Annotated in this window: 58 protein-coding genes (1 of these 58 only partly in view); 15 read left to right on the top strand and 43 right to left on the bottom strand. The window is 70.2% G+C overall.

The features are described 5' to 3' along the window. The 4 genes from IT293_16475 to IT293_16460 form a co-directional block, all read left to right on the top strand. Positions 1-2224, top strand: the 3' portion of a protein-coding gene (locus IT293_16475; GenBank protein ID MCC6766257.1) for a cbb3-type cytochrome c oxidase subunit I. 191 nt of this gene lie to the left of the window's left edge; only the last 2224 of its 2415 coding nucleotides appear in the window; the start codon falls outside the window, past its left edge; the stop codon is at positions 2222-2224. A 20-nt stretch (positions 2225-2244) separates the two neighbouring features. Further along, positions 2245-2799, top strand: a complete 555-nt coding sequence (locus IT293_16470; protein MCC6766256.1) for a hypothetical protein — start codon at positions 2245-2247, stop codon at positions 2797-2799. 74 nt (positions 2800-2873) lie between these two features. Continuing rightward, the gene (locus IT293_16465) at positions 2874-3059 is read left to right on the top strand and encodes a hypothetical protein (GenBank protein MCC6766255.1); all 186 of its coding nucleotides are present in this window, start codon (positions 2874-2876) and stop codon (positions 3057-3059) included. Between the two features lie 180 nt (positions 3060-3239). After that, positions 3240-4157, top strand: coding sequence for a hypothetical protein (locus IT293_16460; protein MCC6766254.1), 918 nt, complete (start codon positions 3240-3242; stop codon positions 4155-4157). A gap of 83 nt (positions 4158-4240) precedes the next feature. Here IT293_16460 and IT293_16455 read toward each other — a convergent pair whose 3' ends face one another. The 12 genes from IT293_16455 to IT293_16400 form a co-directional block, all read right to left on the bottom strand. Continuing rightward, entirely contained in the window at positions 4241-5713 is a 1473-nt protein-coding gene (locus IT293_16455; protein ID MCC6766253.1) for an NAD(P)/FAD-dependent oxidoreductase, read from the bottom strand. A 34-nt stretch (positions 5714-5747) separates the two neighbouring features. Continuing rightward, positions 5748-7229 (bottom strand): NAD(P)/FAD-dependent oxidoreductase, encoded by a 1482-nt coding sequence (locus tag IT293_16450; GenBank protein MCC6766252.1) that lies wholly within the window; start codon positions 7227-7229, stop codon positions 5748-5750. A gap of 12 nt (positions 7230-7241) precedes the next feature. Further along, a complete protein-coding gene (locus IT293_16445; protein MCC6766251.1) occupies positions 7242-7685 on the bottom strand; it encodes a hypothetical protein in 444 nt (147 codons plus the stop codon). After that, entirely contained in the window at positions 7682-9364 is a 1683-nt protein-coding gene (locus tag IT293_16440) for an NAD(P)/FAD-dependent oxidoreductase (protein MCC6766250.1), read from the bottom strand. Before IT293_16440 ends, IT293_16445 begins: the two co-directional genes overlap by 4 nt. A gap of 24 nt (positions 9365-9388) precedes the next feature. Beyond that, positions 9389-11110 (bottom strand): NAD(P)/FAD-dependent oxidoreductase, encoded by a 1722-nt coding sequence (locus IT293_16435; GenBank protein ID MCC6766249.1) that lies wholly within the window; start codon positions 11108-11110, stop codon positions 9389-9391. A 13-nt stretch (positions 11111-11123) separates the two neighbouring features. Then, the gene (locus IT293_16430) at positions 11124-12749 is read right to left on the bottom strand and encodes an NAD(P)/FAD-dependent oxidoreductase (protein MCC6766248.1); all 1626 of its coding nucleotides are present in this window, start codon (positions 12747-12749) and stop codon (positions 11124-11126) included. A 26-nt stretch (positions 12750-12775) separates the two neighbouring features. Further along, positions 12776-14494, bottom strand: a complete 1719-nt coding sequence (locus IT293_16425) for an NAD(P)/FAD-dependent oxidoreductase (protein MCC6766247.1) — start codon at positions 14492-14494, stop codon at positions 12776-12778. Beyond that, entirely contained in the window at positions 14494-14871 is a 378-nt protein-coding gene (locus IT293_16420) for a hypothetical protein (protein ID MCC6766246.1), read from the bottom strand. Before IT293_16420 ends, IT293_16425 begins: the two co-directional genes overlap by 1 nt. A 305-nt stretch (positions 14872-15176) precedes the next feature. Continuing rightward, positions 15177-15839 (bottom strand): hemerythrin domain-containing protein, encoded by a 663-nt coding sequence (locus tag IT293_16415; GenBank protein ID MCC6766245.1) that lies wholly within the window; start codon positions 15837-15839, stop codon positions 15177-15179. Continuing rightward, entirely contained in the window at positions 15836-16741 is a 906-nt protein-coding gene (locus IT293_16410) for a radical SAM protein (protein ID MCC6766244.1), read from the bottom strand. The genes IT293_16415 and IT293_16410 overlap by 4 nt, the downstream gene beginning before the upstream one ends. Positions 16742-16763: 22 nt before the next feature. Beyond that, entirely contained in the window at positions 16764-17786 is a 1023-nt protein-coding gene (locus tag IT293_16405) for an LLM class flavin-dependent oxidoreductase (GenBank protein MCC6766243.1), read from the bottom strand. A 70-nt stretch (positions 17787-17856) separates the two neighbouring features. Further along, positions 17857-19098, bottom strand: coding sequence for an NnrS family protein (locus IT293_16400; protein MCC6766242.1), 1242 nt, complete (start codon positions 19096-19098; stop codon positions 17857-17859). Between the two features lie 302 nt (positions 19099-19400). Between IT293_16400 and IT293_16395 the strand changes: the two genes are divergently transcribed. Both IT293_16395 and IT293_16390 read left to right on the top strand, forming a co-directional pair. Beyond that, positions 19401-20474 (top strand): hypothetical protein, encoded by a 1074-nt coding sequence (locus IT293_16395; protein ID MCC6766241.1) that lies wholly within the window; start codon positions 19401-19403, stop codon positions 20472-20474. Further along, positions 20461-20757, top strand: coding sequence for a metal-sulfur cluster assembly factor (locus IT293_16390; GenBank protein ID MCC6766240.1), 297 nt, complete (start codon positions 20461-20463; stop codon positions 20755-20757). Before IT293_16395 ends, IT293_16390 begins: the two co-directional genes overlap by 14 nt. 9 nt (positions 20758-20766) lie before the next feature. Here the strand turns inward: IT293_16390 and IT293_16385 are convergent, their stop codons facing one another. The 4 genes from IT293_16385 to IT293_16370 all read right to left on the bottom strand — a co-directional run bounded on the left by IT293_16385 (position 20767) and on the right by IT293_16370 (position 23609). Next, the gene (locus IT293_16385) at positions 20767-21792 is read right to left on the bottom strand and encodes an RNA polymerase factor sigma-32 (protein MCC6766239.1); all 1026 of its coding nucleotides are present in this window, start codon (positions 21790-21792) and stop codon (positions 20767-20769) included. 74 nt (positions 21793-21866) lie between these two features. After that, positions 21867-22202, bottom strand: coding sequence for a hypothetical protein (locus tag IT293_16380; GenBank protein MCC6766238.1), 336 nt, complete (start codon positions 22200-22202; stop codon positions 21867-21869). A gap of 2 nt (positions 22203-22204) precedes the next feature. Further along, positions 22205-23320: a molecular chaperone DnaJ gene (dnaJ, locus tag IT293_16375; GenBank protein MCC6766237.1), complete on the bottom strand. Its 1116-nt coding sequence runs from the start codon at positions 23318-23320 to the stop codon at positions 22205-22207. A gap of 67 nt (positions 23321-23387) precedes the next feature. After that, positions 23388-23609: a DNA-directed RNA polymerase subunit omega gene (locus IT293_16370; GenBank protein ID MCC6766236.1), complete on the bottom strand. Its 222-nt coding sequence runs from the start codon at positions 23607-23609 to the stop codon at positions 23388-23390. Positions 23610-23724: 115 nt separating this feature from the next. On the opposite strand from IT293_16370, the gene IT293_16365 reads away from it, so the two are divergent. Continuing rightward, complete coding sequence (locus IT293_16365; protein MCC6766235.1) at positions 23725-24177, top strand: hypothetical protein; 453 nt, start codon at positions 23725-23727, stop codon at positions 24175-24177. A gap of 15 nt (positions 24178-24192) precedes the next feature. On the opposite strand, the gene IT293_16360 is transcribed toward IT293_16365, so the two are convergent. The 9 genes from IT293_16360 to IT293_16320 form a co-directional block, all read right to left on the bottom strand. Then, positions 24193-24942 carry a TlyA family RNA methyltransferase gene (locus IT293_16360; protein ID MCC6766234.1) on the bottom strand — a complete coding sequence of 250 codons (750 nt, stop codon included), beginning with the start codon at positions 24940-24942 and terminating at the stop codon, positions 24193-24195. A gap of 19 nt (positions 24943-24961) precedes the next feature. Then, on the bottom strand, positions 24962-25852 hold the full coding sequence (locus tag IT293_16355; GenBank protein MCC6766233.1) for a polyprenyl synthetase family protein: 891 nt from the start codon (positions 25850-25852) through the stop codon (positions 24962-24964). Next, positions 25849-26088, bottom strand: a complete 240-nt coding sequence (locus tag IT293_16350) for an exodeoxyribonuclease VII small subunit (protein MCC6766232.1) — start codon at positions 26086-26088, stop codon at positions 25849-25851. Before IT293_16350 ends, IT293_16355 begins: the two co-directional genes overlap by 4 nt. Beyond that, positions 26085-27470 (bottom strand): exodeoxyribonuclease VII large subunit, encoded by a 1386-nt coding sequence (locus IT293_16345; protein ID MCC6766231.1) that lies wholly within the window; start codon positions 27468-27470, stop codon positions 26085-26087. Before IT293_16345 ends, IT293_16350 begins: the two co-directional genes overlap by 4 nt. 61 nt (positions 27471-27531) lie before the next feature. Next, positions 27532-28488: a divergent polysaccharide deacetylase family protein gene (locus tag IT293_16340; GenBank protein ID MCC6766230.1), complete on the bottom strand. Its 957-nt coding sequence runs from the start codon at positions 28486-28488 to the stop codon at positions 27532-27534. 62 nt (positions 28489-28550) lie between these two features. Continuing rightward, positions 28551-29924 carry a S41 family peptidase gene (locus tag IT293_16335; GenBank protein ID MCC6766229.1) on the bottom strand — a complete coding sequence of 458 codons (1374 nt, stop codon included), beginning with the start codon at positions 29922-29924 and terminating at the stop codon, positions 28551-28553. An 86-nt stretch (positions 29925-30010) separates the two neighbouring features. Next, on the bottom strand, positions 30011-30433 hold the full coding sequence (locus tag IT293_16330; protein ID MCC6766228.1) for a c-type cytochrome: 423 nt from the start codon (positions 30431-30433) through the stop codon (positions 30011-30013). Continuing rightward, positions 30430-31641: an FTR1 family iron permease gene (locus IT293_16325; GenBank protein ID MCC6766227.1), complete on the bottom strand. Its 1212-nt coding sequence runs from the start codon at positions 31639-31641 to the stop codon at positions 30430-30432. The genes IT293_16330 and IT293_16325 overlap by 4 nt, the downstream gene beginning before the upstream one ends. Continuing rightward, on the bottom strand, positions 31638-32999 hold the full coding sequence (locus IT293_16320) for a hypothetical protein (protein ID MCC6766226.1): 1362 nt from the start codon (positions 32997-32999) through the stop codon (positions 31638-31640). Before IT293_16320 ends, IT293_16325 begins: the two co-directional genes overlap by 4 nt. A gap of 122 nt (positions 33000-33121) precedes the next feature. Here IT293_16320 and IT293_16315 point away from each other — a divergent pair, with 122 nt between their 5' ends. Beyond that, on the top strand, positions 33122-33547 hold the full coding sequence (locus IT293_16315) for an ACT domain-containing protein (protein ID MCC6766225.1): 426 nt from the start codon (positions 33122-33124) through the stop codon (positions 33545-33547). Between the two features lie 5 nt (positions 33548-33552). Here IT293_16315 and IT293_16310 read toward each other — a convergent pair whose 3' ends face one another. From IT293_16310 to IT293_16295, 4 genes are all read right to left on the bottom strand, one after another. Beyond that, positions 33553-34107: a TlpA family protein disulfide reductase gene (locus tag IT293_16310; GenBank protein ID MCC6766224.1), complete on the bottom strand. Its 555-nt coding sequence runs from the start codon at positions 34105-34107 to the stop codon at positions 33553-33555. Then, complete coding sequence (locus IT293_16305; GenBank protein ID MCC6766223.1) at positions 34104-34928, bottom strand: prolipoprotein diacylglyceryl transferase; 825 nt, start codon at positions 34926-34928, stop codon at positions 34104-34106. Before IT293_16305 ends, IT293_16310 begins: the two co-directional genes overlap by 4 nt. Before the next feature lie 117 nt (positions 34929-35045). Continuing rightward, entirely contained in the window at positions 35046-35426 is a 381-nt protein-coding gene (locus tag IT293_16300; GenBank protein MCC6766222.1) for a PIN domain-containing protein, read from the bottom strand. Continuing rightward, positions 35423-35698 carry a hypothetical protein gene (locus tag IT293_16295; protein MCC6766221.1) on the bottom strand — a complete coding sequence of 92 codons (276 nt, stop codon included), beginning with the start codon at positions 35696-35698 and terminating at the stop codon, positions 35423-35425. The genes IT293_16300 and IT293_16295 overlap by 4 nt, the downstream gene beginning before the upstream one ends. 146 nt (positions 35699-35844) lie before the next feature. Between IT293_16295 and IT293_16290 the strand changes: the two genes are divergently transcribed. After that, positions 35845-36318, top strand: a complete 474-nt coding sequence (locus IT293_16290) for a DUF1285 domain-containing protein (GenBank protein ID MCC6766220.1) — start codon at positions 35845-35847, stop codon at positions 36316-36318. A gap of 22 nt (positions 36319-36340) precedes the next feature. Next, positions 36341-36790 (top strand): tRNA (cytidine(34)-2'-O)-methyltransferase, encoded by a 450-nt coding sequence (locus tag IT293_16285; GenBank protein MCC6766219.1) that lies wholly within the window; start codon positions 36341-36343, stop codon positions 36788-36790. On the opposite strand, the gene IT293_16280 is transcribed toward IT293_16285, so the two are convergent. Beyond that, the gene (locus IT293_16280; protein ID MCC6766218.1) at positions 36791-37054 is read right to left on the bottom strand and encodes a hypothetical protein; all 264 of its coding nucleotides are present in this window, start codon (positions 37052-37054) and stop codon (positions 36791-36793) included. Positions 37055-37187: 133 nt separating this feature from the next. On the opposite strand from IT293_16280, the gene IT293_16275 reads away from it, so the two are divergent. The 3 genes from IT293_16275 to IT293_16265 are packed head-to-tail and all read left to right on the top strand — an operon-like array spanning position 37188 to position 41088. Next, a complete protein-coding gene (locus IT293_16275) occupies positions 37188-38645 on the top strand; it encodes a transglutaminase domain-containing protein (protein MCC6766217.1) in 1458 nt (485 codons plus the stop codon). Continuing rightward, a complete protein-coding gene (locus IT293_16270; GenBank protein ID MCC6766216.1) occupies positions 38642-39394 on the top strand; it encodes an ABC transporter ATP-binding protein in 753 nt (250 codons plus the stop codon). Before IT293_16275 ends, IT293_16270 begins: the two co-directional genes overlap by 4 nt. After that, positions 39391-41088: a hypothetical protein gene (locus IT293_16265; GenBank protein ID MCC6766215.1), complete on the top strand. Its 1698-nt coding sequence runs from the start codon at positions 39391-39393 to the stop codon at positions 41086-41088. The genes IT293_16270 and IT293_16265 overlap by 4 nt, the downstream gene beginning before the upstream one ends. A gap of 15 nt (positions 41089-41103) precedes the next feature. Here IT293_16265 and IT293_16260 read toward each other — a convergent pair whose 3' ends face one another. Together IT293_16260 and IT293_16255 are read right to left on the bottom strand one after the other, a co-directional pair. Further along, on the bottom strand, positions 41104-41913 hold the full coding sequence (locus tag IT293_16260) for an SDR family oxidoreductase (GenBank protein ID MCC6766214.1): 810 nt from the start codon (positions 41911-41913) through the stop codon (positions 41104-41106). A gap of 1 nt (position 41914) precedes the next feature. Next, complete coding sequence (locus IT293_16255; protein ID MCC6766213.1) at positions 41915-42766, bottom strand: SDR family NAD(P)-dependent oxidoreductase; 852 nt, start codon at positions 42764-42766, stop codon at positions 41915-41917. Between IT293_16255 and IT293_16250 the strand changes: the two genes are divergently transcribed. After that, positions 42741-42914, top strand: coding sequence for a hypothetical protein (locus IT293_16250; GenBank protein ID MCC6766212.1), 174 nt, complete (start codon positions 42741-42743; stop codon positions 42912-42914). The two genes, IT293_16255 and IT293_16250, sit on opposite strands and share 26 nt — an antisense overlap. On the opposite strand, the gene IT293_16245 is transcribed toward IT293_16250, so the two are convergent. The 4 genes from IT293_16245 to IT293_16230 form a co-directional block, all read right to left on the bottom strand. After that, positions 42901-43989, bottom strand: a complete 1089-nt coding sequence (locus IT293_16245) for an aminopeptidase (GenBank protein MCC6766211.1) — start codon at positions 43987-43989, stop codon at positions 42901-42903. The two genes, IT293_16250 and IT293_16245, sit on opposite strands and share 14 nt — an antisense overlap. A gap of 119 nt (positions 43990-44108) precedes the next feature. Continuing rightward, positions 44109-44861: a protein-L-isoaspartate(D-aspartate) O-methyltransferase gene (locus IT293_16240; GenBank protein MCC6766210.1), complete on the bottom strand. Its 753-nt coding sequence runs from the start codon at positions 44859-44861 to the stop codon at positions 44109-44111. Positions 44862-44865: 4 nt separating this feature from the next. After that, complete coding sequence (locus tag IT293_16235; GenBank protein MCC6766209.1) at positions 44866-46707, bottom strand: ABC transporter ATP-binding protein; 1842 nt, start codon at positions 46705-46707, stop codon at positions 44866-44868. A 35-nt stretch (positions 46708-46742) separates the two neighbouring features. Next, entirely contained in the window at positions 46743-48461 is a 1719-nt protein-coding gene (locus tag IT293_16230; GenBank protein ID MCC6766208.1) for an ABC transporter ATP-binding protein, read from the bottom strand. Between the two features lie 72 nt (positions 48462-48533). Between IT293_16230 and IT293_16225 the strand changes: the two genes are divergently transcribed. Beyond that, on the top strand, positions 48534-51446 hold the full coding sequence (locus IT293_16225; GenBank protein ID MCC6766207.1) for a glycosyltransferase: 2913 nt from the start codon (positions 48534-48536) through the stop codon (positions 51444-51446). A 16-nt stretch (positions 51447-51462) separates the two neighbouring features. On the opposite strand, the gene IT293_16220 is transcribed toward IT293_16225, so the two are convergent. From IT293_16220 to IT293_16190, 7 genes are all read right to left on the bottom strand, one after another. After that, positions 51463-51795: a DUF779 domain-containing protein gene (locus IT293_16220; protein ID MCC6766206.1), complete on the bottom strand. Its 333-nt coding sequence runs from the start codon at positions 51793-51795 to the stop codon at positions 51463-51465. Positions 51796-51916: 121 nt separating this feature from the next. Beyond that, positions 51917-52330 (bottom strand): PIN domain-containing protein, encoded by a 414-nt coding sequence (locus IT293_16215; protein MCC6766205.1) that lies wholly within the window; start codon positions 52328-52330, stop codon positions 51917-51919. Next, positions 52320-52541, bottom strand: a complete 222-nt coding sequence (locus tag IT293_16210; protein ID MCC6766204.1) for a hypothetical protein — start codon at positions 52539-52541, stop codon at positions 52320-52322. Before IT293_16210 ends, IT293_16215 begins: the two co-directional genes overlap by 11 nt. Before the next feature lie 20 nt (positions 52542-52561). Then, complete coding sequence (locus tag IT293_16205) at positions 52562-53542, bottom strand: group II intron reverse transcriptase domain-containing protein (protein MCC6766203.1); 981 nt, start codon at positions 53540-53542, stop codon at positions 52562-52564. A 634-nt stretch (positions 53543-54176) separates the two neighbouring features. Next, positions 54177-54431, bottom strand: coding sequence for a hypothetical protein (locus IT293_16200; GenBank protein ID MCC6766202.1), 255 nt, complete (start codon positions 54429-54431; stop codon positions 54177-54179). A 33-nt stretch (positions 54432-54464) separates the two neighbouring features. After that, complete coding sequence (locus IT293_16195) at positions 54465-55157, bottom strand: four helix bundle protein (protein MCC6766201.1); 693 nt, start codon at positions 55155-55157, stop codon at positions 54465-54467. A 182-nt stretch (positions 55158-55339) separates the two neighbouring features. Then, a partial coding sequence (locus IT293_16190; GenBank protein MCC6766200.1) for an SUMF1/EgtB/PvdO family nonheme iron enzyme occupies positions 55340-55671 on the bottom strand: 332 nt, incomplete at its 5' end.

Raw genomic sequence — 55671 nt, 5'->3', positions numbered from 1 at the left:
CACCGGCAAGGAGGTGATCCCGCTCTCCGACATCCTGCGCGGACAGGAGCTGTTCCACATCCGCGGCCTGATGTCCTGGGGATCGTTCTGGGGCGACGGCGCGGAACGGGGACCGGACTTCACCGCCGAGGCCCTGCACCACACGGTCGTCTCCATGCGGTCGTTCTACGAGGCCCAAGCGGCGAGCGGCGGCACCTCGAGCCAAACCGACCGCGACGCGATCGCGGTGCGGGTGCAGCGCGAGATCAAGGAGAACGGCTACGACGAGGCCGCGGGCGTCATCCGCATCAACGACGCCCAGATCCGCGCGTATCAGGATCTGCAGACGCACTATGCGCGGGTGTTCACGGACCCGACGTATCCGGCGAAGTTCCGGTTGGCGAACTACATCACCGACCCGAACGACCTGCGGGCGCTCTCCGCATACTTCTTCTGGGGCGGCTGGGTCTCCGGCGCCAAGCGGCCGGGTGAGCCCTACAGCTACACGCACAACTGGCCGTACGATCCCGACGCCGGGAACGTGCCGACCACGCCGACCGTGATGTGGAGCTTCCTGTCGATCCTGGTGCTGTTCGCGGGGGCGATGCTGGTGCTCTACGTCTACGGCCAGATGAAGGAGTTGCCCGGCGATCCGTTCAACGGCGCCAACGGCGGAACGCTGACGACCGCGGAGCTGGAGCGCGGCTACGAGTTCGTTCGACCCACGCAACGCGCCACCTACAAGTTCTTCGCGTTCGCCGTGATCCTCTTCCTGGCCCAGGTCCTCGCCGGCATCCTGAGCGCCGAGGACTTCGTCAGCGGCGGACCCGGGACGGCGATCGTCAAGGTTCTCGGCGTCCCCTTCTCCTTCACGGTGACCAGAGCGTGGCACACGATCCTGCAGATCTACTGGTTCTTCATGTGCTGGGTCGGCTACACGATTTTCTTCTTGCCGCGGCTCTCGCGCGTACCGAACGGGCAGCGCTTCTTGATCAATTTGCTGTTCGCGCTCTGCGTGATCGTCGGCGCCGGCGCGCTGTTCGGCATCTATTTCGGACACATGGGATACATGAGCGACACCGCGTCGTACTGGCTCGGGAGCCAGGGCTGGGAGTTCATGGAGCTCGGCCGCTTCTGGCACATCCTGATGCTCGCCTCGTTCGTACTCTGGATCGCGATCATCTACCGGGGCGTGCGGCCGTGGATCACGAAGCAGAACATGTGGTCGGTGCCAGCATGGCTGTTCTACGGCAGCGGCATCATGGTGTTGTTCCTGTTCTTCGGGCTCGGCGCGACGCCGAGCGGGAACTTCGCCATCACGGACTACTGGCGCTGGATGACCGTGCACATGTGGGTCGAGGTCACGTTCGAGGTGTTCACGACCTGCATCGTCGCCTATCTGCTCGTGCAGATGGGACTGTTGAACCGCTCCATGGCGGAACGGGTCATCTTCTTGGCCGTGATGATGTTTCTGATCACGGCGATCGTCGGCATTTCCCACAACTTCTACTGGATCGCCAAGCCGACGGGCATCATCGCGCTCGGGAGCGTCTTCTCCACCATGCAGGTGCTGCCCCTCCTGCTGATGACGCTGGACGCGTGGCGCATGCGGAACGAGAAGCTCCGGGCGGGCGAGCACAGGGCCCAAGGGAAGCAGAAATTCGTGATGGAAGGCGTGTGGCTGTTCATCCTCGCATGCAACTTCTGGAACATCGTCGGCGCGGGGGTCTTCGGCTCATTGATCAACCTTCCGATCGTGAACTACTTCGAGCACGGGACGTACCTGACGCACAATCATGCCCACGCCGCGATGTTCGGGGTGAAGGGCAACATCGCCCTGGCTGGCGTACTGTTCTGCTGCCAGCACTTGTTCCCGCGCGCCGCCTGGAACGAGAAGCTCCTCCGGACGAGTTTCTGGTCGCTCCAGGCTGGACTCGTGCTGATGATGGTGCTCGATCTGTTTCCCGTCGGTCTGTATCAGATGGCGGCGGTCGTGACGCACGGGTTCTGGTACGCCCGGACCAACGACTTCGTGACCGGCCCCGTGTGGGTGAAGTTGACCTGGCTGCGCACGATCGGAGGGGTCATCTTCCTCTTCGGCGGCGTCCTGCCTCTCCTCTGGTTCATCCTGTCGAGGGGCCGCGTGCTCGTTCGTGAGCTCGAGCTCGAGGAAGGCGAATGGACGGTCTACGAGAAGGACTGGGCCGCCCACGAGGAAGAGATCGAGCACGCCCTGACGTCCTGAAGTGAAGTAAGGAGGTTCGCGTGACCGACTCAGGCACGGCACGCCCTGGTCACGCGACGACCAGCCGGCGGGCAAGGACGGCATGGGGAGCCGTCCTGCTGCTGCTCGCCGGCTGCTCACTGCTCGGGCCGCCCCCGATGGAGCCGTTGACCGAGGCGTCGCTGGCGGCGGCCCGCCAGCGCTGGCAGGCGCACGGTTCCAGCTCCTATCGCGCGGTCGTGCGGGTGCGGCCGCCACGCGCTCCGGTGGAGGTATGGGAGATCGAGGTGGCGGGCGGCACCCTCGTGAAGCGCACCCGCGACGGCCACCCGGTCGGCGGCGCCGACCGGGAGCGCGACGACTACTCGGTCCAGGGGATCTTCGACCTGCTACAGACCGATCTCCGCTGGACGACCATCGAGGCGGTCGGCGACACGCCGGCGGTCGACCTGCGCGCCGAGTTCGACCCCGAAACGGGGCGGCTCGTCCGCTATCGCCGGACCGTCGGCACGACCCGCCGGCGGGTCCTCCTGGTCGAGGTGCTCGCCTACGAGCCGGCGTCGGGCCTGCAGGCGTCGGCCGCCGCGCAGCGGTGAAGCGGCTCGCGCCGACGTACGGCGTGGACGTCCGCGCCGCGGATTCCGTCGGCGGCTCCGGGTAGGACCGCGGCATGGCGGGAAGCCGATGGTCGCGTTGGTTCGGAGTCGAGCGTACGGAACGCGGCTTCCTGCTCGATCCGGACGAACCGAAGGCCCGGACGGGGGAGCGCCTCATCGTCTTCATCGCTTGCTGTGAGGCCTTGGTGCTCCTGAGCGCGGCCTTGTTTGGCTTGTGGCTCTACTCGCACTCGGGGTGAGCCGAAAGAGCATCGCCGCCATCGCGAAGAACGTCAGCCCGAAGCATGATGGACCTCATCTCACTAGACGCCGGGGACGTGCTCGGTTAGGGCTGTTCGAGATCCGTGAAGGCGTGTCCGCAGCCGCCCGGCGACGGCAGCGGGGGCGCTTCACGGACACTCCATCGGCGAGGAGGCGGTATGCGGAGACGGACGGTGTTGGCCCTCGTGGCGTGGTGGCTCCTGGGATGGACCTCGCAGGTCGAAGCATTCATCCCTCCAGCGCCGGCGGCGCTCGAGCGGCCCGATACCCAGGGCGACCAGCTGGTCTTCTACTACGACGCGCGAGAGAACTTCACCACGTTTCTCACCGTGCGGAACGTCATGCCGGGCGAGTTGACGGTCACGGTGCTCTTCTACGCGCCCGGCTTCGACGGTGTGCCGTTCGCCCACACGATCACCCTGCCCGCGTTCGGGCTCCGCGTGCTCGACGTCGGCGAGCTGCGCGCGAGCGGTCTCCCCGCGCAGGCCGGCGCCGCCTTCGCAACCGGCGTGAACGAGGTCGGGACGGCCATCGTGAGCGCCGCCCTCACCGGCAACTTCACGGTCGCGAATCTCGCGACCGGCTCGGCGTGGGGCGCCCCCGCCGCGGCGCGCTCGGCCGTGAACGCCGACGACAGCTTTCCCGACTTCGGCGCCACCATCGACAACCAGATGGTCTCGCTGCGGCCGATCCTCCCGAGTGGCCTCGATCTCTCCGCCTATTACAACCCGGACGATCTCGCCTCCTCGGATCTCGGGGGCGACCAGCTCATCTTCGTGAACTTCGAGGATGTCTCGGGCCTGCCGCTCCGCGCGCAGGTCGGCGCGACGGACTGGAACGTCTTCGCCGCGGGCGCCGACGGATCCACGATCGCCGACACCGGATTCACGGCGACGGGCGTCGTGGTGACCAACCTCGCGACGGTCGTGGGCGCCGACGTCGGCGGCTCGAGCGGCAGCATCCGCTTCACCTCGTTCGTCTTTCCCCCGCGCGCGACCCGGCTGATCTTCTTCGCCGAAGCACTCGGGACCTTCGGCACCGGTTACCTGCTACCGCCAGTGCCGACGTTGCTGTGACCAGCGGCGTCGGCACTGACGTGGCGGCTGGAGAACGGTGAGCCCGAAGCCCGTGCCGGTGGATTGACCATCGCGCCGGACCATCACGCGGCCCGCGACGCGTGATGGTGGCGGAACACGGCCTCAGCGACGTTCCTCCCCGAGGCGATCGCCTGCTGCGTCCCGACGCCACTTCCACCGGCGTCGCAGCCGACGACGAACAGGCCGCGAACCGGAGCCTGGATGGACGGCTTGCTCGGCCCGCACTGGCCGACGATCTGCCCGAGGCCGATGGTCTCGCCGCCGTGGCCATGGATCGCGGACTCGCGCGTGAGGTTGGAGACGTCCTTCGGCGTGTAGAGCTCCTTCTCCTCGATGGCGTCTTCCAGCGCGGGGAACGCCTTGAAGATCACGTCCTCCCCGGCCTGGGCCCAGGCCTCGATCTCCGCGCGCGTCATCTGCGGACTCGGCGGGCAGAAGGAGCCCGTCAGCACCATCTGCTTGCCGGCGGGAGCCGCTTCCGGATCGTAGTTCGATGGAACCTCGAAGTAGACGACGCCTTCACGTGAGGCCTGGCCGGCATGCGCCTTCTCGAGCCGATCGAGAGTCCACGGGCTGGTGTCCGAGAACACCACGCCGAACGCGGCATCGATCACCGGTCGGCGCAGGAAATAGCGATACCCGAGCAGCGACCACGAGGGGACCAGACGCTCGACGTATTCCCGGTATTCGGGCGGACAGTCTCGCTCGCCGAGCAATCTCAGGACCGTCGGCTGCAGGCCGGCGTTGCTGATGACGATCGGGGCGCGGAACGTCCCGGCGCTGGTGACGACCCCGGCGACCGCGCCGTCCTCCACGAGGATGCGTTCGGTCTTGGTCTTCATCAGCACGGTGCCGCCGAAGCGGCGCACCGCCTCGCAATACGCCTCGGCGACACGGCCGAAGCCGCCTCGACAGAACATGCCTCCGTGCCGGAGAAACATGTCCTGCAGGCTCGCGATGGCCTCCGCCGCATCCAGTTGGTCGACCGGCACCATGAACATGCCGTCGCAGCAATTGCTCACCAGGAACGCGTAGAGCGAACGCGGAATGTGCTGACGTTCGATCCAGTCCTGGAAGCTGACGCCGTGGAGTTTCGCGATCTCCTCGGGCGGCATCATCGTCAGTCCGGCGAAGAACATCAGGGCCGCATCCCGATCGGCGGGCGCGACCTCGAGCCAGTCGAAGATCTGCATCGGGTCGGTCTGTCCGACGGGCATGTCGGGCACCCGCGTGTACGCGCCCGACGAGGTTTTGTAGAGGCTCGCGGGAGCGCCGGGCGTGACCAGTTGGACGAGATCCTCCACGCCGAGCTCCTTCGCTACGGCCTCGTAGAGGTTGCCGATCACCGGGGCGCCGATGACGACCCACGCGGTGTAGGTGAAGCCGTGCTTGCTGAGGCTCATCGCCTTGCCGCCGGCCCTGGCGTTCTTCTCGACGAGGAGGACCCGGAGCCCGCGCTTTGCCAGCAGACCGGCGCACGCACTGCCGCCGAAGCCCGCTCCGATCACGATCACGTCGTACGATGTCTCTGCCATCTCACACCTCGCTCTGTTCGCAATCCGAACGGGATTACTGGGTCTTGTGGAGCTTGTTGAGAAAGTGTCCGACCAACCGCGCCACCTCGATCCCCGAACAGGCCGCCTGATGCGTGCCCATACCGGCACCACCGGCATCGGCTCCCGCGTAGTAGAGGCCGCGAATGGGTGCGGCCGGGTCGGGCTTCATCTTGCCGCACTGGCCGACGATCTGCCCGAGGCCGACGCACTCGCCGCCCTGACCGGGGAGCACGCCGTCGCGGGTCATCTTGCTGATGTCGCGCGGCCCGGCGTACTCCTTGCGTTCGATCGCGTTCCAGATCTCCGGAAAGAACTTCACCATCTGCTCGTCCATGCGCTTCCACAATCCCGCGATCTCCTCGGCTTCGGGATTGGGTGAGCAGATGGTCCCGGAAACCAGGACCTGCTTGCCGGGCGGCGCCGCCTCTTCGTCGTAGAAAGAGTGGTTGCACATGAAGAGGATCACCTCGTCGGGAATCCGACCCTCCTTGACGCGCCGGAAGCGCTCCATGTTCCACCAACTGTCGTCCGAGTAGGCGACGTACATGGGTACGTCCATGACGGGCTTGTTCAGGAAGTAGCGGATGCTGGTGAATCCCCAGCCGGGAGCCAGTCCCTTGATGTAGTTCAGGTAGCTGCGATCGAAGTGCTGCGCGTCGACCAGCTTCAGGACCGTCGGCTGGATGCCGGCGCTGCTCACCACGACCCGTGCCGCGAACGTCCCCTTCGTCGTCGTCACGCCGGTGACGGCGCCGTCCTCGACGATGATCTTCTCGACCTTGGCGCTGCGGACGATGACACCGCCGTTCTTTTCGAACTCGCGCGCCATGACGTCGGTGAGCAAGCCGAAGCCGCCTTTGTATTGGCCGCCTCCTCCCTGCAGCATGATCTGCTTGAGGATGCGAATCTGCTCCGATGCCGCCACGAGATCGATCGGCTCGGCAAGCGACGCGTTGGCGTGAAACGCCATGTAGCTGTAGAGCGCCTCCGGCGTGTCGCGGCGCGCCAGGAACTCGTGCATGCTGACGCCGTCGAGCGTATCGACCTGCTCGTCGGGCATCGTCGCGATCTCGGCCATGATCGCGACGACCTTTTGCTGGGCCTCTTCGTCGATCTCCCACAGCCGAAAGAACGGGGTGGCGTCGGTCATCGCCTGCGACTGCGCGGCGAGCTTGTAGTCCTTCCAGTCCCGGCGGCGGTAGCAGATCTTGATGACGTCCCGCGTGTCGTCGGGCTGCAGCGCCGGCCGGAACTCGTCACCGACACCGAGCTCTACGAAGATCGACTCGAAGGCGGGCTGGCGCATGGGGACCTGCCCGTGAGGAAAGAGGTCGTAGGCGTAGCCGTCCTTCTTGACGCTCACCATCTTGCCGCCGAGGAAGCCGTTCTTCTCGACCAACAGGGTGGCGATGCCTCGCTTCTGGAGGAGCGTCGCACACGAAAGGCCACCGGGGCCGCTCCCGATCACGATCGCGTCGTAGTGCCGTGCATCCATTGGCGGATCTCCTCAGCTCGTCAGCATCCGCTCCACGGCGCCGAGCAACCGATGGTGCTTCTCGCTATCCATGGTCATGGCCTCCAGCAAGATGCCGACGATTGCGCCGTCGTCGCCGGCACCAGCCAATCGCGCCTGGGTGTCGCGGCACGCCTCGATGGTCTCGAGCTCGTGCTTGCGGAGGAGCTTCGTCAGGCGGAGCAACTCGGCACGATCGGCCTCCGGTGGAATCGCGCGCGCGTGCTCCGCGGGGGCCGCACGCAGCCACGTCGCCAGGGTCCGCAAGAGGAGGTGATGGAGCTCCTCTTCGGTCAAGATGTGGCTCACGAGGTTCCCCGCGGCGCCGCTTCCGAGCTTCTCGGCGAGGACGCGATACTCCGCCAGGATCTTCCCCTCTTCGTCCGCGTGGCGCTCGAATTGCGCCGCAAGGGATGTCCGCTCCGTGGAATCCATCATTCGAGGTACGTCTTGATGTACCGTTCCATGACCGGGGTCGGCTTCCACCACTTCGGGACGCCGAGATCCTCCGCCACACGGTTGGCACCGAGATACCCCGGACCACCGAGGACGAGGCCTCCGGGATAGGTCGAGACCCCGCAAACGTAGAGGCCTTCGATCGGCGTGGCGGTGCTCGAGCACTCTTGATTGGGCCGGTAGCACCCCATCTGCAAGGGCCGATAGTCGCCGTGCTTGATCGACCCGCGCCGCATGTTCGGAAAGCGGATCTCGATTTCCTCGGGGTCCTCCATCGCCGTGCTGATGATCGTGCCGGCGAGATTGGGCGCCGCCTTCTGCCACTTGGCGAGCATGGCCGCCTTGATCTCGTCGCGACGATTCACCCAGCCGCCCTCGAGCCCGTAGGGCGCATGGATCTGGAACATCGAGACGAATTTTCCCGGACGGTCGCTCAGCGTGGGATCGAACAGGCTCTCGCAGGTCGAGTGGCCGCCGAAGTTGTTCAGGTCGAGCCTGCCCTGCGTGACGTTGTCCCAGTGGGTGAGCAGGCTTTCGACGCCCTCGATGCCGACGACGGTGGCGAACGCCTCGTTGATCCACGGATCGTCGGTGACGTACTTGGGCGCCTCGTCGGCCGCGATGTGGAGGGTGTTGAAGCTCCACTTGTCCCACGCCCACCCCTTCACCGCGTCCCGGAGCGATGTCGGCAGCGCCGCCTCGCCGACCATGTCGAGGAACGTCGTATGCGGGTCCAGCGTGGACATCACCGCCTTGGCTCGCAGCACGCGATCCTCGTGCACGATGTGCACGCCGACCGCGCGGCCGTTCTCGACGATGATCCGGTCGACGGTGGCGGCGTCGAGGATCACGCCGCCGTACTTTACGACCTGTCGCGCCAGCGCGCTCCCGAACTTGTGGGAGCCGCCGTAGCAGTAACACTTGTTCATGGCGCGATCGAGCATGAGCGGAACCATGAAGCCGAGGCCGGTCTCGCGCGGGTCGAGTCCCCACATGCAGGTCGCGTACAGCATCAGGGCACGGACCTTGTCGTGCTCGAAGGTCTCCGTGATGAGCTGCAACGGGCTCAGCTCCCCGAGCTCCAGCATCTGCTGCCCGACCTTGGTGCGTTGCATGGCCATGGTGATCTCGATCGGCGCCATGGGCGGGATGTAGGTGGCGGGCGCGATGATGTCGTCGACGATCCGCCGCCAATCGCGAATCACCCGGCCGAAGGTGCCGGCGTCCTTGAAGGAATACTTGCTGATCGAATCCTTGGTGTCCTGGGTCATGCGGGCCAGGAGCACGGAGGAGCCGTCTTCGAACAGCATCCCCGTCTGGCGATTGGGCTTGATCCACGTCACCGCGGGCGCTTCGAGCTCGAAGTCCCGGATCGCCGGCATGTAGTCCACCATCATGTGGTAGAGCACGTGCGGGTTGGAGGAGTAGCAGGGGTAGAGGTTCTCCTCGGTGGCCAGACCGCCACCCGCCTCGAAGCGACGCTCGCAGACGGCGACGCTCAGGCCCGCCCGGGCGAGGTAGGCGCCGGCGATGAGACCGTTGGGACCGGCGCCGATGATTACGACGTCGAACTCGCTCTCCCGCGGAAACTCTTCCTGCATGTGCCCGAAGGGATTGCTCGGGTCGAAGGTGAACTCGGAGGTGTACTTGAAATTTGGCATCGTCGGCCTCGTCCTTCTCGAGCGTCAGCCGCGGCGCGCGGAAATCTTGCCCTGCTCCGGAATGTACCAGGGCGACGCGTACCACCAGTCACCAGGCTCGGCGATGCCGTCCTCGATGAGGATGTGCATCAGGTTGTAGGGAATGGCCATGAGGCAGAGCCCGCCGGGGTGCCCCGAGGTCTGATGCGCGTGATAGAGCCCCTCGATCGGCGTCCGGTAGCGCGCCAACTCGGGGATCGGTCGATTCGTCCACAGCTGGTCCTCGTCGTGGCGACTGCCGCACCACGTACCGCCGATGATGCCGGAGTTACGGAACTCCACGTCGCGACCGGTGGCACTCCAATGGTGGATGACGTTGTCGTCCTCGAGGCCGTCCAGCATCTGGCCGTAGGACTTCCGCATGTACGCATCCATCTCGGCCTTGTACTTGTCCGGCGCGTCTTCCCCTTCTTGATGGTAGTCGGGTGACGTGACCGCCATCTCGTACGATTGCGAAATGTAGCCGCGTGAGGGCGGGTAGTTCGCCTGGCAGTCGGTCGGATCGAAGTTCTGCGGCGGCGCCTGGAACCACATCGCACGCTCCGGAGGTACCGTCGGTTGTCCCTTGCGGCCGTCCACGTCGGCGACGTTCTCGTAGTAGATCTCGCGCGAGTCGCAGGGGTAGATGCCGAGGAACGGCTGTTTGTTGGGTCCCGTCACGCGTTCGTCCCGGGCCCACGTCGGCTTCAATCGCAGCTGCGTCTTGGTGTGGAAGACGGACACGTAGAGGGTCTGGTTCTTCAGGCTGATGTCCCGGATCTTCTGGATGAACCCGGGGTCCAGGTGCCGTGGGCCGATCATCTTGAGGAAGGCCTGGTGCACGTCGATCGCCGCGATCACGGCCTTGTTGGCGCGGATCGTTCGTCCGCCCCACGCCGCGGTCTCGCGCAGCCGCACGCCGACGGCCCGCCCGTCCTCGATGATGATCTCCTCGACCGGACAACACGTCCGGACGACCGCCCCCTTGTGCACGGCGGCGCGATGGATGGCGTGGAAATAGCCGTGCAGGCCGCCCCGCGGGATGCTGTTCTGCCCGGTGTTCGGCATCGTGAGGAGTTGCACGCACAGCGCCGCCGGAATCGCGACGCCTTCCCAGTGGCCCGCGGCTCCGGACGCCCACGCCGCGAAGGCCATGGCGGCCTTGAAGTGCTCGGTCTCGCAGTGCTCGTCGAGGAGATCGAGCATCGTCATCTCCCGGAGCTCGTGCGTGTACATGTCGGGCTGGTGCTGCTTGTACACCTGCATGTACGGCACGTTGTCGTCCGTGACCTCGACCCCGCGAGGATGCGGCGGACACCAGAAAGTGGCGCGCATCAGCTCCCGCGTGAACGGCGGTGAGCCGAGGAGTCCGCCGATCTTCGCCCATCCCATCTTGTCCTGGGCGGAAATCGGCCGCCACCCGTCGGTGCATGCCAGCGCGGCGGTATCTTCGTTGGCGCCGTATCCGGGCCACCAGGTCATGCGGAAGCCGTACTTGTGCAGCTCCAGCTGATCGAATCCCGGCGCCGGCGACGCGTACATCAGCACCGCGTGCGGATAGATGCGCACGCCGGGGATCGGCTCCTGCGTTTCGCAGGCCCCGCCGCATTCCGTGCGTTCCTCGAGCACGCACACGCTGAGGCCGCACTTGGCGAGATAGGCGGCCGTCGCCATCCCGTTGGGACCGGCGCCGATGATGACGATGTCGAACCGCTCGTCCTTGCTCATACACGCTCCTGCATTAGACGTACCCGTTCTCTCTTGCCGCCGTGACGTACTCCGGCTCCGTCCACCATTTCTGGATGCCGAAATCCTCGGCGATGGCGTTGGCACAGTTGTAGCCGGGCCCGAAGAGCACCATGCCCCCGGGAGCGACGCTCGCACCGCCGAGATAGAGGTTCTCCACGGGCGTGCGATACTGCGAGCACTCCTGATTCGGCCTGAGGTAGCCCATCTGCAGCGGGTGATAGGCCCCCTGCTTGTAGCTCCCGCGCACCATGTTCGCGAACTTGTTCTCGATGTCCGCGGGCGTCGTGAGGTAGGTCCAGAGTACCTTGTCCCTGGTGACGTTGGGGGCGTAGCGCTGCAGGACGCCGATCTGCCGCTCGGCCGCCTCCTCGCGAAACCGGTGGCTCAGCCAGCGTTCCGAGCCGCCGTCGCAGAGCTCGAACGGCGCCATCTGCGAGAGCAACCCCGACGCGCGACCGGGCGGCGCCTGATACGGATCGTGAACGCTCGGGAAGCAGCAGTTGAATCCCGCCTGGGCCGGCAGGGTTCCCGCGCTCATGGCATCCCAGTGTCCCTTCAGATCGGCGAGGCTCTCGTAGCCGAGGACGTGGATGAAGGCGCGATCGAGATCGGGGCAGGACTCGGCGGCCTTGAATCGCGGCGGCTCGGCCAGCGCCAGATGCTGAACGCAGAGGCTCCACTTTTCCCACTGCCACAGATTGATCATCTCGACGAACTCGCGATCGAGCGCGTCCTCCCCGACGTACCTCAAGAACGTCTGATGGGGGTCGATGGTGCTCACCACCGCCTTGGCCGCGAGGAACTGCGTGCCATCCTCCAGCTCTACGCCCGTGGCGGCGCCGTTCTCCACGATGATGCGCCGGATCTGAGCGGTGGTCCGGATCTGTCCCCCGTGCTCGAAGGTCGCCCTGAGCAGCACGCTCGCCGCCCGGTGCGACCCGCCCGCCGTGAGGCGGTAGTGGCGCATCCGATCGAGATAGATCGGCACCATGTAGCTGACGCCGGATTGCGCGTAGTCGAGACCCCAATGACACGCCATGTAGAGCATCAGGGTCCGGACGTGCTCGTCCTCGAACCGCTCGCAGACGATCTCCTCGGGAGTCTTGTCGGTGTACGCGGACAGCACGCGGCCGAGCTCCGTCAGCTCCGCTTTGGCGGCCATCAGCGGCGCGGCATCCATCGGCACGTAGGTCTGCGGCGCAAGGATGTTCTCCATTAGCTCGCCGTGCTCGCGCTGCATGTCGCGGTAGCTGTCCGCGTCGCGCTTCGAGAACGCGGCGATCGACGCGCAGGTCCGCTCGAGATCGCGGTAGATCGCGAGCGCGCGGCCGTCGGCGAGCGACAGCGCCACCTGCAGCTCCGGATAGATGTGTCGGACGCCGCGCTCCTCGAAGCCGAAGTCCCGGTACACCGGCGCGTAGTCCACCATCATCATGTAGACGGCGTGCGTGTTGTGGTAGAAGTCGGGGATCGTGACCTGTTCGGTCGCGAGACCGCCGCCGGCTTCGTGGCGCTTCTCCAGCAACAGAACCTTCTGCCCGGCCTTGCTGAGATAGGCGGCGATCGCGAGCCCATTGGGTCCGCTGCCGATGATGATGACGTCGTAGGTCTGCGTCATGTCTCGGACCTTCGCCGCGGCGACGCCTATCGGCGGCACGCCTCCCGTACCCGCTGCTTCACGATCGCGAGCTGCGCGACGAGCGAATCGGGCTCTTCCTTGCCGGGTTCCTCCCACGGCTTCCCGAGCCCGAGGTCCTTGGCGATGACGCGGTAGCAGTTGTACGCCTCGGTCGAGCCGGCATTGGATCCGACGTGCCACGCGCCGCCCGTGGCGTAGAGGTTCTTGATGGGCGTGCGATGGTTGGCGAGCTCCGGCGTCGGACGGTTCTCTTCGATCTGGAACGGGGACCGATCGATGCCGGCCATCGTTCCGTTGATGCCCAGGTTGCGCATTCGCCTGTGGTCATACGACGTGTTCGTGTCGACGCCGATCACGTTGTCCCAGGTCATGTTCGGTGCGTAGTCCTGCCAGAGGCCGATCAGCTCGTCCGCATAGCGCTTCTTGATCTCCAACCACTCCTTCTCGGTGTGCGCGCCGGCGGGCGGACCGAGCTGCTCGTTGAACACCACGTGCTTCCCGGGCGGCGCGAAGGCCGGATCCACGAGGCTGTGACAGCCGACCGTGGGCGCATAATCCTCCAGCGGAGGGAACTTCCCGAGCTTCTGGTACATGCACTCGCGCGCGATGTGCATGGGGTCGGGATCCGGCTGCATTCCCAGCCACTGGCATTCGTGGATGTCGGGGTTGAAGCGCTCGGCCTCGTACGACGGCGCCTCGTGAACCGCGAAGCTGTACCACATCAGGCAGCCGAACGTGTCATCCAGGAGGTCGACGCGCTTCTTCAACGTGGCGTCGCAATGCTGTTCGCCGATCAGCTCGAAGATCAGCTGCCGCGGCGAGAGCGTGCTCACCACGAGCTTGCGGGCGGCGACCTCGGTGCCGTCGGCGAGCCGGATGCCGGTCACCGTCCCGTTCTCGATGACGGCGCGCTGCACCTCCACGTTGGTGAAGAACCGGCATCCGCTCTGGACGAGGATCTGATGGGCAGCGTGCGCGATCTGATGCGTGCCGCCGCGATTGAAGCCGATCGTCGGCAGGGTCAGCGCCATCCCCATCGTGTACATGCCCAAGCCCGGCTCGTTGATGTCGATGACGGACGACACGGCGAAGCGCAGCACGCAGGACTGCAGCTCCGGGCTGTCGAACCATTCCTGGGCCGCGCGCAGGCCGCTCGCCTTCATGGACAAAGAATCGGGAACCAGGCCGGCGGCCATCAGCCCAGGGAACATCATCATCTTGCGTTCCTCGACGGCGCCGGTGAGCCGGTCTTCCGCCGGCAAGAACAGCGAGTCGATGAGCACGCGCTTGTACTCCTCGGATTCGGAGATCGCGTGGAGCTTTCGCCAGGTGTCAGCGTCCCGCTGCGAGAAGCGGGCGATTTCCTGCGCCGTGCGCTCCCACGTGGGATCGTGCTTCTCGCTGTAGATCGCGAGGCAGTTTTGCTTGTCCTTGAAGACGAATCCGTCGCTGCACGTATGCTGCTCCCATTGCGCGCCGTAGTCCCAGAACTGGGGGAAATCGCGCCAGATCGGCGCGTAATACCAGGGGAGGATGATGTTCGCGTGCGTGTTCCCGCGAAAGCCGGGAGCCGCGAGCTCCTCGGTAGCCAAGCAACCGCCGATCTCGTGCCGCCGTTCGAAGATGCCGACGCTCATGCCGCCGTACTTGATGAGATAGAGCGCGAGCAGAAGCGCCTTGTTACCGCCCCCGACGATGACGGCGTCGAACGACAGGTCCGCCATCAGAAATCCCCTGGATGTACCGGCTCCCGGAACCACGCACGGACGTTGAACAGGAACGACATCACGGAGCGCTTCATCATCGCCCGCAGGAGCATGCGCAGGTCCTTGTGGCTCAGACCGCCGCGGATCTTCCATCGCACCGGCTTGGTGGTCTGCAGCTCCATGATCAGGTAGTCACCCTGGCGGCTCAGCCCGACGATCTCGGCGACGAGCTCCGCCTTCCCGAGTCCGGTCGACCGCATCAGCATGGCGCCGCGGGAGCCGGTGGCCTCGCCCGATCCGGGCGGCTCCTCCTTGCTGGACAGGCGCTTGGTGGCGACCACCGTCGGGCGCGCCTCTGGCGGCGCCACCGCTTCCGCGTTCCGGCTCAACGTCATTGCGGCACCTCCGGTCATTGCGACACCTCCGATGGATTCGAGCGCCAGGGCCCCGGAGCCCCCGGCATCGACAATCGTAGAGACGACTCCATACTTAGAGGCATCTCTACGCACGGGCTAGTGATGCACCTATGACCAACGTCAGCGATCATCATGACGAAGGTCGTCGATTCCCATTCTCGGAGTGTTTTCCGGGAGTTCGGCCGGGGCGGGGACGGCATCCGCCGGGCCGAGGCGGCAAGCCGTCTTCCCGCAGGAACGGTCCGGCTCCTGAAGGCTCGCGATCGTGAAGAGCGGCGGGGCCGCTACCCCTCTCCGAGGTGGTCGTCGAGCTCCTCCCACTCCGAGTCGCTCCACCACGCGTGCTCAAGGCCGGGACAGCTCTCGCCGAGGGCCGGGCAGCAGACACAGCCGTCGCCGCGCACGACCTCGGGGTCGTGGAGCGGCGGGTAGGCGGCCACGAGCGCGCGGCCGAGGTCGTGCGCCTCGTCCTCCTCGACGGTCGGCGGGCGAGTCGGCAGCTCGAAGACACCGGCCCTCCGGAGGCGCGGCTCGCTCTCGGGAAACAACACCGAGTTCTCGGCGTCGATGTGCCGCCACAAGGCGTGCGAGTACTCGACGGCGCGGCACCGCAGCTCGTGAGCGCGCGTCTCGTCGAGCGGAGACGCGCTCGACACCAGCGCTTCGATCCGCGAGAGCACGACGTCGGTCCGCCGGTGATCGTCGCGCAACACGGCGATCGGACCTGCGTCGGGCAGGCACGCCGAGCCGACGAGCGCGCGAAACAGCAGATCCTCCTCGCGCCCGTGGTGGAGCCCGGCGGCGTAGACGCGGAAGAAACGCACGAAGCGCAGGCCATCGTCCGCGCCAGCCGCGCCGGCCAGGTACCGCTCGACCCACGTGCGGAGCGCCCCGACGACGGCTTCGATCAGCTCGTGCTCGGCACGGAGCTCCTCGATCAGCTTCACGCCGGCGCGTCCCCGCCCCGCTCCGCGGCCGCGCGTTTCGCGGCCAGGCTGAAGACCACCCATGCGCCGCACCGGGCGCAGTCGACGTCGTTGCCGTAGCAGCAGTACGGCGTCGCGAAGTGATCGCCCTCCATCCAGAGCGGCAGCACGTGCGCCTGCGCCGGACAGGCGGTCGTCACCCGCTCGCACGCGGGCGGCAGCATGAGCGCAAGGCTCTCGGCGGAATTGCGGATGAAGCCGGGATGGAGGCGTTTCAGCCGCTGCACCTCGCCGACCGACCAGGCGCGGGCGGCGTTGTCCGGCCACGCGTCGCCGCTCGCGTCGTCGCGTCGCGGGACGTACCAACTGAAGGTGAGCCAGCGGACGCAGGTGCGACGCAGCGCAGCCACGAGCTCCTCGAGCCGATGCTCGTTCCGGCGCGTCACCACGCACTGCACCTGCACCGGCGTCGCGAAGCCGGACGGCAGACGGTCGAGCGTCCGCATGACGCGCCGATACGTCCCGGCGCCGCGGAGCGCGTCGTTCAGGTCCTCGGGGCCGTCGAGGCTCACGACGTAGAGGACGTCCGGTCCGAAATCCACGAGCGGCACGGTGCCATTGGTGGTGATGACGTTGCGCGCGAAGAGTCGCAGGCCCGCCGTCAGGAGCGCACGGCGCAGGAGCGGCTCGCCCCCCATCCAGAGCATGGTGCGGATCCCGTGGCGGTCGCGCAGGCGCACGAGCGTGTCGAGGACGGCCGTGTCGCTCATCTCGTCGCGCACCGACGTCGGCGCCTCGTTGGGATTGCCGGCACGGAACACGAAGCAGTGCGTGCACGCGAGGTTGCACCGATTGGTGACGTTCACGACGGCGGCGGGATACGGGGCGTCGTCGCGATAGCATCCGCCGAGCCGTGCGCGCATGAGATCGGCCGGCGCCGGCGTATCAGGACCCATAGAGCGCCTCGGCGATCCCGGCGCCGTACGCCATCGCCCGTTCCGGCGCGAGCGCGTACACCGGCGGCACGACGCAGAGGGAGTCGGCAAACTCCGCGACCGCCGCGAAGCGCGCGCGGATCGCATCGCGCTCGCCGACCGCGACGAAGGTCCGGACCATGTCGTCGGGCACGAGCGCCGCGGCGCTCCGGTAGTCGCCGCGCTGCACGGCGGCCTGGAGCTTCTGCGCGACCTCGGCGAAGCCGTGGGCCGCGAAGAACGGCTCGTACTGGGCGACGCCGCCGTAGAACGCCATCGTCGGCCGCGCATCGTCGAGCGCCTGGCGCTCGTCCGGTCCGGGGGCAGCCCAGTACCAGAGGTTCACCTCGACGTCGGCGCGCCGCCGGCCGGCGTGCGTGAGCGCCGCTTCGAAGGCGGGCCGCATGCGCTCGAGCGTCCACTCGATGGACCACATCGGGTGGCCGATGAGGCCATCGCCGACCTCGGCCGCGAGGGCCACCATCTTCTCGCGCAGAGCCGCGATCCAGATCGGGATGGTGGAACGCACGGGAGGCGGCGTCGGCTGGAGCTCCCGGAAGTCCGCGCGATAGAACTCGCCCTCGAACGGCGCCAGCCCCGCGTGGGCACCGGCAATGACGTGCCGGATCGCGGCCACCGTCTCCCTGAGGTGCGAGACCTGCTTTTCGACCGGCGACCCGAAGATGCCGCGCGTCCACGCGAGCACGCTCGTCCCGAGCCCGAGCACGAACCGTCCGCCGCTCAGGCGATCGAGGTCGAGTGCGGCCATCGCCGTCTCGAAGGGGCTCCGCGCCGCCGCGATCGCGATGCCGCTCGCGAGCTGGACGCGCTCGGTCACCGCCGCCGCCGCTGCGAGCGGTATCCACGGCGGCCCGAGCACCTGCGGCGCGAAGAGGCCGTCGACGCCGACGGCCTCGAGCATCCGGCACGTGGCGGTCAGCTCCGCCGCGGGCATCGGACCGATCACGCTCCAGTAGCGGGGACGATTCGGCATCTTCATCCGCACATGACGTCACGCACGTGGATTCGCCGCAAGGGGCGCTGGTCGCGCCACGTGACCGACATCACCCCGGCTTCCCGTCGGCGCGGGCGCTCACGAGGATCGGAGCATACACCCAGACGAAAACGGCGAACGCCGCCGCCCAGACGAGTCCCCCTGCGACGAGGAGGGTCCCGGCCGCGCCGGCATGGATCGCCGCGCACACGCGCAGAAGGGCGCCGGCGTGGACGAGGCCGTACGCGGCCGCCGCGCCGCGTGGCAGAACGAGCGGACGACCCGTGTGGCCAAGGCTCACACGCGTCACGACCGCCATGATCATCGCGCCCATCGCGCCCGCCGTGAGGGCATGGACGCCGGCGCTCGGTGCAATCGCGGCCCCGAGGTTGCTGGCCGCGACCAGCAGGTAGCCGACGACGACCCACGCCATGCCGGCATGCAACGACCATACGAGCGGATCGCGCCAGGTGCGCAGGCTCCGCCATCCAGCGAGCCGCGCGCCGACCGCGAGCGCCGCCGCGCCCGCGAGGACTCCGCTCGCGGCGGTCCCCGGCGCCACGAGGTCGCCGACCACCACGAGCACGGCCGTCGCGACGGCGAGGCGATCCAGCCAACGCCACCCCCGCACCTCCGCGTCGATGCCCGCCCGCAAGAAAGCGTTGGCCGTGAAGGCCGGCGTGATCCGTCCGCCGATCACCACCACGAGCGCCGTCACGAGGTCGAGCGCGCACCGCAGACCGCGGGCGGCGGAGGCGTCGGCGAGATCGAGCGCCTGCGCGTGCACAGCGAGGTTCGTCGCCGCGAGGACCATCACCATGGCGACGACGCCGTAGTTGCGGACCTGACCGGTACGCCACACCGTACGCGTGACGACGAGCGCCACGGCCGGGAGGAATGCGCCGTCGACGAGCGCGACGAGCGCGGGCGGCAGGACGCCGGCGGCGAGCATCGCCGCCCGTCCCGCGACCCAGAGCGCCACGAGCGCGGCGAGCGGCGCCCCGGTGAGCGCCGGGCGTCCGGTCCACACCGGCGCGGCGGTGAGCAGGAAGCCCGCGATCGCGGCCGCAACGAAGCCGAAGAGCATCTCGTGCGCGTGCCACCACGGTGGCGTGAGCCACGCGGGCGCCGGCACCGCGCCGCGCCACATCGCCGTCCAGAGCGGCACGAGAAAGGCGGCCTGGACGCAGCCAAGTAGGAAGAAGGGCCGGAAAGCGCGGCCCCAGAAGGGATGCGAGGTCGCCGCCGGCTCACCGAGGCCGGCGAGCGACACGGGGATGTCGACGCGGGTCACCCCGCAGAGACTCCACACGGGCGCCGGTAAAACAAGGGCCCCGCTCCGAGCAACCGTCCCCGATCATCGTCGCGCGGCCGTCGCGCAGGAGCTTCTCGATCGGATACTCCCGCGTGAGGCCATTGCCTCCCGCTCTTTCTCACGGCTGCGAAGCGGCCCCGAAAGCCGCTCGCAGTGGTGGGAAAGCGCGCGCGCTTCGTCGCGCGACGGTACCGACGAGACGCGCGGTGTGGAACTTGCACCCGCGTCAACGCATGGCGAGGGCCGCAGCCTCGACGCGATCGGACGCGCACCCCGCGCACGGGCTCGCCGCGTCCGGCGTGAAAGCGCATCGCCTTCCCGTCCTCGCGCTCGCGTTCGCGGCCCTCGCAGCCGGAATCGCCACGGGCCTCCGCCGGATCGGCTGGGAGGTCGTCGGTCCCGGCGCCGCGTATCCGATCGACCACGGGCCGCTCATGATCGCGGGGTTTCTCGGCACCCTGATCGGGCTCGAACGCGCGGTCGCGCTCGGACGCGCCTGGGTCTACGCCGGTCCGATCGCGAGCGGCCTCGGCGTCCTCGCCCACGTCGCCGGCGCGCCCGCCATCGTCGCCCCGGCCGGGGCGACGATCGGCAGCCTCGTCCTCGTCTCGGCGCTCACCAGCGTCGTCGCGGCGCGGCCGACGCTCTTCCTCGGTGTCATGACGTGCGGAGCCGCCTGCTGGATGGTGGGCAACCTCTTCTGGCTCGGTGGCGCGGCGAGCCCGGCCTACGTGTCGTGGTGGGTGACCTTCCTTGTCCTGACCATCGCCGCCGAGCGGCTCGAGCTCACCCGCCTGTTGCCGGCCGCGCGGGGCAGCCGTGAGAGCTTCGTCGCCGTCGCCACGCTCCTCCTCGTCTCGGTCGCGGCGGGCGGCGTCGGCGGCCCGACCTCCGCGCGCGCGACCGGGCTCGCGCTCGCGGCGCTCGCCGCCTGGCTCGGACGGTACGACCTGGCACGCCGCACCGTCCGACAGCACGGCTTGCCGCGATTCACGGCGGTCTGCCTCCTGTCGGGCTACGCCTGGCTGGCAGCCGCCGGGATACTCCTGGTCGGCGGCGGCGCCGTGGTCGCGGGGCCGCAGTACGACGCCGTGCTGCACGCCGTCTTCCTCGGCTTCGTCTTCGCGATGATCTTCGGCCATGCGCCGATCGTGTTCCCCGCCGTGCTCGGAGTCGCCATCCCCTTCCACCGCGCCTTCTACGCCCACCTCGCGCTGCTGCACGCCTCGCTGCTGGCGCGTCTGGTCGCCGACATCGCGGACGCGGCGAGCATCCGCCAGTGGGCCGCATTGCTGAACGCCGCCGCGATCGCGCTCTTCTTCGCGAACACGATCGCCGCCGTCGTCCGCGGGAGGCTCCATGACTCGCGTTGACGACGTGGTCGACGCGCTGCGGCTGGTAATCGATCCCGAGATCGGCGTGAACGTCGTCGACCTCGGACTCGTCTATGGCATCGCGCTCGAGGAGGATGCGGTACACGTGCAGCTCTCGATGACGTCGCCCACGTGCCCGCTATCGGGATACCTGGTCGACACCGCGAGCCGCACGATCGCGCGCCGGATACCCGAGATCGGCCGCGTATTCGTGAGCCTCGTCGACGAGCCCGCGTGGGCACCGGAGATGATGTCCGACGAGGCGCGCGCGCTCCTCGCCTGAATCCGCGGTTCAGACGTAGCTCAGATCGACGCCCCGCAGGTCGGGAAAATGCTCCTCGAGATGCGCTCGGAGCTTCCGCTTCACCCGGTTCTCGATCTGCCGCACTCGTTCCCGGCTGATGCCGTAGCGATCGCCGATCTCCTGGAGCGTCATCGGGTCCTCGGCGAGCAGGCGGTGGTCGAAGATGACCCGATCTTTGTCCTTCAGCATCTGCCCGAACTCGCGGATGCGCGCGCCGACGAGGGTCCGGAACTCGGCGTCGGCGACGGCCTCTTCGGCGGTATCGGCGTCGCTCCGGAGGACGTCGAGCATCGTCGCGTCCTCGCCGTCGCGAAGCGGCGTGTCGACCGAGAGATCGCTCGCGGCGAGACGTTGCTGCATCTCGACGATCTCCTTCTCCTTCACGCCGAGGCGGTCGGCGAGGAGCTTGGGACCGGCGACGAAGCCCTCGCGCTCGAGCCGGTCCTTCTCCTTCTGGAGGTTGAAGAAGAGCTTCCGCTGCGCCTGGGTGGTGCCGAGCTTCACCATGCGCCAGTTGTTGATGACGTAGCGGATGATGTACGCGCGGATCCACCAGACCGCGTACGACGGGAAACGGACGCCGCGGTACGGATCGAAGTTCTTCACCGCCTCCATGAGGCCGATGTTGCCCTCCTGGACGAGGTCGAGGAGGTTGCGAAACGAGCGCTGGTACTCGCGTGCGATCATGACGACGAGGCGCAGGTTCCCGGTCACGAGCTTGTACGCGGCCTCGACGTCGCCCTCGGCCTGATAGCGCACGGCGAGGGCGTGCTCCTCTTCGCGGCTCAAGAGCGAGTAGCGGCGGATCTCCTGCAGGTAGCGCTGCAGGGGATCGTACGTGACGAGCGCGCCGCGCTCTTCCCTTTCCGGCTCGGCGTCCGCCGGCGCGCGCCCGGGACTGCGGGACCCCTCATTCCCGCGCGTATCGGCATCGGACTTCAGCTCGACGGCGTCGGGGGCGTCGTCGAGGACGATCTCGACCGCGACCTCGCGCTCGTCGTCACCATCGCGCACCGGCTCGGTCGCGGCATGGGACCCTGCTGCGGGCGCCGAGACGCCGGTTGCGCGACCGCGCGCGCGCCGCGGGCTCATTCGCCGCCCCGCGGCCGCCGGACGCCGCTCGCGATGCCACGCTTCACCTCGTCGACGAGACTCGCGAGGATCTCCTCGAACTGCCGCTGCATCGCGATCATGTCGTCGCGCATGTGCACGATGACCTCGGCGCCCGGCAAGTTCACCTCGAGCTCCTCGGTGAGAAGCGCGATGAAGCGCACGCGCTCGATCGCGTCGGCCGAGATTACGACGACGTCGTCGAGTGTTCGCTTCAGATCGACCAGGCCTTCCCTCTCCAAGCTCTCGATGAAGTCCGCGGAACACCCGAGGCGCGCCGCGGCTTCCGATAGCGGGAGGTACTTGCTCGACATGATCACAACGTGAAGCCCGCGCGCGGGCTCCCCTGATAGCTCGCCTCGAGGGCACGCACCGCCTCGCGCGTGCGTTCGTCGCCATCGGGCGGCACGTGCACCTGCAGGACGACGTAGAGATCGCCGCGCTCGCCCCCCTTCATCGCGGGCACGCCCTTGCCGCGCAGGCGGAGCTTGCTGCCGCTCTGGCTCCCCGGAGGGATCTTGAGCTTCACGGTGGCATCCGGCGTCGGGACGTCGATGGTGGCGCCGTGCATCGCCTCGCCGATCGTGACCGGCACCTGCAGGTAGAGGTCCCGGTCGCGGCGCTCGAGGCGCGGGTGCGAGCGGACCCGCGCAACGATGTAGAGGTCGCCGGGAGGCGCGCCGCCGCGTCCCGCGCCCCCCTTCCCGGCGAGCCGAATGCGCGATCCGTCGGCGACGCCCGCAGGGATCTTCACGTTCAGCTTTTCGAGCTTCTCGGTGATGCCGCGACCGCGGCACGCCGGACACGGTTCGGACGGGATCCGACCGGAGCCGCCGCAGCGCTCACAGCGTCGGCCGAACGACATCGGGCCGCCCCCCATTTTGACCTGCCCGCGACCGCGGCAGTCGGGACACGTCGTCCCGGGCCCCTGCCCACCGGTACCGCGACAGACGGCGCACTCGCCCGGCTTGGCGAGCTGCACCGTCGCCGTCGTGCCGCGGATCGCGTCGAGGAGGTCGATGTCGAGCGTGGTCTCGACGTCCGCTCCCTGCTCCGCAAGCGCCGCGCCGCGCCCGCCGCCGAAGATGTCGCCGAAGATGTCCTCGAAGCTCGAGTAGCGAGCGCCGCCGCCCTTGCCGCCGAACCCGCCGCCCCCCGACCCCTGAGCGCGCTTGAACTCGCGCGCGCGATCGGCATCGAAGCCGGATTGCAGGCCCTCCTCACCGAACTCGTCGTAGACCTTGCGCTTCTCCGCGTCGGAGAGCACATCGTGCGCGAACGAGATGCGCTTGAAGCGCTCCTCGGCCTCGCGGTTCCCGGGATTGACGTCGGGATGGTGCTTCCGAGCGAGCTTGCGGTAGGCCTTCTTTATCTCGTCCGCGGTCGCGCTGCGTTTGACCCCGAGCTCACCGTAGAGATCGCGTGTCGCCATGGACGTCACTGCCTGGTCGGACGCGGGATCGGCTCACGCCGACGCGTCGGCCCGGCGGAACGCGGGGTCAGCTCGCTTGGTCGGCCACCGCCGCGGATTTGCCCTCGGTCGCCATCTTGACCTTGCCGGCGCCGATCTCGCGTAGAGCCGTCACCACCTCTTTGTTGTCGCTCTCGAGCAGGGGACGCGACCCCTTGAGGAGTTGTTTCGCGCGTTTGGCGGCGAGCAGCACGAGCTGGAAACGGTTCTCGACGTTCTCGAGACAATCTTCGACGGTGATCCTGGCCATGCGCGGCGTCTCCTCGCGATCGGTTGGGCTCCGGCCCTTCTACCCGAATCGGTCCGGCAAGGAAACTCGGGCCCGCCGGTTTGACAGGCCGCGACGGCGCCGATACCTCGCCGCCATGGGCGCGACGGGCGAGGGCTCCGCGGCACTTCGGGCCCGCTTCGCGGGCGATCTCAGGGCCGGGTATCTCGACGCCCGCCGTATCGCGGCCCAACTGCGGAGGCACGCGGGCCGGGTGCCCTATCCACGGCTCGGCCCGACCCTCGTCGGCCTCGCCGACCGAGCGGACGCCCAGGCGGCCCGCGTCGCCGCGGAGCTGCGCGCTCTCGCCGGCAACGCCGACCCGGCCGACCCGACCTCGCCTCGCGACGGCCGCAACCACTGGGAGCGCCTCAGCGTCGATCTCGCCGACCTCGAGGCGCTCAAGCGTCGCTGGGTCGATCTCGCGCTGCGCTGGGACGTCGACTTCCCCGCGACCGCCGCGGCGCTCGCGGAGTTCGGCCGCACGACCTCCGCCATGAGCGCCACCGTGCGCGACCTCCTGGCGCGAGCCGATCCGCACGCCGCCTGAGAATCCCGGCGCGGGTCAGGGCGCGGGCGGACGCGTCGTGGTGAGCGCGAGGAAGAACTCGCGATTGCCGGCGGGACCGAGGAGCGGCGACGCGAGGACGGCGTCCACCCTCAGGCCGATCTCGGCCACGGAGCGCTGCAGCCTCGCCAGAACCTCCGCGTGGCGGGCCGCGTCGCGCACGACGCCGCCCTTTCCGACCTCGCCCTTACCCACCTCGAACTGCGGCTTCACGAGCGCCACGATGCGCCGGTCCGCGTCGAGGAGCCGCAGCACCGCCGGAAGCACGAGCCGGAGCGAAATGAACGACGCGTCGATCGTGACGAGATCGATCGGTTCGTCGAAGGCGCCGCACGCGAGGTCGCGTACGTTGGTGCGCTCGCGGCTCACGACGCGCGGATCCGTCCGGAGCTTCCACGCGAGTTGCCCGTAGCCGACGTCGATCGCGTAGACGCGCCGCGCGCCGCGCTGGAGGAGGCAATCGGTGAAACCGCCGGTCGACGCCCCGACGTCGAGTGCCACGAGCCCCGTAGCGTCGAGCTCGAGCGCGCCGAGCGCGGCGTCGAGCTTGGCGCCGCCGCGGCTCACGAACGGATGCGGCTCGCCGCGCACGTCGAGCGGCGCGCCGACCGCCATCCGCGTCCCCGGCTTCGCGACCGCCGCGTCGCCGGAGAAAACGAGGCCCGCCATCACCAACCGCTGGGCATGCTCCCGCGTCGGGGCGAGCCCGCGCTCGACGAGGAGCTTGTCGACCCGCTCCTTCGCCATCGCCCCGCGCCTGGGGAAGTCAGCTGGCGCGCTCGACCACGAAACGCGCCATCGCGCGCAGCGGGTCGGCGGACTCGCCGAGGGTCTCGGTCGCCGCGAGACAGCGCCCGAGGAGCTCCCGCGCGGCAGCGCGTGCGCCGTCGATGCCGAGCACCGCGGGATACGTTGCCTTGCCGTGCTCCACGTCACCGCCCTCGCGTTTTCCGGTCACGGCGGTCGGCGCCGTCGCGTCGAGGATGTCGTCGGCGATCTGGAACGCGAGGCCGAGCGCGCGCCCGTACTCCGCGAGCGCCTCACGGCACGCGCCGTCGGCCCCGCCCGCGAGCGCGCCGACGTCGATCGCGGCGGAAATCAGTGCCGCGGTCTTGCGGCGGTGGATGGCCTCGACCGTCGCGTGGTCGGGACGTCCGCCTTCCGCCTCGAGGTCCGCGACCTGACCACCCACCATGCCGGCGGCGCCCGCAGCGGCCGCGATGCGCGCGACCATCGTGAGAACGTGCTCGGCGCCGACGCCGGCCGTGCGCGCCCCCTCGGCCGCGACGCGGAACGCCTCGGTGAGAAGCGCGTCGCCCACGAGGATGGCGAGGGCCTCCCCGTACCGGACATGTACCGTCGGACGGCCGCGTCGGAGCGTGTCGTCGTCCATCGCGGGGAGATCGTCGTGCACGAGCGAGTAGGCGTGGATCAGCTCGATCGCGCAGCCGAACGGCAGCGCGCGCCGACCGTCGGCGGGCACCGCCTCGCACGCCGCGAGCGCGAGGATCGGGCGTACGCGCTTTCCCCCCGAGAGGACGGCGTAGCGCATCGCCTCGAGGAGACGCGGCGGCGTCCCTTCGCCCGGGCGGAGCGCCCGTTCGAGCGCGGCGTCGACGAGCGCGCGGCGCTCGGCCAGGTAGGCTTCGACGTTCACTCCGGGTCCGCCTCGAGCGGGCGCGCCTTGAGGGCGCCGTTGCCCTCGCGCGTGAGGATCTCGATGCGCTGCTCGACCGCGCCGAGACGCTCGTTCAGGGACTTCACGAGCCCAACGCCGCGCTCGAACGCGGCGAGCGAGTCTTCGAGCGAGAGCTCGCCGGATTCGAGCCGTGCGACCGTCGCCTCGAGCTCGGCGAGTCCGTCTTCGAACTTCTGGGGTTTCGTCTCGGTCATGAGGATCCTCCGGTGGTACGCTTCGCGGCGCGCCGGCGGGCGGGCGCGAGCACGCGCGCGCGCGAGGAGCCGACCGCGAAGCTGATGTCGATCTCGTCGCCGGGCGCGAGCGCCGCGCTCGCGCGTACGATCGCGCCGTCGTCGACCCGCCGTACGAGGCTGTAGCCGCGCGCGAGCACCGCGAGCGGGCTCAGACCGTCCAGCGAAGCCGCCGCGCGCCCCACCCGGTCCTGCGCGGTCGCGAGCGCCCGCCGCGCGTCGAGGTGCAAGCGATGGCGCAAGAGCGCGACCGCGCGCGCGAGCGCCGCGACCCGCGTACCCGGATGCTGCATGGCGAGCCGGTGCGCGCCGGCGCCGGTGCGCGTACGGACGGAGACGAGCCGACGCCGCATCGCCGCATCGAGGCGCGCGGCCCCGGCGTCGGTCGCCGCGCGGAGATCGCGGATCCGCCGCCGCGGGTCGCGGAGGCGGCCCGACAACTGCTCGAGGTGGCGCCGCTCCCGCCCGGCGCGCCGCGCCAGCGCGCCCGCCAACCCCGCCTGGCCGCGCACGACCAGCGCGCGGAGATCGGCGAGGCGCGGCACGATCATCTCGGCGGCAGCCGTCGGCGTCGGGGCGCGACGATCCGCGACGAAGTCGGCGATCGTGAAGTCGACCTCGTGCCCGACCGCCGACACGACCGGCACGCGCGACGCCGCGATGGCGCGCGCAACCGACTCCTCGTTGAACGACCAGAGGTCCTCGAGCGAGCCGCCGCCGCGGCCGACGATCAGCACCTCGAGACCGGGATGCGCGTTCAGGTCCGCGATTGCCTGGCAGATGTCGGCGGCGGAGCCGGCGCCCTGCACGCGCACCGGACGCACGAGCACGTGAACCGCGGGGCAGCGCGCCCGCAGGATCACCAGGATGTCGTGCAGCGCGGCGCCGTTCAACGCGGTCGCGATCCCGATGCGGGACGGGAAGAAGGGCAGCGACCGCTTGCGGTCCTCGTCGAAAAGGCCCTCCGCTGCGAGCCGCGCCTTCATCTGCTCGAAGGCGAGCTGGAGCGCCCCCCGCCCTTGCGGCTCCATGCGGTCGACGTAGAGCTGGAGCTCGCCACGCGCGGGATAGAGGTCGATGCGGCCCCCGAGAACGACCTCCTGGCCGTTCTCGGGCCGGAATACGAGCAGCTGCGCCACGCTCCGGAACATCACGCAGCGCAACTGGCTCCGGTCGTCCTTGAGCGTGAAGTACACGTGCCCCGAGCCCGCGGGCCGGAGATTCGAGATCTCCCCGGCGACGAGGACGTTCCCGATCTCCTGATCGAGTGCGCCGCGCACGAGCGCCGTCAGCTGCGACACCGAGAGCGGCGCGGGCGCGCGTCGAGAACGGGCGACGACCATGCGCGCCGACCCTAGCCTGAATCGCGGGGCAGGTCGACGCGGCGGCCCGCGCCGCCGGCCGTCACCGCACGAGCGCGGAGACCGGGACGATCGCGAAGCCGTCGCGCGCCGCTGCCGGCAACCAGGTCGCGAGCGCGGTGAGCGTCGAAGCATGCGGATGGCCAATGGCGATCGCCTGCCCGGTTTGGCGCGCGGTCTTGGCGGCGACCGCGAGCGCACGGACGATAGCGTCCGGCGACGGGTCGTGATCGAGGAAGACGCTCCGCTCGGCGAACGGCACCTGCAATCCCGCCGCGAGCTCGGCCGCCAGCGACTCCGGGCTGGTCTTGCTGTCGAGGAAGAAGAGGCCGCGCGCGCGGAGCGCCGCGAGCAACGTCCTCATGGCGCGGGGGTCGCTCGTGAAACGGGATCCCATGTGGCCGTTCACGCCGACGATGTAGGGCACTGCGCGCAGATCGCGCTCGAGCTGGCTCTCGAGGTGTTGCGGCTCCATCGACGTCCGCAGGAAGCCGCCGCCTCCCGCCATCGCCGCCCCGCGCTCCGGCTCGAGCGGCAGGTGCAGGATGACCTCGCGTCCGTTCGACACGGCGGCCGCGGCGACCGCCGCCGAGGCCTCGCGAAACGGGATCACCGCCACCGTCACGGCCGGCTCGAGCGCGAGCACCCTGCGAGCGGTCTCGAGGCTGTCGCCGAGATCGTCGATCACGACGGCGATGCGCGCCGATACACGGCGCGGGGCCGGCGCTTCGCCCTGCCGAGTCGCCGCCGGCCCGGCCGTGACGGCACCCGGGCTCGCTCCCGCTTTCGCCCGCGCCGCGGCCGCGACGCGCTCGGCGGACGTCACCATTTTCGGCGGCGTCAACGAGGGCGGCGGCAGATGGCGCGGCCGGAGCCAGAACGCCACGCCCGCGAGCGCGACGACACCGATCGCGGCCGCGCCGAGACGCGGGCCAAAGGCCGATCGACGCTTGCCGCGCGTCGGACGACGCTTCCGTGTCGCTTGCCGCCGTGGTGCCACCACCGCCCCTCCGTCCCATCCGCCCGAGGCGCGCGCCCATCCGCGCGCGCCCGCCCCACCGACTACTCTTCGCGCTTCGCGACCAGCGTCTTGAATACCTTCCAGCTCTTCAGGAGCTCGAGCGCGTGGTCGAGCTGCGGGTCCTTCCCGAGCTCGCCTTCCTTGATGCCGACTTCCTCCTCGGGCTCGGGAAGCTCGTCGGCCGGAGGCTCGGACGCGCCGTCCGGCTCGCCGTCCGCCGGCGCGCCGCCCTTCCTGTTCTCGAAGTGCCGCGGCAGGTTCGCCTCGCGGAGGCCCGTCGCCCGCTTGCTCGGCTCGCCGACCCGCGCCATCAGCACGTTCTCCATGACGATGTCCGGCACGATGCCGGTCGCCTGGATCGAGCGCCCGCTCGGGGTGTAGTAGCGCGCCGTCGTCAGGCGCAGCGCCGAGTTGTCGTCGAGCGGCAAGATCGTCTGCACCGACCCCTTGCCGAAGGTCGTCGTGCCGAGGATCACGGCGCGCTTGTGGTCCTGCAGCGCGCCGGCGACGATCTCCGACGCGCTCGCGGTGCCGCCGTTCACCAGCACCACCATCGGAAAATCGGTGTAGCTGCCGGGCCGACGCGCAAAGTACTTCTGCTTCTGATTCTCGAGGCGGCCGTCGGTGTAGACGATCATGCCGGCGTCGAGGAAGAGGTCGGAAACCTTGACTGCCTGGGTGAGGAGACCGCCGGGATCGTTGCGGAGGTCGAGGACGATGCCCTCGATCGCGCCCTCGCGACCCCACTGCTCGAGCGCGCGCTCGACGTCGTTGGCGCTCCGCTCCTGGAACTGCGCGAGCCGGATGTAGCCGTAGCCCTTGTCGAGCATCTTCGACTTGACGCTCTGGACCTTGATGACCTCGCGCACGAGCGTGACGTCGAAGATCGAGTTCACGCCTTCGCGCTTGATGGAGATGACGACCTTGCTGCCCTTCGGGCCGCGCATCTTCTTCACGGCCTCGACGAGGGTCATGTCCTTGGTGAACTCGCCGTCGATCTTGATGACCTGGTCGCCCGCCTTGACGCCGGCGCGCGAGGCGGGCGTGTCCTCGATCGGCGCGACGACGGTAAGGACGCCGTTGCGCACCGTGATCTCGATGCCGAGCCCGCCGAAACTGCCCTTGGTGTCGACCTGCAGCTCTTTGTAAAGGTCCGGCGTGAGGTAGGCGCTGTGCGGATCCAGCGAGGTCAGCATGCCGTTGATCGCGCCCTCGACGAGTTGCTCGGTCGTGACCTCCTCGACGTAGTTCTTCTGGACGATGGCGAGGATGTTGGTGAAAGTCTGGAGGTTCTCGTAGGCCGCGTCCTTGCCGACGGCGTCCACTCGCGGCACGCCGTTCCCACCCGAAAACATGAACGCCAGCATCGCGAAGAACGCAAGAAAAAGGGTGAGACTGCGTCGCCGACGAGGCATCGTTACGCTCCGTTCCGAAGGAAAGTCGCGCAACTATACAAGACCGACGGTGCGTCGCAAAGACAGAAGCGCTATTCGATGGCGCCTCAACGCCGCGCCGAGACCGCGAGGCTGCGGAGATAGCCGACCACCTGCCAGCGCTCGGTCTCGCCGAGCACGCCGTGGAAGGACGGCATCGCGGTGCCCGGCTTTCCCGCGCTGATCCGCCAGTACAGGTACGCGTCGCTGTGGCGGCCGAGGATCGGACCGCTCGCGAAGTTCGCGGGCGGCGGCACGAGCCCGCCGGCCGCCGGACCGCGGCCGTCCGCCTCGTCCCCGTGGCAACTCGCGCAGCTTTCGTGGAAGATTCGCGCGCCGGCGGCAACCGCCACGGCTCCGCCGAGCGGGTTGCGCTTCCCGGCAAACTCCCCGGGCACGTCCTCGCGGACGCGCGCCGACGCCACGACGAGCCAGGCGGCGACCGTGAGCGCCCCGAGCGCGACCACGAGTCCGACGCCGCGCCGGCTCACGATCGGAGCGCTTCGGGCGCGGCCGCTTCCGAGCCCGGACGCGTCAGGGCGGCGTACCCCACGCCGGCGACGACCGCGAGGATCAGTGCCGCCTGCACGAGCAGCGGCTCGGCGAAGGGATAGATCGCGAGCCAGTCGCGGAGCCAGGCCACGTTCGGGACGGGCGCCGGCGTGACACCGATCCAGCCGGCCTCCTGGAGCTCGCGCACGCCGCCCCCCGCGAACTTGAACGCGAGCACGTAGAGGAGGACGCCGGTCACCGCGAAGAAGGGACGGATCGGGATGCGGATGCCGTAGCGAAAGAGCAGCACGGCGACGATCGCGAGCAGCAGCGAGCCCGCGACGAAGCCGCTCCACACCGCCGATGCCGACGTCACCGCCTGCGCGCGCGCGAGGAGGGCCCCGTAGAAGAGCACGGTCTCGAAGCCTTCGCGGAACACGACCAGGAAGGCCAGCGCGAAGAGCGCGCCGCGCCGGCGCGAACTCAGCGCCCCTTCGAGCTTGGTGCGTACGAACTCCCGCCAGCGGGACGCCTCCGACTTCGAGATCAGCCAGTACGACGCCGTGAAAAGCACGCCCGCCGCGACGAGCATCGTGATCCCCTCGAGCGCCTCGCGGGCGTCTCCGCCGACCGGCATCACGAAGCGAGCCACGGCCGCGAGCGCCGCGCTCGCGGCCAGAGCCAGACCGGCGCCGGCATAGAGGAGCCGGCGCTTGTCGCCCTGCCGGACCTTCACGAGATAGGCCGCGAGGGCGGTAAGGACGAGGATCGCCTCGAAGCCCTCGCGCACGATGATCAGGAAGGCGTCGACGAAGAGACTCGATCGGCTGCCGGTCGCCGCCGCGTCGCCGCCGAGATCGTCGAGCATCGCGGCGAGTGCCGTCGCCTGCTCGCGCACCTCGCCGGCGGGCGCGCCGGCCTTCATCGCCGCCACGAGCCCGAGCCATCGCACCTCGAGATCCGCATAGCGCGACGGGTTTCGCCCCTTCAGGTCGGCGTCTGCGGGCGACGTTTCGAACTGGAGGAAGGCGTCGCCGACCACGAGGTGCGGATCGCCGGCGGGATAGCGCGCGGCGGCCTCGCGAATCGCCGCCGCGAGGTCGTGCGGCGTCGCCGCGGCCGCGGCCGTCGCCATGAGCGAAAGCGACGCGACCGCGAGCACGGCAGCCGCGAGCAAGGCCGCGAGACGACGCCGGATCGGCGTCATGATTCCTTCCGTTGCGCCGGCAGCCGCAGTTCGACGTCCGCCGGATCCGCCAGCCGCGGTCGCCCGAGCGCGCCGATCGCGGGCGGGTGCACGTGGATCCGGACCGAGGTCGCGCTCCTCGGCACGACGATCGTGCGTCCGTAGTGCGAGAACGCGGAGAGGAGCGGGGTCAGGATCGCCCGGCCGACCTCGTTGCCGTTCGCCAAGAAGACGAGGTCGATGCCGGCGCGCGGCACGAGCTGGCCGCTCTCGCGGTCGACCAGCACCACCTCGACGTGGTTCGTGGCGTCCGCCGGGACCGGCTCCAGCACCGGCTTGCCGTCCTTCCATTGCCAGATCGGCTCCGGGCCCTCGACGATCAAGCCGACACGGTAGCCGCCGGTGTCGTGGAGCTCGCCCGCCTCGGCGATCGCCTGCAGCATGTCGTCACCGACGCCGTAGTCCTGGTCCACCGGCATCACCGCCTTCGCGTCGAAGGCGAGCTCCCGGCCGCGGACATGGCCCCGGAACGTGACAGTCTCCGGCGCGACGAAAACATTCAGCGTGTCGCCGTGGCGCGCATACGCCGGCGGAGCGACCCGCACCATGATCGTCACCGCACCATCCGCGGGGAGCGCGATGTTCGCCCCGTACTGGTGCAGATCGCCCCACAGCTCGGCGAGACGCGCCTCGATGCGCGTGCCCTGCCCTTCGACCACGAGATCGACGTCGGCCCCCGAGAGCGGGCGCTTGGTGCGACGCTCGCGCAGCAAGACCGCCACGTACGCGGCGTCGGCCGGCGCCGCGGCGGCGGACACGAGCGACTCGCCGCTCCGCACGAAGATCGGCTGCGCCCGGTCGGAGACGAGGCCGATGCGGTAGTCGCCGGCGATCTCCTCCGCCTGGATCGCCTGATCGGCGCGGGCCGTCGCGAGGAGCACCCCGCGAATCGACTCCGGCACGGCGCCGGCCATCGCCTGCTGGACGATCGCGATCACGGCCGTTGTCTCCTCGACCACCGCCGCGTGCGGAGCCTTGCGTCCGACCGCGCCGCGGATCGCGGCCAACCGGCGCGCGAGCTCGTCGGCCTGCGCAACGTCAGCGAGACCGCCGGCGGCGCGCCAGGTGACGGCCTTCCGCTCCGCCTGCTCGGCGAAGAGCTCGGTCTCGGCATATTCGGTCGCATCGGTGACGGTCCCGCCGCCGGACGCGACGGCGTTCCGGTACTCCTGCCGTACGAGCTTCAACGCCCCGAGCAGGTCGCCCGCGAGGTCGCGGTTGACGGCGGCGCGCGCGCTCGGCGTCACGACGGGTGCGGGCGCATCGGGGGAAGCAGGCGTGCAGCCATCCGCGAGCGCGAGCGCCACGAAGCCGACCATCGATGCACGAATGAATGTGATAATCAGTTTCGTTATATACGGTCCGCGGGCCTGTCAATTCCGGACGCGATCTTGCAACCCCGGGGGCACGTGGCTACTACGGCGCGCGTGGAGGTGGCATGATGCGGGTGGAAAAACAGCTGTCGGTCTTCATCGACAACAAGCCGGGATCTCTGGCGGCGCTCTGCCGCGACCTCGCCGCGCACGCCCTCAACATCGAGGCGATCAGCGTCGCGAACCTCGTCGATCACGCCGTCGTTCGCCTGATCGTGTCGGACCCGCGGGGCGCCCAGCAGCTGATCGGCGAGTCGGGGACGCTCGTGATCGTTCACGACGTGCTCGCCGTCGAGCTCCCCGACCGCCCCGGAGCGATCGAGCGCCTCGCCCGCACCCTCGGCCGCGCCCGCATCAACATCGACTACATGTACGGATCGAGCCGCGCCGCCGGGCACGGGCCCGCAACCGTGTTCCTACGCGTCTCGGACGTCGCGAAGGCGAAGCGCACGCTGAAGGCCGGCGCGCGGGCGCGGGCCTCCCGTCGACGCTGAAGACGCTACAGTCCCGCCCACTGGCCGCGCTCGATCAGGCCGCGAAAGGCGGCCACGCTGTCGGGCGCGTCCCAGTGCCGCGGCCCGATCTCGTGCGCGACGATCGTACCGTTGCGGTCGATCACGAAGGTCTCGGGATAGCCGGTCACGCGATAACGACTCGCCACCTGGAGGTCGGGATCGGGCAGCACCGGAAACGTGAGGCGATACGTCTGCACGAACCGCTCGACGACGCTCCGCTCCGACTGGTCGCTGTTGACCGCCAGCATCTCGAAGTCCGGTCCGGCGAGCGTCGCGTAGAGGGCCTGCATCGACGGCATCTCCTGCCGGCATGGCTCGCACCAGGTCGCCCACACGTTCACGAAGACGACCCGCCCCTTGAGGTTCGCGAGGCGGACCGCGTTGCCCTCGAGGTCGGCGAGCGAGAACTCGGGAGCCGATCGGCCGACGAGCGCCCCGTCCTGCTTGCAGCCGACGCCGACCGCCGCGAAGCCGCTCGCGACGGCGCCGCGCGCGAGCCAGCGGAGCGCCGCGCGCCGCGAGATCGCCTCCGCGCTCACGACGCGCGCCGCCCTTCCGACGGATTCGCCGCCGGCGCCCCCGTCATCGTCGCGCCGGAGCCGCGCCAGATCTGCACCGCCCCGATCGCCATCAGCGCGAGGCTGATGAACTGCGCCTCCGAGAGGCCGAAGGCGAATCGCGGGTTGATGCGCACGATCTCCACCAGGAAGCGCGCCGCGCCGCTCAGGAAGAAGTACATCCAGAGGATGTAGCCGTCGGGATGGGGCGTCAGGCGCCGCCGCCACAGCACGAGGAACACGAGGCCGTAGAGCATCGTCTCGTAGACCGGCGCGGGATGGACCCGGACGTCGAGCGGCAAGCCGTTCTCACGCGTCCATTGCTCCCAGCCGATGATCGCGTTCGGGAAGCTCATGCCCCAGGGCAGCGTCGTCGGCACGCCCCAGTCGCCGTCGCCTGCGAGCTGACACCCGATGCGGCCGATCGCCTGCCCGATCGCGAGCGCGGGCGCGATGCAGTCGGTCACCCGCCAGTACGGGAGGCCGCGGCGCCAGATCACCGTCGAGACGGTGAGGAAGCCTCCGATCAATCCGCCGTAGAAGACGAAGCCGGCCCCGGTGAACACGAAGGCGAGCGGGTCGCGGACGAATCCCGCCCAGTCGTCGACGAAGGAGAGCACGCGCGACCCGGCGAGCCCTCCCACCGCCGCCCACACGACGAACGAGGACGCGAGCTCGGGGTCCATACCCTTGCGCGCGAGCTCGCGCTGCACGACGTTGCCGGAGACCAGGAACGCGATCGCCAGCATGACGCCGAAGCTGTAGACGGTGAGCGGGCCGAACGAGAAGATGACCGGGTACACGACGCGCGACCATAGCCGACGTCGGCGCGCGGCGCGAGGCGGGCCGCCGCTCCGGGGCCGGATCGCGAAGCGCTCACAGGAAATCAGATCCCGATCGGCAGGGCCGCGGCGCTCGCGTCAGACGTCGACGATGCGTAGCGGGCGGCGCGACTTCGCCATCAGCCGTTCGATGTCGTCACGATCGCTGGTGACGACGTCGGCTCCACGGGTCATGGCAAGGCTCACCAGCGCAGCGTCCGCGAGGTCGCTGGTCCCAGCCGACCCCATCAGGGCTCCGGCCCGATGGGAGCCGGATTCGTCGAGCGGCACGACCTCACAGCCGCGCAACATCCGCCGGAGCTGCGCCTGTCGCGGAGATCGACTCACCTGGGCGACGATCGGCGCCGGCACGAGGGGCACGATACCCACCTCGAGGCGCACCCGGTGCTCCGCCCACACCCGGCGATCGTTCCGCTCCGCGGCGATCAGCGGTCCCGCGTCGTAGACGACCGGCCTCATCGCGAGCGCCGGCGGCGGGTCGGTCGCCGCGGCGGCGTGCCGAGGAGGCGACGGCGAGCGCTGACGAGCTCTTCCTCCGTCAGCGGGCCGTGTTGCCTCTCCCACTCGGCCACGGCGCCGAGCCCATCGCGAATCCGCAGGGCCCGTCGCGCGGCTTCGGTCATCCATGCGGACAAACTGACCTTGTCCTGACGGGCCGCGCGAGCCGCGCGAGCGTGGACATCGGGATCGACGGTGATCGCGAGCTTCACGGCGGGCGCGCCACGAGGCATACCAAACCCTACTACTGTAGTAGGAGCGCTTCAAGCCGGCCCGAAGCCCAGCCGAAGTCATGGCCCGAGACGTCCGCATCCGTGGCGGTCATGTCGTTCGCGTCGCCTCCTGCGGTCGGCGCGCCGGATGTGCTACACGTCCGCCCATGGCGCAAGCCGGCTTCTGGGCGGTGTCCTCGGGTACGATCAGCTTCCGCGGCGACGGGCGCTGGTACGCGGACGACGAGCCCATCAACAACGCGCGCATCGCCAAGCTCTTCAGCAAGTGCCTGCGCCAGGCCGACGACGGGCGCTGGCAGATCGCGATGGCGGACGAGCGCGCGTTCGTCGAGATCCACGACACGCCCTGGGTCGTGACGAGCGTCGGCGGCGACGCGGCGCGCGGCTTCACGATTCGTCTGAACGACGACAGCGAGGAGCGGCTCGACCCCGCGAGCCTCACCGTCGGCGACGGCAACGTGCTCTACACGCGCGTGAAGGATGGGCGGTACCGTGGCCGCTTCTTGCGGCCCGCGTACTACCAACTCGCGCCGGCGATCGCGGAGCGCGACGGCCGCTTCGTGCTCGCCGCCGGCGGACGCGACCACGAGATCCGGTCCGCCACGCACGACAGCGAGTAACGCCACCCCCCATTCGGCCCCCATGCACGTCGCCCTCGTCGAGCCCGAGATCCCGCCCAACACCGGCTCGATCGCGCGCCTGTGCGCCGCGACCGGCACTCCGCTCCACCTGATCGGCACGCTCGGCTTCTCGATCGACGACAAGCACCTGAAGCGGGCGGGCCTCGACTACTGGCCGTGGGTCGACGTGCGCCGGCACGCCGACTGGGCCGCCTTCACGGCGGCGGTCCCGGGGCGCCGCCTCGGCTTCTCGGCGCGCGCGACCCGGCCATATACGAGCGTCGCGTACGCGCCCGGCGACGTCCTCGTCTTCGGGTGCGAGACGCGCGGCCTCCCGGCGGCGATCCGGGACGAGCTCGCCGCCGAGCTCTACGCAATCCCAATCGCGAACCCCAACGTGCGGAGCCTGAACCTCGCGAACGCCGTCGCGATCGTCCTCTACGAAGCGCGGCGCCAGCTGGGGCTGGCCTGATCAGCCGTCGGAGCGGCCGCAGCGGCCACGGCCGCAGTCGGGCCGTCCGCACCCCGCCTCGGGCGGCACGAACCCGAACCCGAGCGCCTCGATCGCGTGCAGATCGCCGAAGCGGACCGCCGCGGCATCGGCGATCGCCGAGCAGACGACGCAGCGCACGACCGTCCGGTCGTCGCGGTCGAGGTCGAGCCACCCGAGCACTTCGGCGACGCAGGTCGCGCAGCGCACGATCGGGAACCCGCTCGGGTCGACGGCGGACGCCATGCGAGGTGTCCTACACCCGCGCGGCGCGCGCCGGCAACGCGGCCGCCCGCGCAACGCGCCGGCGCCTTCCCCGGAGGGGACGGTGAATTGAATCGCCGCCCGAGTTCCAGTACGACCGGGGATCCGTCGCTCGATGAGACGCGTGCTCGCCCTCGCCGTCGTGGCGTCGTGGGTGGTACTGATCGCGACGCTCGTGCGCAAGCACGCGGCCCCGGATCCGACCGCCGTCACGCCGCCGCCCTTGACCGACCTCGCCGCCCGCGACGAGTGGTTCGGCCTCTACAAGGACGGACGCAAGATCGGTTGGGCGCACCGCGCGGTCGCGCGCCGCGACACCGGCTACGTCTTCACGGAGGAATCGCGCATCACGCTCGCGATGCTCGGCACGCGCCAGAGCCTCGAAAGCACGCTCCGCGCCGAGACCGACCCGGCTTTCGCGCTGCGCACCTTCGGGTACACGTTGGTCACACCGGCCGCGACCTTCACCGCGAGCGGCACCAGCGACGACCGCACGCTCCGCGCCCGGTATGGACCGCAAGGCCGGGAGACGGACCTCGTCCTGCCGCTCAGCGAGCCGATCGCGCTGCCGAGCACGCTCCGCCCGCGCGTCCTCGCCGATCGCCCGGAACCGGGCGCCCGCTATCGGGTTCCGGTCTTCAACCCGCTCACCGCGCGCGCCGAGCCGATGGTCGTGATGGTCGAGGCGCGCGAACGGCTCGCCACCCGGGCGGGCGTCGTCGAGACGCTGCGGCTCGCCGAGGAGCACCAGAGCGTGAAGACGCGCGCCTGGATCGACGGCGACGGCAACGTCGTCCGCGAGGAGGCCCTGCTCGGATTCACGCTCGAACGCGAGCCGCGCGATACCGCGCTCGCGGCGCCCGACGAGGCGGCGCCGCTCGACCTCGTCGCCGCCAGCGCCATCCCCCTCGACGGCGCGATCGCCGATCCGCGGTCCGCCATGCGGCTGACGCTGCGGGTGCGAGGCGCGGGCGCCGCCGCGATCCCGAGCGACCCTCCGCGCCAGCGCTGGGCGGCGGACCTCCTCACGATCACACGGGAGCCGCTCCCGGACGCGCGGCCGCGGCTCGGGGACGTCCCCGCCGACCTCGGACACGAGGTGCTCGCCGCCGGCCCCTTCGTCGAGGCCGACGATCCCGCGATCCGGGCCGCCGCCGCGGACGCGCTCGGCGACGCGGCCGACGCGCGCACCGCCGCCGAGCGCCTCCTCCATTGGGTCCACGCGGCGATCGAGAAGACCCCGAGCGTCACCGTCCCGAGCGCGCGCGAGGTGCTCGCGAGCCGCCGGGGCGACTGCAACGAGCACGCCGTGCTGCTCGCCGCCCTCGCCCGCGCGGCGGGCATCCCCGCGCGCGTGGTCGCCGGAGCGGTGTACGCGAACGACGGTTTCTACTATCACGCCTGGAACGAATTGTGGGTCGGCGCCTGGGTGAGCGCGGACGCGGTCTTCGATCAGCTGCCCGCCGACGCCACGCACGTGAAGTTGATCGAAGGCGGACTCGAACGGCAGATGACGCTCATGAACGTGATCGGCCGGCTCGCGTTCGTGGTGGTGGAGGAGACGCCGGAATGATCCAGTGCATCACGCTCCGCAAGCAGTACGGTGAACTCGTCGCCGTGCACGACCTCGACCTCGAGATCGCGCCCGGGGAGGTTTTCGGCTTCCTCGGACCGAACGGCGCCGGCAAGACGACGACCATCCGCATGATGGTGGGACTGCTCGAGCCGAGCGGCGGTCAGGTGGTGCTCGGCGGCCACGACCTCGCCCGCGAGCCCGAGGCCGCGAAGGCACTCCTCGGCTACGTGCCCGATCAGCCGTTCCTCTACGACAAGCTGACCGCCATGGAGCTCCTGCGCTTCATCGGCGGCCTGTACCGGGTCGACCGCGCGGAGATCGCCCATCGGAGCGTCGACCTGCTCGAGGAGTTCGGGCTGGTCGACCGCGCGGAGGAGCTGATCGAGACGTACTCGCACGGCATGAAGCAACGCCTGGCGCTGGCCGCCGCGCTCGTACACCGCCCGCGCATCCTCGTCCTCGACGAGCCCATGGTCGGGATGGACCCGCAGGGCGCGCTCGCGCTCCGCCAGCTGCTCGGCGGCCTCGCCGCGAGCGGCGTGACGATCTTCCTCTCGACCCACAGCCTGCCGGTCGCCGAGGAGCTCTGCGACCGCATCGGCATCCTCGACCACGGCCGGCTGATCGCCCAGGGCACGCTCGCCGAGCTGCGCGCCCACGCGAGCGAGATCCCCGACCTCGTGCGCAGCGACTCGCTCGAATCCGTGTTCCTCTCGCTCACCGGCACCGAGGATCGCCGCGCGTGAACGACGCCGGCGCTGCTCCGCTTGCGACGCTGCTCGCGCCACGCGTGCTCGCCACGCGGAACGCGCTCCGTCGGCGCCCGGCCCGCGCCTGGACGTTGGCCGTCCTCACCGCGGCGTTCTGGGTCGGCTGCTACTTCCTGTTCGCGCACACGCTGCGCTTCTTCCAGACCATCACGGCGCTCGGGCCGGTGCTGACCCAGCGCCTGCTCGTGATGCTGTTCGTGAGCTTCTTCGCGATCCTGCTGATCTCGAACGTCGTGACCGCCCTCACCACCTACTACCTCTCGGCCGACGTCCGCTTCCTCCTCGTCGCGCCGATCCCGCGCCGACGCCTCCACCAGGCGCGCTTCGTCGAGACGCTGGTCGCGTCGTCGTGGATGGTCCTGCTCTTCGGGCTGCCCGTCTTTCTCGCCTACGGCGTCGTCTTCCACGCCGGCCCGCTCTACTACGTCGCGACCCTCGCGACCGTCGTTCCCTTCCTCGTGATCCCGGCGGCGCTCGGCGTGGCGCTGACGACGGTGCTCGTCCTCGTCTTCCCGGCGCGCCGCATGCGCGACGTGCTGGTCGTCCTGAGCGTCGCGCTCATCGCGGGCGGCTATCTCGCCCTTCGCCTGGCGCGCCCCGAGCGGCTGGCGAGCCCGTCCGAGCTCGCCGGCTTCGCCGCGTTCCTCGCCGCTTTCGAAGCGCCGGCGTCACCCTACTTGCCGACCACCTGGGCCGCGAACGTCCTGCTCGCGTTTCTCGGCGACGAGCCGCGCGAGCCGCTCTTCCACCTCGCGCTCCTCGCCTCCACCGCCGCCGTCCTCGTCCTCGCGTGCGGCCTCTTCGTCGAGCGCGTACTGCTCACGGCCTGGTCGCGCGCGCAGGAGGGACGGGAGCGCCCGCGGAGCGCCCGGATGCTCGGCCGCTGGCTCGACGTCGTCGCCCGCCCCCTCCCGCACACGACCGGGCTCCTCTTCGTGAAGGACGCGACGATCTTCTTCCGCGACGCGAGCCAATGGTCGCAGCTCCTACTGCTGCTCGCGCTCGTCGTGGTGTACGTCTACAACTTCTCGGCGCTGCCGATCGACGACGGCAGTCCGCTCGCCGGCACGCTGCGCGAGATCGTCGCGTTCGCGAATCTCGGGCTCGCCGCCTTCGTCACGGCCTCCGTCGCCGTCCGGTTCGTGTTCCCGGCGATCAGCCTGGAGGGTCGCTCGTGGTGGGCCATTCGCACCGCGCCGATCCCGCTCACCAGCATCTGGTGGGGGAAGTTCTGGCTCGGGTTCCTGCCGCTCGCCGTCCTCGGGGAGGTCCTGATCGTCGTCACCGGACGGCTCCTCGGCGTGACGTCCGGTCTCACGCTCGTCTTCATGGCGACCCTGCTGCTGGTCATCGCGGCGATCGTGAGCCTCGGCCTCGCCTTCGGCGCCGCCTACCCGCGGGTCGACACGCAGAACGCCGCGCAGATCGCGACCGGCTTCGGCGGCCTCGTCTACATGGTCACCTGCCTCGGCCTCATCTTCGCCGTCATCGCCCTCGAGGCCTGGCCCGTCTCGCGTCTCTTCTGGTCGCGCTTCGCCGCCGCGCCGATCGGCACCGGCGAGACCGCCGCCATCGCGATCTCCTTCGGAGCGGTCACCGCGTTGACGGCGACGGCGTGGGCGCTCGGCCGGCGCTCGGCGCTCCGGAGCCTCGCCCACCTCCGCGCCTGACGCCGCGCCCGCCGCTCAGGCCATGAACAGGCCGCCGTTCACGTCGAGCGAAACGCCGTTCACGTAGCTCGCGTCGTCGCTCGCGAGGAACGCGATCGCCGCGGCTTGCTCCTCGGGCTGCGACACGCGCTTGATCGGCATGAAGAACTGATACGCCGCCATGCGGGCGGCGCGGGCGGCCTGCTCCTCCTCCGAGCGCGCGGCGGCGACGCTCGCCGCGCGCAGCATCGGCGTATCGACGCCACCGGGACAGATCGCGTTCACCCGCACCCCCTTCGGCCCGTAGTCGAAGGCGAGGTGGCGCGTGAGGCCGAGGAGTCCCGCCTTGCTCGACGAATAGGCGTAGCCGCCCATGGCGCTCTTCGATCGGCCCGCGAGCGAGGAGACGTTCACGATCGCGCCCTTCCCGCGCGCCGCCATCGCCGGCAGCACGGCGCGGCTCAGGTAGAACGGCCCGCTGAGATTCACCGCGAGGACCGCGTTCCAACGCTCGTCGCCGACGCCCGCGACGCCGTCGAGCCCGGCGGTGTCGCCGATGCCGGCGACGTTCACGAGCACGTCGACCGGGCCGAACGCCGCGGCGATCGCGGCGACCGTGGCGTCGACCTCCGCGCTCCTGGCGACGTCGCACGGGAACGGCGCGCCGACGCCTCCGGCAGCGCGGACGATCCGCGTCGTCGCTTCGGCGCCGTCCGCGTCGCGGTCGACGACCGCGACCTTGGCGCCCTCGCGCGCGAGCAGCACCGCGGTCGCGCGCCCGATGCCGCTCGCGGCGCCGGTGACGAGGGCGACGCGGTCGTCGAAGCGACGGACTCCGGCGCTCACGTCACATGCCCTTGGGTTGCGGGAACTGCGTCCGCATGACGGCGTCCCAGCCACGGTCGCCGAGCCAACGCCGCAGGCCCATCATCACGTGCGCGGCCGCCGTGATCACGTAGCGCGTCTTCGGGCGCGAGGCGGTGATCGCCGCCTCGATCGACTTCGCGACCGCATCCGCGTCGGCGGCGAGCCGACCCATCGGGCCCTCGTAGGCGTCGTGGATCTGCCGTTGCAGGACGTTCAGGAACTCCCGGTAGGGCGACGCCGGACCGCCGAGCGCGGCGACGCGCGCGATCGCGGTGTCGCCGAATTCGGTCTTGATGGGTCCGGGTTCGATGATCACCACGTCGATGCCGAAGCCCCGCACCTCGAAGCGGAGCGCGTCGCTGATCGCCTCCACCGCGTACTTGGTGGCGTGGTAGAAGCCGCCGCCCGGGAGCGTCAGACGCCCGCCCATCGAGCTCAGATTCACGACCTTTCCCCAGCGCTGCCGGCGCATGCCGGGAAGCGCGAGCTTGGTGAGCTGGACGAGCCCGAAAACATTGGTCTCGAACTGCCGGCGCACCTCGCTCATCGGCACTTCCTCGATCGGCCCCTCCGAGCCGTAGCCGGCGTTGTTCACGAGCACGCCGACGGCGCCCTGCTCGGCCTCCACGCGGGCGACGGCGGCGCGAATCGAGGCCTCGTCGCAGACATCGAGCGCCAGGAGCGTGCAGCCCGCGGCGGCGAGATCCTGGATCGCGTCGAGCTTGCGGGCGCTCGCGTAGACGGTGTGCCCCGCCCTGGCCAGCCGGAGCGCCGTCGCCCGCCCGATGCCGGTCGAGCATCCCGTGATGAGTACCGCCTTCGAGATCGCCATGCTCGCACCTCCCGCGGAAATGTCGCCGGTTGAGTCGGCCAAGGCCGCCGCCAAGTCAAGACCGCGCGCGACCGCCGCCCGTCCCGCCGCCGTCGGGCAGGACGACGTCGCGGAGGTCGGCGGCGTCATTCGCATCACGGAGCCGTGACCCCGACGGCACGGCGCACGGCTCCGAAGGGGTCTTCGGGCTCGCGCCGCGCCGCCGCCTCGATGAGATCGAGCGCCGGACGCACGCCGCCGAGCCGAGCTGCGACGGTCTCGAAGAGGTCGAGGTCGGTCGTGTAGAGGAGCGATTGCAGCAGGACGGCGTTGTTCAACTGCGCGTCGTCGAACTTCTCGAAACGCCGGGCATGGAACGGCAGCGTCGGAAACGCCGCCTGCGCCTCGCGGAAGAGGACTTCCCGCTCTTCGACCGCCACCGCCTCGCTCGCGGTCGCGTAGAGCTCGCGCAGGCGGCGACCGAGCGTCTGCACGAAGGTCGCGAAGGTGCGCTCGTCCTCCCACGCGTTGCGCGCCTCGGCGACGAGCGCCGCGCCGCCCGGACGGGCCGCGAAGAAGTCGATCGCGGCGCGGTGGCCGACGAAGGTCGCGAGCGACTCGTTGAAGGCGGTCGCGTGCGCGCCCGTGGCGTAGAACGTGTTGTGATAGGTCTCGTGCAGCACGAGGTTCACGAGCGCCACGTCGTCGGCGGCAAGTTGATGCCGCAGCAGCGGATCGTCGAACCAGCCGAGCGTGCTGAACGCCGCCGCGCCGCGGATGCTCGTGTCGAGTCCCTTGGCGACGAGGTTCTTCGCCTCGGCCTCGGCGAGCGCGCGATCGAAGAAGCCCTTGTAGGGCACCCGGCCGACGATCGGGAACCACCAGGTGTGCGGCTCGAGCGACGTCCGCGGCGTCGCCGTGAGCACATACAGCATGGTGGGGCCGTCGACGTACGAGAGCGTGGTGAAGCTGCCCCCGACGCGAAGGCCCATCGCCTCGGCATAGCCCCGCGCCGCGAGCACGATCTCGAGCTTCCGCCGGACCTCCGGCGCGAGGTCCGGCCGCGCCAGCACCCCCGCGATCGGCTCGCGCCGCCAGAGGATCTTCGCCTCCTCGTAGCCCGCCCGGAGCACGTAGGTCGGCGAGCATCCCGCGAGCCCCACCGCCAGCGCGAACGCAAGGAGCACGGCGCGCGCGCGAACGACGGGCGACACGGAGCGGGTCGTGTGGATGCCGAAGCGCACGCGGAACGGCGATTCCTAGCGAATCGAACGGGCGACGGCGAGAGGGCTCGGATCCTGCCCACGGCCACCGCGCTCGCTCGATGACGGCAGCTCCCTGGCGTGCCCGGCGGCTCGGCCGCTCAGCGGTCGCCGCCCGTCATCGGCACGAAGCGCACCGGCGTTACGCTCCGCACCTTCACGCGGCCGTCGGCGGCCTTCTCGTGGACCTGCAGCTCCTGGTCCGCGGCGCCGACCGGGATGACCAGGCGGCCGCCCGGCGCCAGCTGCGCCAGCAGCGCGGGCGGCACGCTCGGCGGGGCCGCCGTGACCACGATCGCCGCGAAGGGCGCGGCCTCGGGCCAACCGCGGTAGCCGTCGCCGTGCCGCGCGTGGATCGATCGGTACCCGAGCCGCGCCAACGTCGTGGCGGCGCTCTTCGCCAGCGGCGCCACGATCTCGATCGTGTAGACGTCCGCTCCGAGCGTCGTCAGCACAGCCGCCTGGTACCCGGAGCCGGTGCCGATCTCGAGGACACGCGCCCCCGGTCGCACGGCGGCGAGCTCCGTCATGAGCGCCACGATGTACGGCTGGCTGATCGTCTGCCCTTCCCCGATCGGCAGCGGATGGTCACCGTACGCCTCGGCGCGCCAGCGCGCCGGCACGAACTCGTGCCGCGGCACCCGCCGCATCGCCGCCAGGACCGCGGGGTCGGCGACCCCGCGCGCCGCGATCTGCTCCTCGACCATGCGCGCCCGCTCCCGGACCCGGTCGTCGGGTGCCGGCGAGACCGTCGCGGCCGGCGCCGCCTCCGCCCCCTGCCCCAGCGCGCGCTCCCCGCCGCGCCCGGCCCACACGAGCACCGTCACCGTCGCCGCGAGCGCGAGTGGGCGCATCGCGTCAGCTCGCCGCCTGGCCCGCCCCCGCATCGTCGGCGAGCACGTACTGCAGCTCGTAGAGTCGGTGATAGATCCCGCGCGCCGCCATCAGCTCGAGGTGCGTGCCCACCTCGCGGACGACGCCGTGGTGCAGCACGACGATGCGGTCGGAGTGCTCGATCGTCGAGAGCCGGTGGGCGATCACGAGCGCCGTGCGATCGCGCATGAGAGTCGTCAGCGCGTCCTGGATCAGCATCTCGGTCTCGGTGTCGACGCTCGAGGTCGCCTCGTCGAGCACCAGGATCGCCGGGTCGTAGGCAAGCGCCCGCGCGAACGCGAGCAGCTGGCGTTGCCCCGTCGACAGATTCGACCCGCGCTCGCGGAGCTTCTCGTGCAATCCGCCGGGCAGCTTCTCGATGAACTCCCAGGCGTTCACGCGCCGGGCCACCTCCTCGATCGCGGCCTCGCCGATCTCGGGCCGGCCGAGCGAGATGTTGCCGGCAACATCGCCGCTGAAGAGGAACACGTCCTGCAGCACCACCCCGATGCGTCGTCGCAGCGACGCCAGGTCCCACTCTCGCACGTCGACGCCATCGACGCGGATCGCGCCCCGGCTCACCTCATAGAAGCGCGAGAGCAGCTTGATGAGGCTCGTCTTGCCGGATCCGGTCGCGCCCACGATCGCGATCTTCTCGCCAGCGTTCACGGCGAGGCTCACGTCCCGCAGCACCCAGTCCTCGCCCTTGTAGGCGAACCAAACGTGGTTGAACTCGATCGCCCCGCGCACGCGCGCGGGCGCGTGCGGCCGCGCCGGCGCGACGATCTCGGGCGGCGTGTCGAGGAGCTGGAAGACGCGCTCGGCCGACGCCATCGCCGACTGCATGACGGCGTACTTGGTGCTGAACTCGCGGATCGGGATGAAGAAGCGCTGCATGTACTCGAGAAACGCCACGAGCGTCCCGAACGCGAGCGCGCCGGCGAGGATGTCGCCCGCCGCCCACCACACCATGAGCGCGCCCGAGATGCCGGCGAGCGCTTCCACCATCGAGAAGAGCGCGGCCTCGTAGATGTTCGACCAGTGGTTCGCCTCGCGGTGGTCGTCGTTCAGCGCGTCAAACTCCTCGAAGCAGCGCCGCTCGCGCGCGAAGAGCTGGATGATCATCATTCCGGAAAGCGCCTCCTGCAGGTACGCGTTCAGGCGGGCGATGCGCTCCCGGATCTGCCGGTACGTCCGGCGCGCCGCGCGGCGGAAGAAATTGATCCCGATCGCGAGCACCGGCATGAACGCCAACGAAGCCAGCGCCAGGTGCGCGTCGATGCTCACCATGATGGCGACGATCCCGACCATCGTGAGCACGTCCATGAAGATGGTCATGGCGCCGGCGGCGAACATCTCGTTCAACACGTCGACGTCCGAGGTCAGGCGCGTGACCAGGCGGCCGATGGGATTGCGGTCGAAGTAGCTCATCGGCAGGCGCTGCACGTGGGCGAACACCTGCACGCGCAGATCGGCCAGGCTGCGCTGCGCCACCAGCATGGTGAGGTAGTACTGCGCGTAGAAGAACGCGCACTCGCCGACGATCGCGGCGATGTAGACGAGGCCCATGCGCCCGAGCCCCCGCGCGTCGCCGGCGGTGACGTGACGGTCGATCGCGAGCTTCAGGATGTAGGGCTGGGCCAGCATGCAGGCCGCGTTCAGCGGCAGGCAGACGACGGAGAGCCAGAAGGTGTGGCGATAGGGGCGGATGAACGTCCAGAGCCGGCGGATCAGCCGGGCGTCGTAGGCCTTGCCGAGCGCCTCCTCGCCGTGCGGGTCGAGCGCGCGCGCGAGGCTCTCCCCTGCGGCGGTGCGCCGCGGCCGCAGCGGCGTGACGCGTCCCGAACGGCGCGCGTCGCCCGTCACAGCGCCTCCAGCTCCTCGGCGAGGCGCTGGCGCCGGAAGAGATCGGCGTAGACGCCGTCGCGCGCGAGGAGCGCGGCGTGATCGCCGACCTCGACTACCCGTCCGTCCTCGAGGACGAGGATCATGTCCGCGTCCATGACCGTCGAGATGCGATGGGCGATGATGATGCTCGTGCGCTCGCGCATCACGCCGCGGAGCCGCGCGAGGATGCGCCGCTCGGTCTCGGTGTCGACGCTCGAGAGCGCATCGTCGAGGATCAGGATGGTCGGGTCGACGAGGAGCGCGCGCGCCAGCGTCGCCCGCTGCTTCTGCCCGCCCGAGAGCGTGATGCCGCGCTCCCCGACGACGGTGTCGTAGCCGCGCGGCAGTTCGGCGATGTCCCGGTCGAGCGCGGCGATCTCGGCCACGCGTCGCACGGCCGCGTCGTCGGCCTCCGGCACGCCGAATCGGATGTTGTCGCGGATGCTCCGGGAGAAGAGGAAGGGATCCTGCGGCACGTAGCCGATCGCACGCCGCAGGGTCGCGAGCGGGATCGTCCGGACGTCGTGGCCGTCGATCTCGACGCGCCCCTCCGCCGCGTCGAAGAGGCGCGGCAGGAGCTGGACGAGGCTCGTCTTCCCGCTGCCGGTGCGGCCGACCACCGCGAGCGTCGCGCCCGCCGGCAGCTCCACGTCGACGCCGGCGAGCACGCGCCGGCCGTTCGCTCGCGCCTCGTACGCGAAGTCGACGTGCCGGAGCGCGAGGGCGCCGGTGAGCGGTCGGGGGAGCGGCGCCGCCAGCCGATCGTCGATCGCGGGCGCGGCCTGGAAGATGACCTCGAGACGCTGGAGCGCCGCGCGGCCGCGCTGCAGGATCGAAAGCATCCAGCCGAGCGCCATGGTCGGCCACGCGAGGATGTGCAGATACCCGATGAAGGCGACGAGATCGCCGAGGCTCAGGTGCCCCGCAATCACCCGGCTGCCGCCGTACCAGAGCACGACGAGCGTCGTGAGCGTGCTCACGCCGCGCATGACCGGCATGAGAAGCCCGCGCACCTTCGCGAGCGCCATGTTCTGCGCCGAGAAGTCGACGTTCAGTCGGGCGAACGCGTCGATCTCCGCCTGTTCCCGCACGTAGGCCTGCACGACGTGGATGCCGGAGAGGTTCTCCTGCACCCGACTGCTCATGGCGGCGAGCCCCTCCTGGGTCTTGAGCGTGCGCTCCATGAGCTGCCGGCTCGTGCGCTTCACGATCACCAGCACGAGCGGGTACGGTACGAGCGACGCGAGCGTCAGCCGCCAGTCCATCGAGGCCATGATGGTCACGGCGTAGAAGTAGTAGATTGGCGTATTGACGAGGTTCAGGAAACCGACGCCGAGCAGCAGGCGCACCGCGGTGATGTCGTTCACGAGCCGCGACATCAAGTCGCCGGTCTGCTGCGTCTGGTAGTACGCGAGCGGCAGCCGCTCGAGGTGCGCGAACAGGTCGTTCCGTAGGTCGTACTCGATGTCGCGGCCGACGTTGAAGATGAGGAAGCGCGAGCAGGTGCGGACGGCGCCCTGCGCGAGCGCGACCGCGACGATCGCGAGGGCGAGCCATCCGACGGCGCCCGCCGACCCACCCGCCGCGATCGTGTCGACGGCGCGCTTCAGGAGATACGGCACCGTCATCGCCAGCGTCCCGGTCGCGAGCAGGCACGCGAGTCCGAGCGCGTAGCGGCCCCGGTAACGAATCATGTATGACCAGAGCCGCGGCATGAAGAGGTGGAGCTATAACCCACCGGTTTTGGTGACGGAAGGTCGCGCGCCATGCGCATAGCCCAGGTCATCACCCTCTTCCTGCCGGATTTCGTCGGGGGCGCGACGCTCGCGTGCGCCGCGACGGCTCGCGCCCTCCGCGCGCGCGGGCACGCAGTCGAGGTCTTCTGCGGGCGCCCGCACGGCGACGCGCCGCCCTACGCGGAGAGCCGCTGGGACGTCGACGGGATCGCGGTGACCGGCGTGAACGCGGCGGCCGGCTACGACGCGCTCGGCGAACGCGCCTACCATCACCCCGAGGTGGCCCCCGTCTTCGCGCGCTTCCTCGCCCGCGCGCGGCCCGACGTCGTCCACTTCCACAGCATCCAGGCGCTCGGCGCCGACCTCGTCACGACGGCGCGCGCGCACGGCGTGCCGGTCGTCGTGACGATGCACGACTGGTGGTGGTGGTGCCCGCGCCTCTTCCTCGTCGACGACACCGGCTACGTCTGTCCCGAGCGCGTCGCCTCGGAGCGCTGCGGCTGCGCGCCCGGATTCGATTTCGTCGGACGGCGCGCCCATCTCGAGCGGTGCCTCGCCGCCGCCGATCGCATCCTCACGCCGTCGCGCTTCCTCGCCGACGCGGCGATCGCGAACGGCGTGCCGGCGGCGCGCGTCCGCGTCGTCCCGAACGGCGTCGCGCCCGGCGGCCCGCGGCCCGCGCGGCGTCCCGGCCCCGTCCGCTTCGGGTGGTTCGGCGGCCCCGATCACCGCATGAAGGGCCTCCCGACGCTACTCGCGGCCGTCGACCGGACCGCCTGCGGCGGCTTCGAGGTCGTGCTCCATACGAGCGGCACGGTGCGACGACGCGGCCTCGGGCGGACGCTCGTCGACCGCGTCGGCCACGCCCTCCCCGTCCCGCTCACGATCGACGACCGGATCGTCGTCGCGCCCGCCTTCGCGCCGGCCGAGCTTCCGGCCGCGCTCGCCGCCCTCGACTGCCTGGTCGTGCCGTCGCTCATGCGCGAGTCGTTCTCGCTCGTGACCCGCGAGGCGCTGGCCGCCGGCGTGCCGGTGATCGCGAGCGACTGCGGCGGGCCGCTCGAGATCGTGCGCCCCGAGCGCAACGGGCTCGTCTTCGCGACCGGCGATCCCGACGACCTCGCGACCTGCCTGCGGCGGTTCGTCCTCGAGCCGGGGCTCGCCGAGGCGCTCGCGGCCGGCGCGGGCGCGACCACGGTGCTCGCGCTCGACGCGCAGATCGACGCGCTCGAGCGCGTCTACGCCGAGGTGCGGCCCGGCCGCGCCGGCGCGGACGCACCCGCCGCCACGCCGGCGCGCGCGGCGGTGACGGGGCCGAGCCCGCTCGCGCCGGTGCTCTTCCTCGCCGGCTGCGACGGCGCTCCCTACCGCTACCGCGTGACGCACCTCCGCGACGCGCTCGCCGCGCGCGGCATCGCGAGCCGCGCCCTCTGGTGGAGCGATCCCGACGCGCCGGCGGCGATCGCCGCCGCGGGCGTCGTCGTCGTGTACCGCGTGCCGATGAGCCCGTGGCTCGAGGCCTGCCTCGGATGGGCGCGCGCCTGCGGAAAGCCGCTCGTCTACTCGTGCGACGATCTCCTCTTCGACGCGGCGGCGACCCCGCACGACGCGCTCGCGCTGCTCCCCGCGGACCAGCGCGCCTGGTGGCTCGGCGCGACCGCCCGCTACGCGGTGGCGCTCGGCGCCTGCGACGTCTTCCTCGGCGCGACGGAGCCGCTCGCCGAGGCCGCCGCCCGCCTCGGCGTCCCGGGCTTCGTCGCGCGGAACGGCCTCGGGCTCGGCGCGCTCGCGATCGTGGAGCGCCTCGCGCGCGGGCGGGCGGCGGCGCCCGCCCGCGCCGCCACCGGCGAGGTCGTGCTCGCCTACCAGAGCGGCACGACCATGCACGAGCTCGACTTCGCGCTGGTCGCGCCCGCCCTGGCGCGGGTCCTCGGGGCGCGACCACACGCGCGCCTCCGCCTCGGCGGGCATCTCGGCGGGCATCCCGCCCTGATCCCGTTCGCCGGACGGATCGACTGCCTCCCGCTCCTGCCCTGGCCCGAAAGCCTTGCCGCGCTCGCCGCCGCCGACGTCCAGCTCGCACCGCTCCGCACCGACGCCTTCAGCGACGCCAAGAGCGAGGTGAAGTACCTCGAGGCTGGAGCGCTCGGGCTGCCGACCGTCGCGAGCCCGACGTCCGCGTATCGCCGGGCGATCCGCCACGGCGAGAACGGCTTTCTCGCCAGCACGCCCGCCGACTGGGAGCAGCGGCTCCTGGCGCTCGTCGACGACCCGGCGCTCGGCCGCCGCCTCGGCAACCGCGCCCGCGACGACGTCTTCCTCCACGCCACGCCGGCCGCGCTCGCCGACGCGCTCGTCGACGCGCTCGTCGACGCGCTCGCGCGCGCGCGGGAGCTCGCCGCGCGCCGGCCGCCGACGGCGGGGGCAACCGCACCCACGCCCGCCGCCTTCGCGGAGGTCGGCCGATGCGATCTCGCGCCGGACGATCTCGAACCCGGGACCGCGGTCGAGACCAGCGACACGCCGTCGGGCTTCGTGACGGGCGGGCGGACCTTCGGTCAAGCCTTTCGGGCGAGCGCCGAAGGCCTTTGCCGCGTCGACGTCCGCGTCGGCACCGACGGACGCCGCCACCCGCACCGACTCCACGTCCGGCTCGCCGAGTCGCCGCACGCGCGGACGCCGCTCCGCGCGGCCGTCGTCGACGCGGCCGCGCTCGCCGACGGCGCCTGGGTCGCGGCGACCTTCGCGCCGATCGAGAACAGCGCCGGCCGCGAGCTGTATTTCTGGGTCGAATCGGACGGCGGCGCCGCGACCGGCCCGACGCTCTGGACCTCCGTCGCCGGGCCCGGCGACGCCCCGCCGGGCGGCCTCCATCTCGACCACGCGCCCGCCCGCGGCAGCCTGACCTTCCGGACGTATCACCGGCCCGCGACCGCCTCGTGAGCCGTCGGTACGACCGTCAGACGGAGCAGGCGCGCGCGCCCTCGCGCAGCACGAAGCGGAGGCCGTACTCGGTCTCGAGCGACATCGCGTCCGACGTCGGCTCGTCGACGACGTCGATCGTGACGTCGGCGTCGGCGAAGGGCCGTACCATCGCCGCCTGGAGGTAGACGGGCACGCCCGCGACCTCGCCGACCGGCTCGACGCCCGCGAGCACGGCGTCCTCGAAGAGATGCGGCGCCGTGCCCTCGCAGCACCCGCCGTCGATGGTGAAGGTCAGTGCCCCCGCGCGCGCGGCGCGCACGCGCGCGACGACCTCGGCGGCGCGCGGCGTGATGCGAATCGTCGGCACGTGCCCATGAAAACCACGAAGCCTACCCCGGAACAACAGCCCCGCGGCACGGCCGTTCGACACGTCGACTCGTCCGCGCTCGCGGAAGGCATCGTCGTGTCGAGGATCGCGGTCCGGACCCTCACGGGTGAATGCGAAAAGGTCTTCTGCCCGCCCAGCGAAACGTGTCGAAGCCGCGCCGGCCGAGGGTGAAGATGTGCTCGGTTCGGAGCTCTTCCGCCAGAGCGACCAGGGTCGCATCGGCGTAGTCCATCGGACCGTCGGCATACTTGCGGAGGAGCATGAGCACACGCTCGAAGCGACGCGCGCCCCCATGCACGACGCTCGCACCACCCTTGACGACGAACTCGACACAGCGGGCCGGCCCGCGCGAGTCCGCGCTCAGAAGATGCGTCGCCTCCGTGAGCACCGCATCCGTCGTGAGCATGGGGCCACGCCAGCCACGAAAGAGCTCGGCGCAGGCCGTATGCTGAGGCTGGTCCGCGTCGAGCAACGCGACCAGCGGGCCCGTATCCAGAAGCAGCTCAACGCCCACGGCGCAGGATACGCTTCACATACTCGCTGTGGCGGTCCGCGAGGCCGGGGGTGCCGGTGTGCACGGATCCGATGAGGGCACGCACCCGCTCGGCCGGCGCATCCGCGCTGCCCGAAACCACGACCTCGACGTACGCCGAGGTGGCGTCGCGCAGCACGTCGGAGCGCCGCCTGCCAGACGCGCGCGCCACCCGATCCACCTTCTGCACCAAGGCGCGAGAAAGTCGGAAGGTCACTCGAGCTTCAGCTCGTCTTGCCATTGCACTGCACCCGTAGTGCAGAGCCTCGACGGACTCAATCTGTTCGCGCGCGATCGGAACGCTCCAGCGATCGCACCAGCAAGCGCTTGCCGGCGTTCGCGACGTCGCGCTGCGTGAAGATGCGCCGCGAGAGGCGGAAGACATCGCCATGCTTGGCGAGACCGAACCAACTGGCGACGGACGCCCGAGCGCTCGCGGCATCGATCTCCCGTGCGGCCACGCCGCTCGAGTGCGGGGAGACGCCGCCACAACCGCCGGACGCTCCGCCGCCGCACCCGGACGCGGCCACCCGGGTAGTGGACATAGCCCAGCAGGTCGCTCGGTTCACCGATCGGCGCCACGATCACGCGCCGTGGATTCAGCTCGAGACGGAGCACCTCCGTGAGGAATGCTCGCACCGCTCGGAGCCGATCCCGGGCTTCCCGGCGATCATCGGCGAGCAGCAGAACGTCGTCCATGTAGCGGAGGTAGTGCCGCACTCGCAACTCCTCCTTCACGAAGTGGTCGAGCGCGTCGAGGTAGACGTTGGCGAAGAGCTGGCTCGTGAGGCTCCCGATCGGCATGCCGCGACCGGGCTCGTCGGCGCCGTGGGCGATCAACGCTTCGAGCACGGCCAGGAGACGCGTGTCCGCGATCCGGCGGCGCAGCCGCTCGAGGAGCACCGCGTGGTCGACGCTCGCGAAGTAGCGCCGGACGTCGACCTGCACGCGATACCCCCGCCCGGCCCGGGCGCGCACGAAGGCCTGGTAGCGCTCGACCGCGCCGTGGGTCCCGCGGCCCGCGATGCAGGCGTAGCTGTCGGCGATGAAGCTGTGCCGGAAGATCGGGTCCAGCACGTTGAAGAGCGCGTGATGTACGACACGGTCGCGGAATGGCGCGGCACGGATCTCCCGCCGTTTCGGATCGCTCACCCAGAAGCGATGAAACGGACCCCACGCATATGCCCCACGCACCAACGCGTCACGGATCTCCCACAGCCGGGGTTCGAGATGCTACTCGAACTCCCGCACCTCGCGCCGTTCGCGCTTGCCGTGGCTGGCCCCGACGAACGCGCGACACAAGTTGCCGAAGTCGACGACCGTCGGAAAGAGATCCTTCTCACGCTGCACGTCGCACCTCGAAAGGCAGCGGGCCCGGCGGTCGATCGCCTACTGGCCCGACCCGCCTCGCTGCGCTATTGAGCGTGCCCCGCGAGGGAGCCACGCCAGGGACGGGAGCCCTGTCATCCCATTGGCACGAGCACCGTCTCCGTGAAGACGATGCGAGCAGGCCGCCGGGCAGCGTCGGCCCGGAGGGGACAACTAGCGGGCGCAACGGAAGCCGATGTTGTTGTTCGCATTGGACGGCTCGTTGTTGCCATTGACCGTGAGCGGACCGGCATTGGTACCGTTGTTGAAGTTGCCGCCGCGCAGCAGCGCACCGGTGTGGCCCTGGCCCCTATCGAATGTCGCATGTGACGGTTTCGCAACGCGCCGGCGGTCCTACTTGAGGCTGCGCGCGGCACCGACGGCGAGATACGTGATGAACGCTGCCCACACGACGATCACTACGGCGACGAAGGTCTCCATACCTACAGCTCCTCCAAACCTACAGCTCCTCCAAGCTCGCGATCGCGAATCTGATGTGCCCATCAAGGAAATAGCAGCCCCACGACACACCGACCATCGCCAGGACATCGGCGACGATGATTTTCCAATCAGCGGAACGAATATTGCGAACGAGCCACGCCATCAGGCTGATGTCCGTGACGATCATGATACCGAGCCACAGCTTCGCGTACGCGATGCGCTCCTTGGCCACGTCCAACTTCGACATGCCCGCCGTGTAGCCACCGCCCGTCATGAGAGAAACGCGATTCGTATACGGTCCTCTGCTCTATTCGACATACACCTCGCGTCCGGCCTGGGCGAGCGCGGTGACGTAGCGCTCGAGGTGCACCCTGGGGATTCCGCACGTGAGGATCTTCTCCGACTCCGACTCGGCCGCGAGGTCGCGGACCGCGATGCGCAGGAGCCGCCCGCACTCGACGGCATCCTCGAAGAAGCTCTGGCAGAAGGCGCCGACGATGACGAAGACGATGGCGCGAGGATGATCGAGCTTGAGACGGAGGTAGCGCTCGATCGTGGGGCTGCGCATCGTGTAGCGGAGCCCGCCCGTCCGCCGCTTCCTCGTTGGCGGCGGCACGATGGCGGCCGGCGGAGCTTCCGGCGCGCCCGCCTCACGCGTTTCGTACTTGAGCCAGCCTCCGAGCATGCGGCCGACCTCGGTCGCATCCTTCGAAAGCTCCTCGTACCCACCGTTCGACACGAAGCCGAGGCGCTTGCCGAGGCGAAGCGTGATGCGGAGCGCATCGAGCCGTCCGCTCGCCTCGCGGAGGGTCTCCGCCTTGTCGCTCCGCCGGTTCGCCACCGTCAGCGCCACCAGCATCTGGAGCGCGTCTTCGAGGATGACGCGCCCGAGGAGCCCGCGCTCGACGCGCGGGAACCGGTGCACCTGCGCGTACAGACCGGCGCAGAGATCGTAGGACTTCTGCACCACCGGAATGAGATCGGTGCTGCGTGCCGGCATGGCGTCACCTCGCGTACGTTCCGAGCGGAGCCGCGTGCGTCAACGAACGAGGCGCTCGTTCGCTCACGCTCGCGGCTCAGGCACTCACGACAGCGGCGCCACACGGACGGACGGGCGCAAGGCCGCCCGCCCAGCCGCGCGACGCCATGAAGCAAAGGCCAAAATTCCCACGTAAATCGTGACTAGCGGGCGCAACGGAAGCCGATGGCGCTGCTCGCAAAGGACGGCTCGAGGCCGAGCACCGAGAGCGGACCGGCATCGGAACCGTAGACGAAGAAGCCGCCGCGCAGCAGCGCACCGGGTTCTCCCGTGGTAGCCGCTCCCGCCAAGCATTGATCGTCACCCGTCGGACTGACACCAGCGCTCCATGTCCCGCACGACGTCGAGCGCGGCACCCAGTCCGCCACCCACTCGTACAGATTGCCCACCATGTCGAACGCCCCGCGCGTCGACACACAGCTCGCGCGCGAGCCGGTGAGCCCTACGGCGAACGTGCTCGCCGTGTTGCAGTCGT

It is taken from the genome of Deltaproteobacteria bacterium (assembly GCA_020848745.1).
In the GTDB taxonomy this organism is placed as follows: Bacteria; Desulfobacterota; Binatia; order UTPRO1; family UTPRO1; genus UTPRO1.
The sequence above is the reverse complement of the archived record's forward strand: the minus strand, read 5'-3'. Positions and strand labels throughout refer to the sequence as shown.

What these genes read in the sequence shown, in the direction of transcription:
- IT293_16465 (MCC6766255.1), top strand. Translation starts at nt 2,874, where the DNA reads ATGGCGGGAAGCCGATGGTCGCGTTGGTTCGGAGTCGAGCGTACGGAA.
- IT293_16460 (MCC6766254.1), top strand. Translation starts at nt 3,240, where the DNA reads ATGCGGAGACGGACGGTGTTGGCCCTCGTGGCGTGGTGGCTCCTGGGA.
- IT293_16455 (MCC6766253.1), bottom strand. Translation starts at nt 5,713, where the DNA reads ATGGCAGAGACATCGTACGACGTGATCGTGATCGGAGCGGGCTTCGGC.
- IT293_16450 (MCC6766252.1), bottom strand. Translation starts at nt 7,229, where the DNA reads ATGGATGCACGGCACTACGACGCGATCGTGATCGGGAGCGGCCCCGGT.
- IT293_16445 (MCC6766251.1), bottom strand. Translation starts at nt 7,685, where the DNA reads ATGATGGATTCCACGGAGCGGACATCCCTTGCGGCGCAATTCGAGCGC.
- IT293_16440 (MCC6766250.1), bottom strand. Translation starts at nt 9,364, where the DNA reads ATGCCAAATTTCAAGTACACCTCCGAGTTCACCTTCGACCCGAGCAAT.
- IT293_16435 (MCC6766249.1), bottom strand. Translation starts at nt 11,110, where the DNA reads ATGAGCAAGGACGAGCGGTTCGACATCGTCATCATCGGCGCCGGTCCC.
- IT293_16430 (MCC6766248.1), bottom strand. Translation starts at nt 12,749, where the DNA reads ATGACGCAGACCTACGACGTCATCATCATCGGCAGCGGACCCAATGGG.
- IT293_16425 (MCC6766247.1), bottom strand. Translation starts at nt 14,494, where the DNA reads ATGGCGGACCTGTCGTTCGACGCCGTCATCGTCGGGGGCGGTAACAAG.
- IT293_16420 (MCC6766246.1), bottom strand. Translation starts at nt 14,871, where the DNA reads ATGACGTTGAGCCGGAACGCGGAAGCGGTGGCGCCGCCAGAGGCGCGC.
- IT293_16410 (MCC6766244.1), bottom strand. Translation starts at nt 16,741, where the DNA reads ATGCGCGCACGGCTCGGCGGATGCTATCGCGACGACGCCCCGTATCCC.
- IT293_16405 (MCC6766243.1), bottom strand. Translation starts at nt 17,786, where the DNA reads ATGCCGAATCGTCCCCGCTACTGGAGCGTGATCGGTCCGATGCCCGCG.
- IT293_16390 (MCC6766240.1), top strand. Translation starts at nt 20,461, where the DNA reads ATGACTCGCGTTGACGACGTGGTCGACGCGCTGCGGCTGGTAATCGAT.
- IT293_16380 (MCC6766238.1), bottom strand. Translation starts at nt 22,202, where the DNA reads ATGTCGAGCAAGTACCTCCCGCTATCGGAAGCCGCGGCGCGCCTCGGG.
- dnaJ (MCC6766237.1), bottom strand. Translation starts at nt 23,320, where the DNA reads ATGGCGACACGCGATCTCTACGGTGAGCTCGGGGTCAAACGCAGCGCG.
- IT293_16370 (MCC6766236.1), bottom strand. Translation starts at nt 23,609, where the DNA reads ATGGCCAGGATCACCGTCGAAGATTGTCTCGAGAACGTCGAGAACCGT.
- IT293_16365 (MCC6766235.1), top strand. Translation starts at nt 23,725, where the DNA reads ATGGGCGCGACGGGCGAGGGCTCCGCGGCACTTCGGGCCCGCTTCGCG.
- IT293_16360 (MCC6766234.1), bottom strand. Translation starts at nt 24,942, where the DNA reads ATGGCGAAGGAGCGGGTCGACAAGCTCCTCGTCGAGCGCGGGCTCGCC.
- IT293_16350 (MCC6766232.1), bottom strand. Translation starts at nt 26,088, where the DNA reads ATGACCGAGACGAAACCCCAGAAGTTCGAAGACGGACTCGCCGAGCTC.
- IT293_16345 (MCC6766231.1), bottom strand. Translation starts at nt 27,470, where the DNA reads ATGGTCGTCGCCCGTTCTCGACGCGCGCCCGCGCCGCTCTCGGTGTCG.
- IT293_16335 (MCC6766229.1), bottom strand. Translation starts at nt 29,924, where the DNA reads ATGCCTCGTCGGCGACGCAGTCTCACCCTTTTTCTTGCGTTCTTCGCG.
- IT293_16325 (MCC6766227.1), bottom strand. Translation starts at nt 31,641, where the DNA reads ATGACGCCGATCCGGCGTCGTCTCGCGGCCTTGCTCGCGGCTGCCGTG.
- IT293_16320 (MCC6766226.1), bottom strand. Translation starts at nt 32,999, where the DNA reads ATGGTCGGCTTCGTGGCGCTCGCGCTCGCGGATGGCTGCACGCCTGCT.
- IT293_16315 (MCC6766225.1), top strand. Translation starts at nt 33,122, where the DNA reads ATGCGGGTGGAAAAACAGCTGTCGGTCTTCATCGACAACAAGCCGGGA.
- IT293_16300 (MCC6766222.1), bottom strand. Translation starts at nt 35,426, where the DNA reads ATGAGGCCGGTCGTCTACGACGCGGGACCGCTGATCGCCGCGGAGCGG.
- IT293_16295 (MCC6766221.1), bottom strand. Translation starts at nt 35,698, where the DNA reads ATGCCTCGTGGCGCGCCCGCCGTGAAGCTCGCGATCACCGTCGATCCC.
- IT293_16290 (MCC6766220.1), top strand. Translation starts at nt 35,845, where the DNA reads ATGGCGCAAGCCGGCTTCTGGGCGGTGTCCTCGGGTACGATCAGCTTC.
- IT293_16285 (MCC6766219.1), top strand. Translation starts at nt 36,341, where the DNA reads ATGCACGTCGCCCTCGTCGAGCCCGAGATCCCGCCCAACACCGGCTCG.
- IT293_16280 (MCC6766218.1), bottom strand. Translation starts at nt 37,054, where the DNA reads ATGGCGTCCGCCGTCGACCCGAGCGGGTTCCCGATCGTGCGCTGCGCG.
- IT293_16275 (MCC6766217.1), top strand. Translation starts at nt 37,188, where the DNA reads ATGAGACGCGTGCTCGCCCTCGCCGTCGTGGCGTCGTGGGTGGTACTG.
- IT293_16270 (MCC6766216.1), top strand. Translation starts at nt 38,642, where the DNA reads ATGATCCAGTGCATCACGCTCCGCAAGCAGTACGGTGAACTCGTCGCC.
- IT293_16250 (MCC6766212.1), top strand. Translation starts at nt 42,741, where the DNA reads ATGAGTACCGCCTTCGAGATCGCCATGCTCGCACCTCCCGCGGAAATG.
- IT293_16255 (MCC6766213.1), bottom strand. Translation starts at nt 42,766, where the DNA reads ATGGCGATCTCGAAGGCGGTACTCATCACGGGATGCTCGACCGGCATC.
- IT293_16240 (MCC6766210.1), bottom strand. Translation starts at nt 44,861, where the DNA reads ATGCGCCCACTCGCGCTCGCGGCGACGGTGACGGTGCTCGTGTGGGCC.
- IT293_16230 (MCC6766208.1), bottom strand. Translation starts at nt 48,461, where the DNA reads ATGATTCGTTACCGGGGCCGCTACGCGCTCGGACTCGCGTGCCTGCTC.
- IT293_16225 (MCC6766207.1), top strand. Translation starts at nt 48,534, where the DNA reads ATGCGCATAGCCCAGGTCATCACCCTCTTCCTGCCGGATTTCGTCGGG.
- IT293_16200 (MCC6766202.1), bottom strand. Translation starts at nt 54,431, where the DNA reads ATGACGGGCGGTGGCTACACGGCGGGCATGTCGAAGTTGGACGTGGCC.
- IT293_16195 (MCC6766201.1), bottom strand. Translation starts at nt 55,157, where the DNA reads ATGCCGGCACGCAGCACCGATCTCATTCCGGTGGTGCAGAAGTCCTAC.